Here is a 57,671-nt window from a genome sequence, read left to right as displayed (position 1 = left end):
GGGTAGCCCGGCTGAATTTAAAACTCAAATTATTGAATTAATCAGAAACGCAAAAAAACGTATTTATGTCACCGCACTTTATTGGCAAAAAGATGAAGCGGGGCAGGAAATCCTTGATGAAATTTATCGCGTGAAGCAAGAAAATCCACACTTGGATGTAAAAATTCTCATAGATTGGCATCGCGCACAACGCAATTTATTAGGCGCGGAAAAATCGGCCACCAATGCAGATTGGTATTGCGAGCAACGCCAAACTTATCAGTTGCCTGATGATCCGAATATGTTCTTTGGCGTGCCAATTAATACACGCGAAGTTTTTGGTGTATTGCACGTTAAAGGTTTTGTATTTGATGATACGGTGCTTTATAGCGGTGCAAGCATTAATAATGTCTATCTTCATCAATTTGAAAAATATCGTTACGATCGCTATCAAAAAATCACTCATGCCGAATTAGCTGATTCGATGGTGAATTTCATCAATGATTACTTGTTAGATTTCAGTGCAGTTTATCCACTTGATGTCACCAACCGCCCTCGCACCAAAGAGATCCGCGGTAATATTCGCGCTTATCGTAAAGATCTTGCACAAAATGGAGAATATTCATTAAAAAGTGCGGTGAAATTACCAAATGTTTTAAGCGTATCGCCGCTGTTTGGCTTAGGGGCATCAGGCAATGAATTAAATCAAGTGATTGAAGATTTATTCTTACAAGTACAAGAAAAATTGGTGATTTGTACGCCATACTTTAATTTCCCACGCACATTGCAACATAAAATAGCAACGTTACTGGAAAATGGTAAACAAGTAGAAATTATTGTTGGCGATAAAGTCGCAAACGATTTTTATATTCCACCAGAACAACCATTCAAAATGGCGGGGGCGTTACCTTATCTTTATGAAAGTAATCTTCGCCGTTTCTGTGAAAAATTTGAGACTCAAATTGAAAATGGTCAGCTTGTGGTGCGTTTGTGGCGTGATGGCGATAATACCTATCACTTAAAAGGTGTGTGGGTAGATGCTCGTTATATTTTACTTACGGGCAATAATCTTAACCCTCGAGCATGGCGTTTGGATGCAGAAAATGGCTTATTAATTTACGATCCACAACAACAGCTTTTAGCCCAAGTGGAAAAAGAGCAAAACCAAATTCGCCAACATACAAAAGTATTAAAACATTACACTGAATTAGAAGAATTGAATCAATACCCAGAACCAGTGCAAAAACTCTTGAAAAAATTTGCACGGATTAAAGCGGATAAATTGGTGAAAATGATTTTGTAATGCTAGATAATATTTAGATCTGATAAAGAAGCCTTGTAAAAATGATTTATCTCAAAAAATTAGACTGTTTAATCAGGATCTCGGTCCTTGATTAAACAGTCTAATTTTGGAGGAAAAGCTTCATTATTATCACTCTTTGGTTTTTAATTTTGCTTGAGTATGTTTAGCTACGTTTAACCAATTTCGTCCAGTTATAATAACCGTACAACGAGTTAAGTAAGTAGGCTGAGTACATTAAGTACATGGCTGGTGTTTCTGCCCAAAGGAAAATAGAAAGAATATTTAATCCAATCCATAAGAGCCATTGTTCACGATAACGCAAAATCATTAGTAACTGAGCAGCAATAGTAATAACGGTAGTTAGACCATCTAAACCTGTTGAACTACCGCCAGCCGCTTGTAATGCTTGAACAAAAAGCAAAGTACCAACCGTAGTCACAACAATTAATGTCATCCATCCTTTAACAGTTAACGCTTTTGCAATCACACTTTCTCCACCATCACTATTTTGCATATTGGCTTTCCACATAAAGTAACCAATAAATTGAGATGGCAAATATACATAGAGCACGGTATTCATTTCGCCTAAGAAATTCGATCCCCAAGCAACATAAAAATAAGTGTAAGCAAAAATTAATCCGAAGAAATAGTTACTAATTTTACCTTTACTTACCAATACCACACACAAAATACCCGAAATGCCAGAAATCATTGCCAGCCAAGAATCAGGTGTTTGTACATAAGCCCAAATTTGCGCAATGATGAAAAGCGCAAGCCAAACTACCTCAAAAGGTTTCCAACCAGAAACAAATTCTTGTTTTAAACGTTCTGCCAAAGTCATTATTTACCCCTGTTGACTTAAATTTGAATGCGAGCATTCTTGCATTGTGCGTTGATAATGTAAAGATTCAGAGACATTTAATTCTCAACTTGTGAAATTCATCACATTTCGTTCAAATCCTAAGTAATCTATTATTCAGAAAACTCTCTAAAAATTTACCGCACTTTAAATACAATAATCTGGCTCAAGTGGTATTTTTGCTTGTAGCAAGAACTGTTTAGTCCGCTCGTGTTGTGGGCAAGAGAAGAATTTATCTGCTGTATTTTGTTCTACAATATGCCCATCCGCCATCAAAATTACACGATCTGCAACATCTTTCGCAAACTGCATTTCATGAGTAACAATAATCATTGTCCATCCTTCTTGAGCGAGCATTTTTAGTGTTTGTAAAACTTCGCCAACCAATTCTGGATCTAACGCCGATGTAGGTTCATCTAATAAAATAATATCAGGTTTTACCGCAAGGGCTCGGGCAATTCCGACTCGCTGTTGCTGACCGCCAGAAAGTTGAGATGGAAATAAATCCGCTTTATTTTTTAGCCCTACCTTCTCTAACAAGCTAAGAGCCTTTTCTCTCGCCTGACTCTTATCTTGTTTTTGTACGACAACCATTCCTTCCATGATATTTTCAAGGGTGGAACGATGAGGAAATAAATTATATTGTTGAAATACCATTGATGAACGTCGGCGCAACTTCAATTCATCTGCTTTACTAATTTTCTGGCTAAAATCAATTTTTAGACTACCATCAGTAAATTCCAAAATGCCTTGCTCTGGCCGTTCTAGCAAGTTTAAGCAACGTAAAAAGGTGGTTTTTCCAGAACCAGAAGGCCCTAAAATTGCAACCACTTCACCTTTATTAATTTTAAAATCAATGCCTTTTAACACGTGATTGCCATTAAAGTTTTTCTGAATATTACTTACTTTTAACATAGACAATCCTTACAAGTGACGAGAAAGACGTTTTTCTAAACGCATTTGACCAATAGATAACACAAGGCAGAAAACCCAATAAATCAATGCAGCCTCACTATAAATCAAAATAAACTCATAATTCTCAGCTGTAATATTTTGTGCGACACGAAAGAGTTCTGCAATCCACACTAAAGAAGCTAAAGAGGTATCTTTCACCGTACTAATAAAAGTGTTAGAAAGCGATGGCACGGAAATGCGTAATGCCTGTGGCATAATCGTGCGAATAAATGCCTGTTGATAATTCATTCCTACAGCATAAGAAGCCTCCCACTGCCCTTTTGGGATCGCAATAATTGATGCGCGCACAGTTTCTGCAGCATAAGCACCGATATTGACTGAGAAGGCAATAATTGCAGTTGGGAAAGGCTCAAGTTTAATGCCGACTTCAGGCAATCCATAGAAAATAATAAAAATCTGCACAAGCATTGGCGTACCACGAATAATAGAAATATAAGCGCGACAAATACTTTGCAAAAGTTTAGTCATAAAATTTGGATGAGGAAGTGTACAAATTACGGCAACAATTACCGCAATAAATAAACCACAAAAAAAGGAAATAACGGCTAAGGGAATCGTATATAAAATTGCGCCTTCCAACATAGGCCAAAACGAGCTGATTACATAATCAGCTCGTTCTGCACTCATAAATGGAAGACTAGCTAACAAATTATTGAGTAATGTCATCACCAAACCATTTAATTGAAAGTTGTTTTAATGTACCGTCTTGACGTAGTTCATCTAGTGCTTTATTCACTTTTGCAATGAGTTCTTCTTCACCTTTCAAAAATGCAAAACCTGTCGGAATTTTCTTATCACTCTCAACGGCAATTTTTAAACCTGCATTTGGTTGTTTTTTGAAATAATCAAGCACCGCTAATTTATCATTCACTGTTGCATCAACACGTTCTTGTTTGACCGCTTCAAGATTTTGCGCAAGACTATCCACTGTCACAATAATCGCACCATTATCACGAGCATCTTTGCTCCAGTTACTCGTTGCTGATTGCGCTGATTTTTTACCTTTTAAATCAGAGAAAGTCTTAATGCTGTTATTATTTTCTTTCGTCACAATAACACCAGCAGAATAATTATAAGGCGCAGAATAATCATATTTTTTTAAACGCTCTGGACTTGGGTTCGTTTGGTTTGCAATAACATCAAATCGTTTTGCATTCAAACCTGCATACATTCCATCCCAAGCAGTTTCTTTAAATTCAATTTTCAAACCTAATTTTTCTGCCACTTTCTCAATGATTTCCACATCAAAACCTGTCAACTTACCGTCTTTACCATGAAAAGTAAATGGAGCATAAGTTCCCTCAGTTCCCACTAATAAAGTTTTAGTTTTTTCAACGCGGTCAGCAATTTCACCAGCATGAGAAAATGTTGAGAAAGCAATACCAGCACTTAAAAGTGCGGTTGTAAAAAATAATTTTTTCATTTTTTCTTCCTTGTGTTGTGTTTGTCTAAGCACGATTATAAAAAGCAAATTTATGAAAAAACAAGATTATTTATTCATAGTTTATGAATTTTAGTTATAAAAAAGCGATATAACAGATTACTATCAAAATAAGAAAATAATCTACCGCACTTTCTTGTAGAAAAACACATTTCTAAACAATGTAATCAATCTACTCTTATAAAATTTCAGTAAAAAAATGCCTTTCTAAAGAAAGGCATTAGTAGAAATTTAAGATTATAAATAAACTTGTAATTTCTAATAGAAAAGTAGCGAACCTAATTACGCTTCATCACTTCCAGAAAAACGTTCAATTTTCGCACCTAAGCCACGTAATTTATATTCGATATGTTCATAACCACGATCAATATGATAAATACGATCTACAATGGTTTCGCCTGTTGCGATACAACCTGCAAGAACCAAACTGATTGATGCGCGTAAATCTGTCGCCATCACTTCTGCACCAGACAACTGTTCAACACCATGACATACCGCAGTATTCCCTTCAATTTCAGCTTTACCGCCCATGCGAATTAATTCAGGAATATGCATAAAACGATTTTCAAAAATCGTTTCAGTAATAATACTTGTGCCCTCTGCTACCATATTTAATAAGGTGAATTGAGCCTGCATATCAGTAGGGAAACCTGGATGTGGCGCCGTACGAATATTCACTGCTTTAGGGCGATTTCCAAGCATATCTAAAGTGATAGTATTCTCAGCCACATCAACTTGAGCACCAGCTTCACGAAGTTTATCGATTACTGCATCCAAAGTATCAGCCTTAGTATTTTGACAAACAACACGACCGCCTGAAATTGCTGCAGCAATTAAGAATGTACCCGTTTCAATGCGATCTGGCACGACACTATGCTCACAACCAGTTAAACGTTCAACACCTTCAATCGCAATGTGATCAGAACCTGCTCCTGTTATTTTTGCACCCATTTTATTAAGGAAATCTGCAGTATCTACAATTTCAGGTTCACGAGCCGCGTTTTCAATCACGGTCGTGCCTTTCGCAAGCGTTGCTGCCATCATAATAGATAAAGTTGCACCTACGCTCACTTTTTCCATTACAATGCGAGTTCCTACAAGACGATCTAATACTTGTGCTTTTACATATCCTTCTTCAAGAACGATATCTGCACCTAATTTTTCTAAACCGCTAATATGGAGATCAACAGGTCTAGCCCCAATAGAACAACCACCAGGTAACGATACTTGGCCTTGATGAAAACGAGCAACTAAAGGCGCCAATGCCCAAATCGAAGCACGCATGGTTTTAACCAATTCATAAGGGGCAGTGAAATGATCGATATTCGATGCATCTAATAAAACTGCGCCAGTTTCATCACGATCTACAACCACGCCTAATTTACGTAAAATTTTCAAAGTGGTTTCAATATCTTTAAGCTCAGGAACGTTTGTGAGTTTAACTGGTTCTGTTGCCAAAATAGCGGCAAAAAGAATTGGAAGTGCGGCATTTTTTGCACCTGAAATATTCACGGTTCCACTTAAACGAGATTGCCCATAAACACGGAATTTTTCCATTTTTTGAATCCTTAATTAAGTTGGTTTAATGCACGATCACGTTTCCACTTTTCAGTGGTATAAGTTTTAATTGTTAACGCGTGAATTTCGCCAGTAGTAAAATAAGCCATTAACGGAGCATAAATAGTTTGTTGTTGTTTTACGCGAGAAAGTGCAGCGATTTCATTACTCACAACGATCACGCCAAAATGCGCATTTTCACCTTGAGCATAAACTTCTTCTATGTTTAGCGCATCTTTTAAAATTCGTTCAATTTCTTGAAGTTCCATCAGATTTCCGTTTAATTAAGATCTGTAAAATTTGCGATCCAATCAGACAAACCAACAAGATCCGCAAGGGTTAATAATTGTTTGGGTGGATAAACTAATCGCACTGTTTTGTTAAGCTTTTGGCACTCTAGTAAAAAATCACAAAGAGCTGCAAAACCGGCTGAATCAATATGTTGAATACCAGACAAATCCCATTCAACAACCGTTTTATCAAGCGCATTAGCTGATAAAAAAACATCACGCTGCTGCCAAATAGGCAACAACGTGTTGCGAGATAGCTCCCCAGACAAAAGGAGCGCTATCTTATCATCATTTTTCTTTAAATCCCAATTTAACATGGCAACAAGATTATTTGCTTAATGTTATAGGTTGGGCTGCTGATTTTTGTACTTGTGCAGTTAATGCATCAATGCCATGTTGACGTAAGATACCACTCCATTCTTGTTGTTTTGTCACAACCATGCTCACACCTTCAGCAACCATGTCATAAGCTTGCCATTCGCCAGTTTTACTATTTTTACGCCATTTAAAATCTAATTTAATTGGCGCAGCTCCGTTAACTTGAATAATATTCACACGAATATTTACTAAATTTTTGTCGCCTAATGCTTTTTCTGGCTCAATTTGGATTTGTTGATTTGAATATGCTGTTAATACTTGTGCATAAGCTTGTTCAATAAAATCACCAAAAGCTTTAAAGAATTTTTCACGTTGTTCAGGTGTAGTAGATTTGAAATGAGAACCTAAAACCAAAGAACCTGCATAATTGACTTGAACATAAGGCAGTAAATCATTACGAACAATAGTACGTAGATAATTTGGATTCTTTTTAATCTGGTTTTGATTTGCCTGAATATCAGAAAACAATTTATCTGACGCTTGTTGCATCAATACATAAGGACTTGTTTCAGCCGTAGCTGTACCAGCAGCAAAAAGTGCGGTAAATACTAAGGTTAAAATTGCAAACCATTTTTTCATTTGGAAAAATTTCATCATAAATCTCCTAAATAAATGTTAGTTGTTATTGTACTGTAGGCTCAGTCTTTTCACTGTTACCATCAGATTTTTTATCGCCGTAAAGGAATTGGCCGATTAAATCCTCCAACACCATAGCAGATTTTGTATCTTGAATTTGGCTACCCTCTTTAAGCATGGCCGATTCACCATCATCAAATCCCATTGTCAATGCAATATATTGCTCACCCAATAAGCCCGATGTCTTAATTGATAAAGAACTGTTTTCTGGGATTTCATTATATTCTTGATTAATCGCGATACTTACTTTTGGTAAATAGCTTTTTTCATCAAGCGTAATACCGCTCACACGCCCAATAACCACTCCACCAACTTTTAATGGTGCTCGTACTTTAAGTCCACCAATATTATCAAAAGTTGCCGTCACAGTATAAGATTTCGTCTCACCAAAACCTTGTACGTTGGCTACACATAAACCTAAAAAAACTAAGGCACCAATACCAAGTAATAAAAATAATCCAACCCAAAATTCATATTTAATTGTTTGTCTCATAAAAAATCCTTAACCTGCTCCAAACATAATAGCAGTCAAAATAAAATCTAATCCTAGAACAACAAGAGAGGCATGCACAACTGTTCGTGTCGTAGCTTGGCTGATACCTTCTGATGTTGGCATACAATCATAACCATTAAAAAGCGCAATCCAAGTTACGGCAACAGCAAAGAAAACCGCTTTAATAAAGCCATTTAAAATATCATAGCTCCAACTCACGGAATTTTGCATCACAGACCAAAAGCTGCCTGAATCAACACCTTTCCAATCCACACCAACTAAGGAACCGCCCCAAATACCAATCGCGATAAACAAGATAGACAAGATTGGCATGGAAATAACGCCTGCCCAAAAACGTGGTGCAATCACTCGACGTAAAGGATCAACAGCCATCATTTCAAGACTAGAAAGTTGTTCAGTGGCTTTCATTAAGCCTATTTCAGCCGTCAATGCAGAACCTGCTCGACCAGCAAATAAAAGTGCGGTAACAACAGGCCCTAATTCTCGTAAAAGAGAAAGTGCCACCAACTGCCCCAAACTTGTTTCAGCAGAAAAATCGACTAACACAACATAACCTTGTAGTCCTAATACCATTCCAATAAATAAACCGGACAACAAAATAATGAGTAACGATTGGACACCTAAAACATGCATTTGCTTCACAAGCAAAGGAAAATGCTTACGAATTTGTGGCTTACCGATCAATGCGCCAAATAACATAAAACCTGCTCGCCCTAATGCACGGAAAAAGTCGATCACCTGCTTTCCTAAAGCAGAAATAAAATTGACGATCATTCAAACAATTCCTTCACATAATCTTGCGCTGGGTACTTAAAGCGCACTGGACCATCAGATTCACCTTTTAAGAATTGCACCACTCGCGGATCTTGGCTTTGTAAAAGCTGCTCAGATGTTCCTTCTGCGATAACTTTTTGGTCTGCAATAATATAGGCATAATCTGCAATACTCAATACTTCCTCAACATCATGAGACACCACGATAGAAGTCAAATTTAACGCTTCATTTAATCGTTTAATCAGGCTCAAAATTACGCCCATACTGATTGGATCTTGCCCCGTAAATGGCTCATCAAACATAATTAAATCAGGGTCAAGTGCAATAGCGCGTGCTAATGCAGCTCGACGAGCCATACCACCAGAAAGTTCTGAAGGCATCAATGCGGCAGCACCTCGCAACCCAACAGCTTCCAATTTCATCAACACGATTTGACGAATTAAACTTTCAGGCAAATGCGTATGTTCACGAATTGGAAAGGCGACATTATCAAAAGTAGAAATATCCGTAAAAAGCGCACCGGATTGAAATAACATCCCCATCCGCTTGCGTACTTCATACAGTTCACTATTAGATAGACGACAAATATCTTGCCCATCAAACAAAATTTCACCTTGTTCTGGTATTAGCTGCCCACCGATCAATTTAAGTAAGGTGGTTTTACCAATCCCCGACGGCCCCATGATCGCAGTGATTTTTCCCTTTTTTACTTGCAAATTCAGGTTATCGTAAATCACGCGATCACTGCGTTTAAAGGTGAGATTCTTAACTTCAATTAGATTTTGATTCATTAAAATCTCGTTTATAAATAAAAAGTGCGGTCGTTTTGACTAGCGTTTTTGTGAAAGGTTCATCTTACGACGAACAAACGCCATCGCTCCGTGTAATACTAAAAACAGCAATGACAAAGCATATAAAGGCATATTTCCTAGCACAGAATAAGGCGTTTTACCTTCCGCAGGTGCAATTTTATGCGTCAACGTTGTTTCAATAAACTGCGGTGCCTGCGCTAACACCTTACCTTGTGCATCAACAAAAACTGAAATCCCCGTATTCGTTGCACGAATAAGCGGTTTACCCAATTCTAAAGCGCGCATTCTTGCCATCTGCAAATGTTGCCAAGGCCCAATTGAATCACCAAACCAAGCATCATTAGAAATCGTGAGCAAATAATCTGTATCTTGTTTCAAATTTTGCCGCACTTGTTCGCCAAAAATAATCTCATAGCAAATTGCTGGCGAAAAAGCGCGTTTTTTTGCCATTAAAGATGGCTGAATCGCATCCCCGCTTTGAAATGCAGACATCGGCAAATTAAACACTGAATTAAGTGGCCGCAAAATACTTTCTAGCGGAACATATTCACCGAAAGGCACGAGATGATGCTTACTATAACGATTTGATGTATCGGGCTGATAAGGAAAGTCTGGGTTTCCAGCAGTCATAATAGAATTAAGCAACTTACCAGATTTCGTATCTTGGAATACGGTTCCAACCATTATCTCCGTTTTCGTTTCTTTAGCAGCACGATCTAACCCTTCAAAAAATGGGGTAATCGCATTTTCGAGGGTTGGCAATGCTGACTCAGGCAAAATAATTAAATCGGTTTTACCAAGATTTTCTGCGATTAATTTTTGATAAATCTCCAAAGTAGAATAGAAATACGCGGGATCCCATTTGAGATTTTGTTCAATATTTCCTTGAGCAAGCGTGACTGAAATTGCCTTATCTTCAACAGATTTTACAAAGTGAATTCGGGATGAATAAGCACTTAATCCCCCCACGATGATCAATAACAAAACATTCGCCAAGACTAATTTAAGATTTTTCGTTTTAAACAAAGACGAAACGAGATTAAACATCACCGCACTTGCCCAAACGGTAAAAAACGTTAATCCTGTTACCCCAAAAATCGGGGCTATGCCATAAAATGGGCTGTCAATTTGTGTATAACCAAACTGAAGCCAAGGAAAACCGGTAAAAATCCAACCTCGTAAAAATTCTGTCAATGTCCAAATCACGGCAAAAATTACCGCACTTTGAACGTTGAAACGCTGAACCAAATAGGTAAAGAGCATCGGATATAATGCAAGATAAGCCGCAAGTAAACCGACAAGGAAATAACTCACACCTAAAGACGCGCCGCCAAATTGGTGAATACTGACATTAAGCCAACTCACCCCAAAGCAGAAAAATCCCATCGACCACAAAAACGTCGCTAAAAGTGCGGTGGATTTTTTAGGATTTTTAGCGACATAAAGTAAACCGAGTAAAGAAACATAGGCTAAAGGCCAATAATTAAATGGCGAGAAGGCAAAAACACCGGCTAAACCAGATATAAGCGCAATAAGATAAGTAAAATATTTATTCATAAATTCAATTATATTTTGCACGCCCTTACGAGCGTCTTGTGTGTTGGAATTTAAAATCCCATTTCAAGTAAATAAAAAGCACGCGTTAGAAAACGCGCGCCATCATTGAGGATGATAAAATGCTATTCAGCTTTTTCTTCCACATCATCCATTTCTGCCAAATGTTCATCTGGAACAGTGACTCGAAGTTGAATCAATCGGCGACTATCTGCCGAGGTGACTTTAAATTGAAGATTTTTCAACGTAATTTCTTCACCACGTTTTGGTAAATAACCAAAAGTTTGCATAATTAACCCACCAATGGTATCCACTTCTTCATCATCAAAATCCGTATTAAACTGTGCATTGAAATCATCAATATCGGTGAGCGCACGCACCGCATAAGTATGGCGAGAAAGCTGACGAATATCCGCAACTTCTTCTTCATCAAACTCATCTTCAATATCGCCAACAATTTGTTCTAAAATATCTTCAATAGTAACAAGACCTGATACCGCACCAAATTCATCCACCACAATAGCCATATGGAAACGCTCAGAGCGGAAATCTTTCAACATACGATCCACTCTTTTGCTTTCTGGCACAATCACCACCGGGCGCAATAATGAAGATAAATCAAAGATTTCCGCATCTTCACGTAAAAATTTCAATAAATCTTTCGCGTGCAAAATACCCACGATATTATCGCGATCATCCGCATCAGCAATCACAGGAAAACGAGAATGAGCGGATTCAATAATTGTATTTAAACAAGTATTTAAATCTTGTTGATCTTCAATAAAAATAATTTGTGAACGAGGAATCATAATATCGCGAACACGAAGCTCCGCAATTTCCATTACGCCTTCAATCATTTCACGCGTATTTTGATCAATTAAATCGTTTTGTTCTGAATCGCGAATTACTTCCACAAGTTCTTCACGATTTTTTAGTTCACCTTGAAAAAAGCGACCAAATAAAGATTGGAAAAAAGGTTTTTTCGTATTTTCAGATTGGTTTGAATTTTGCTGTTCGTCGTTCATATTGGTTTGTAGTTGATGTCTTATTGACGGCGAAAAAGTATCATATTTTGGGCATATTCGCAAAAATAAAGCAAAAGATAAAGCAAGATAAAAGAAAAGTGCGGTGAAATATCTCTTTATTTTCTACCGCACTTCAATTCTATAAGAACTTAAACTCTGTCCATTGATAATATCGCTTGCTTGCTTTTTGAATCCCGCCGTAATTTTGCCATTCAGGATGATTTGGCGTGTCGGGCAAACATTGGGTTTCCAGTGCTACGCCAGAAAAATCGGCATATAATTCGCCATTTCTCGTTGGTGTACCTGCAAGATAATTACCCGTATAAACCTGCAATGCGGCTTGCGAGGTTCTTACTTCCAAACTTAAATCTCCAGTTGGAGAAGTCAGTAAAACACAAGGCTTTTGCCAAGCTTTATTGACAATAAAGGAATGATCGTAACCTTTTGTTGCTTGCTGATCCCCTTGTAAAAAATCTTGTTTGATGGGTTTAGCAATACGGAAGTCAAAACTTGTATTCACTACATGCTTTAATGGAGAATTAGGAATCCCCTCATTATCTACAGGCAGATAAAAATCAGCATTTAAACGTAATGTATGTTCACGCACGTCACTGCCTTGTTCTGCATTTTCTAAATTGAAATAGGCATGATTTGTTAAGTTTAATGCAGTATCCTTATCACACATTCCTGCATATTCAATTTTTACGCTATTATCATCTGTTAGCGTATAGGTTACCGACACATCCATATTACCAGGAAAACCTTGATCACCATCCTCTGAATGTAATGAAAAACACACAAAATTCTCACCGCACTCTTGAATTTCCCAACGGCGTTTATCAAAGCCCTCTCCACCATGAAGCTGATGTTTGCCTTGGTTACTTCTCAATTGAATAAGTTCACCATTCAATTCAAATTGTGCATTTGCAATACGATTTGCATAACGCCCTACGCTTGCGCCTAAATAGCTTTGATGAGTGGGATAATCCTCTACCTTACAACCCAATAAAACCTCGCGTAAAGTGCCATTTACTGGTACTTTACAAGAAAGCCAAGTTGCGCCCCAATCCATAAATTGAACGTGCATCCCATTTTCATTTTGCAGGGTTATCAGCTGATAAGGTGCACCATCAGGCGCATTAAAAGTGGTTTGTTCTAACATCATTTTCTTAAATCACTCGAACACCTTGTGATGCAGTGCACACATAAAAAGTTTCTTTTAAACCAGTCGTTTTCTCGTAATTATCCGCAATAATTTTACGAACTGCATCGACTTTATCATGAGGCGCAAGTGCGACAATACAACCTCCAAAACCGCCGCCCGTCATACGCGCACCGCCACTTTTGCCAATAACAAGTTGAGCCAATTCAACTAAATAATCAATTTGTGGCACGGTGATTTCGAAATCATCATGCATTGAATCATGAGATTCCCCCATTAACTCACCTAAACGGGTCAAATCATTCTTCTTCAATGCTTCCACTGCATCGAGTACCCGTTGATTTTCTGTTACGACATGACGAGCACGTTTTGCTGCTAATGGTGAAAGTGCGGTCAATTCTGCTTCTCTTTTTCGGAATTGTTCAACTGAAACATCACGCAATGCTTTTACTCCAAAAAATTTTGCTGCGTCTTCACATTGCTGACGGCGAGTATTGTATTCGCCCATTACCAAATCGTGCGGTACGTTTGAATTCACAATAATAACGGCGACATCTTGTGGCACAGGTGTTGGAGTGGTTTCAAGATTACGACAATCGATCATCAGTAAGTGATTTTCCTGCCCAAGTGCGGAAATTAACTGATCCATATTGCCACAATTCGCACCAACAAATTGGTTTTCCGCTTTTTGCCCATTCAAGGCAATATCCGTGTGAGAAAGCGGTAAATCGCCAAGTTGTTGGCAGAATTTACCCACCGCAACTTCTAACGCTGCAGATGAACTTAATCCAGAAGAAAGCGGCACATTTCCAGAAATCACTAAATTTGCACCTTGTTGAAAATGCGGGTAACGTTCTTGGATAAATTTTACCACTCCACGCACATAATTAGCCCATTTGTGTTCACTCTTAGGAATTTCTACATTGAGAGAAAATTCATCAGTTTCATCAAGATCCGCCGCATAAACATTCCAAATATGATCATCTCGTTTTGTACCAGAAACGGCCGTACCAAAATTAATCGCACAAGGCATAACAAAGCCGTCGTTGTAATCAGTATGTTCGCCGATGATATTTACTCGGCCAGGGGCATAGACGGTAATTTCTGGCAAATTTTTATGCTGTCTATTGAAAATTTGTTGAGCATTTTGGATTGGGGTCATATTTCTATCCTTTATATTAAATCTGTACTCGATCTGCCCCTCTTTTGTAAAGAGGGGAATTGGGCGCATTATTTCAGTTTATAGTGAATTTCACTCAACGCACGCAGTCTTTCTGCTGCCTGTTCTGCCGTTAAATCGCGTTGGCTTTCGCCTAACATTTCATATCCCACCATAAATTTACGCACGGTTGCTGAGCGTAAAAGAGGAGGGTAAAAATGAGCATGTAGCTGCCAATGTTCGTTATCTTCACCATTAAAGGGTGCCGCATGAAATCCCATTGAATATGGGAAAGAGGTTTCAAAGAGATTATCGTATTTGGTCGTCAATTTTTTCAAAATAACCGCAAGATCTTTTGATTGTTCGTCACTTAATTCAGTTAAACGTTTTACATGAGTTTTTGGTAAAAGCAATGTTTCAAATGGCCAAACAGCCCAATAAGGCACTAAAGCTACCCAATGCTCAGTTTCAACGACAATACGTTCCTTCAGCGCCAGTTCTCGTTTCACATAATCAACTAACATTATTGAACCATGTTTTAGTAAATAATCGCGTTGAGTGCGATCTTCACAAGCCACCTCATTTGGCAAGAAACTATTCGCCCAAATTTGACCATGTGGATGTGGGTTCGAACACCCCATTGCCGCCCCTTTGTTTTCAAAAATTTGCACCCATTGGTATTTCGCACCAAGTTCACGAAGTTGCTCTTGCCATACTTTAATCACTTCTTCAATCTCAAGTGCGGTCAATAATGGCAATGTTTTACTATGATCTGGAGAGAAACAAATAACGCGACTTTCACCACGAGCTTGAGAACTTTGGAAAAGTGGATCGGAGGATTTTTCAGGAGCTGGCGTATCTTCTAAAAGAGCAGAAAAATCATTTTTAAACACATAAGGTTTACGATAATCGGGATTTAATTCACCTGTAATACGCTTATTACTCGGGCAAAGATAACAAGTTGGATCATAACTTGGTTTTTGTTCTTCATTGACCTTTTCTTGTTGCCCTTGCCATGGACGTTTAGCACGATGTGGTGATACCAAAACCCATTGATCGATTAACGGATTATAGCGACGATGTGGATGCTCGGTTGGTTCAAAAATATCACTCATAATTGGCTCCCTTTCTAAATTGTAAACGGTTACACAAAATGCTACGCATAAGATAGCAAATTCACAAAAATAAACCGTGATCCGTATCACATAATATGAAAATCTCTGAAAGTTTTTTGTGATCTCAGTTACAAATCAAAAAGTAATCGCTTTCAATTTTATTTAGAAAGAACATAATTAAGAAACGTAATTTCATTATGGGAAGTATTCTATGAGCACCATTCATGATGTAGCCGAGCTAGCTCATGTATCTATTGCTACTGTTTCTCGTGTTATAAATCAACATCCCTCTGTAAGTGAAGAAACTCGCCTTACAGTAAAACAAGCAATTGAACAACTTAATTACCAGCCAAATGCAAATGCCAAAGCCCTTGCGATACAAAACACCGATACCATTGGTGTGGTTGTCACGGATGTAACAGACTCATTTTTTGCTATTTTAGTGAAAGCCGTAGATAAAGTCGCAGAGGCCCACCATAAAACAATCTTGATTGGTATTGGCTATCACCATGCAGAGAAGGAACGTGAAGCTATTGATACTTTACTTCGCAAGCGTTGTAGTTGTTTAGTAGTGCATTCTAAGGCGTTATCCGACGATGAACTTAGTCATTATTTGAAAACAGTACCAGGAATGGTGATTATCAACCGAGTGATTCAAGGCTATGAAAATCGTTGCGTAAGTTTAGATAATAAAAAGGGAACCTACTTAGCAACAGAAATGCTTATTCGTTGTGGGCATAAACATATCGCCTATATTGGTTCTAATCATGCAATTTTCGATGAAATTGAGCGTCGAGATGGTTATCTTACGGCATTAAAAGATCACAATTATCCAATTATTGAGCATGCCACAACGCACAATTCACCAGACTTCGAAGGTGGTGAAAAAGCCATGATTGATTTGCTTAGTTATAACAAAGATCTCACTGCGGTCGTAGCTTATAACGATTCAATGGCTGCGGGAGCCATTTCAGTTCTCACTGAAAACAATATTAGTGTACCAAGCCAATTTTCAATCATTGGTTTTGACGATATGCCAATTGCTCGTTATTTAATTCCTAAATTGACGACCATTCGCTATCCTATTGATTTAATGGCAACTTATGCAGCTAACCTTGCATTAAGCCTTGTCGATAATGAGGTGAGAACGCCATCAACAATTCAATTTAACCCAACATTAGTACGTCGTTTTTCTGTGGAATATATCTAAATTTGAAGATAAACGCACTCATAAAATGTGATAGCGATCACAAATCCGAATTTTTAATGTAATCGTTTTCATTTATGTGAGTTTGATCACAGATTCCAAGCAGATTATTCGCTAATATGGCACCAATTGCAGAATGTAATGCAATATTTATCTCTAACATCAACATTCCAAAATAGGAGCGTTATTATGAAAAAAACAGCAGTATTAAGTGCGGTTGCTTTGGCTATCGGTTTAGGTGCAGCATCTTCTAGCTTCGCAGCAAGTAACAAAATTGGTGTAACCATTTACAAATACGATGACAACTTCATGTCTTTAATGCGTAAAGAAATTGATAAAGAAGCTAAAGCACTTGGTGGCATTAACTTATTAATGAATGACTCCCAAAATGCACAATCAATTCAAAATGACCAAGTTGATGTATTACTTTCCAAAGGTGTGAAAGCTCTTGCAATTAACTTAGTTGACCCAGCTGCAGCGCCAACCATTATTAGCAAAGCAAAACCAGATAACATTCCTGTTGTATTCTTTAATAAAGACCCAGGTGCAAAAGCTATCGGTTCTTATGAACACGCTTACTATGTAGGTACTGATCCAAAAGAATCTGGCTTAATTCAAGGGGATTTAATTGCAAAACAATGGAAAGCGAATCCAGCTCTAGACTTAAATAAAGATGGTAAAATCCAATTTGTATTATTAAAAGGTGAACCAGGTCACCCAGATGCTGAAGCTCGTACAAAATTCGTAGTTGAAGAACTTAATGCGAAAGGTATCCAAACTGAACAATTATTTATTGATACTGGTATGTGGGATGCTGCAATGGCGAAAGATAAAGTAGATGCTTGGTTATCTAGCTCTAAAGCGAACGACATTGAAGTCATTATTTCTAACAACGATGGTATGGCATTAGGCGCATTAGAAGCAACCAAAGCACATGGTAAAAAACTCCCAATCTTCGGTGTCGATGCATTACCAGAAGCATTACAACTCATCAAAAAAGGTGAACTTGCTGGTACTGTGTTAAACGATGGTGTGAACCAAGGTAAAGCAGTTGTTCAATTATCTAACAACTTAGCACAAGGCAAAGCAGCAACTGAAGGCACAAAATGGGAATTAAAAGATCGTGTTGTACGTATTCCTTATGTTGGTGTGGATAAAGACAACTTAGGTGACTTCTTAAAATAATTTTCCATCGATTTTTGTTGTAATCTAAGGGGAAGTTTTCTTCCCCTTTTTAAAGAGGTTGGATATGACAGCTCAAACTCAATGTCAAGACAGCCAAGTGCTGCTCACTATGACCAATGTCTGCAAGTCCTTTCCGGGTGTCAAAGCCTTAGATAACGCAAACTTAACGGTTCGTTCTCATTCTGTTCACGCTTTAATGGGTGAAAATGGTGCAGGTAAATCTACATTACTAAAATGCCTGTTCGGAATTTATGCCAAAGATGAAGGTGAAATTCTTTTCTTAGGCAAACCTGTCAATTTTAAAACATCTAAAGAAGCCCTTGAGAATGGTATTTCAATGGTGCACCAAGAACTCAACCTCGTGCGCCAAACTAGCGTAATGGATAACTTGTGGCTTGGACGCTATCCACTTAAAGGACCTTTTGTCGATCACGCCAAAATGTACCGTGATACTAAAGCGATTTTTGATGAATTGGATATTGATGTAGATCCTAAAGAAAAAGTCGCCAAACTTTCAGTTTCTCAAATGCAGATGATCGAAATTGCGAAGGCGTTTTCATACAACGCTAAAATCGTAATTATGGACGAACCAACATCCTCCCTTTCTGAAAAAGAAGTTGAGCATCTGTTTAAAATTATCGACAAATTAAAACAACGCGGTTGCGGCATTATTTATATTTCTCACAAAATGGATGAAATCTTCAAAATCTGTGATGAAATTACTATTTTGCGCGACGGTAAATGGATCAACACGGTAAACGTGAAAGAATCCACAATGGAACAAATTGTCGGAATGATGGTAGGTCGTGAATTAACACAGCGTTTCCCTGAAAAAACAAACACACCAAAAGAAGTAATTTTACAGGTGGAAAATCTTACTGCTAAAAATCAACCATCCATTCAAGACGTATCTTTTGAATTACGCAAAGGTGAAATTCTCGGTATTGCAGGGCTTGTGGGGGCTAAACGTACCGATATCGTTGAAGCTATTTTTGGCGTACGTGAATTAACCGAAGGAACTATCAAGTTACACGGAAAAACCGTGAAAAATCATACCGCACTTGAAGCGATTAATAATGGCTTTGCATTGGTCACTGAAGAGCGTCGTTCAACGGGGATTTACTCTAATTTAAGCATTGAATTTAACTCATTGATTTCAAATATGAAATCTTATCTCACACCATGGAAATTACTTAGCACGAAGAAAATGAAAAGTGATACCCAGTGGGTGATTGATTCAATGAATGTTAAAACTCCATCACACAGAACAACAATTGGTTCTCTTTCTGGCGGTAACCAACAAAAGGTTATTATCGGTCGTTGGCTTTTAACTCAACCTGAAATTTTGATGCTAGATGAGCCGACTCGTGGTATCGACATCGGGGCAAAATTTGAAATTTACCAACTCATTCAAGAGCTCGCTAAAAAAGATAAAGGCATTATTATGATTTCATCCGAAATGCCGGAATTACTAGGTGTAACTGACCGTATTTTAGTGATGAGTAATGGTAAATTGGCGGGTATTGTAGAAACAGCAAAAACTTCACAAGAAGAAATTTTGCAACTCGCTGCGAAATATTTATAAATATAAGGAATGAATTATGAGTGCCTTAGAAAAAAACAAATCCTTTGATTTATTAAAACAAAATGCGATTTATTTTGTGTTGCTGATTTTGCTCGGCATTATTATTGCGCAAGATCCAACCTTTTTAAATTTAATCAACTTCAGTAACATCTTAACCCAATCTTCTGTGCGCCTAATTATTGCTTTAGGAGTTGCTGGTTTATTGATTACACAAGGGACAGACTTATCTGCTGGTCGCCAAGTTGGTTTGGCTGCGGTTATCTCTGCAACCATGTTGCAGTCAATGGAAAATATGAACCGTGTATTCCCTGAAATGGGTGAAATTCCAATTCCTGTCGTCATTCTTGCAGTTTGTGCTGTAGGTGCGCTAATTGGTTTGATTAATGGGTTAGTTATCGCTTATTTAAACGTTACCCCATTCATTGCAACAATGGGTACGATGATTATCGTATACGGTTTTAACTCACTTTATTATGATGCTGTGGGTGGTTCTCCAATCGCAGGTTTTAGCGAAAATTTCTCAACATTTGCTCAAGGATTCTTCCGAATCGGCAGTTTTAAACTCTCTTACATCACAATCTATGCAGCCATTGCCTCATTCTTAGTTTGGGTGATGTGGAACAAAACACGCTTCGGTAAAAACGTCTTTGCTATTGGGGGGAACCCAGAAGCAGCGAAAGTATCTGGTGTAAACGTTGCACGTAACTTGGTTGTAATCTATATGATTGCAGGTATGTTCTATGCCTTTGGTGGTATGCTCGAAGCGGGTCGTATCGGTTCTGCAACTAACAACTTAGGTTTTATGTATGAATTAGACGCTATCGCAGCTTGCGTGGTAGGTGGCGTATCTTTCGCTGGTGGTGTAGGTACCGTAATTGGTGTTATCACAGGTGTTATCATCTTTACTGTTATCAACTACGGTTTAACTTATATCGGTGTAAACCCTTACTGGCAATATATCATCAAAGGTAGCATTATTATTCTAGCGGTAGCCATTGACTCATTAAAATACGCGAAGAAAAAATAATACGAATAACCTCCCTAAGGGTAACAAAAAAGTGGGCATACTTGCCCACTTTTGTTTTATATACTCAATTCAACGTGAATTCATAACCTCACTAACGATATTTATGCAATAATCAGCAAACCTTGTATAATTGCGCCACCATTTTTATAGAGAGATAAGTATGGGAATTAACTTTACACAAGTATTGCAAGATAGTTGGAATTTCTTCCGTAATCAGAAAAAAATCATGCTGCAATTTGTCGCAATTTTATTTATCGTGCAAAGTGCCAGTGCACTTTTGAGTTTTCCAGTTAATGATGAAAATAAAAGTGATGTATTAAATCTCGCAAATGCAAATATCACGAGTTTTGTTTTTTCTGTTGCTATTACTCAGATTTTAACGAGTTTTATCGCTGCTTGGGGATTAACCTCAATCCACAAAATTAGCCTACAAAATTACCGCACTTTAGGGAAAACCTTTTCACTTACCTTGCGTCGTTTTGCAGGTGTAATTCTGTTGGATCTATTAATGGTTGCACCAATGTTACTTGGTCTTGGTGAAGCATTTGCTGCATTACTCACAAAAAAATCGCCCTCTATCATGTCACTTATCGCGATGATTGTTGGCGTTTGGTTCTTTGTCCGTTTAAATTTAACGGCAGTACATTATCTTTCGACCCAGGATACACTTTCGCAAACTATCCGAAAAATTTGGATGCGAGGAAACGCTAGAAAAGGCGTATTGTTTATTTACACCCTACTGGTTTATTTTCTAGTGCCAGTTCTCATTTTCCAATTAAGCGCATTTTCCAATAATGCTGTGTTTGATATGGTGATAGGTATTTTTACCGCATTACTTAATATTTTTATGCTAGTAGTGACTTATCGTTTCTACAGCTTATTTATGAAGGACTAATCAATATGAAACAACTCCTTGACTTTATCCCTTTAATTTTATTTTTTGTCACTTACAAACTCGGTGGTGTACGTGAAGCAGCCATCGTATTAGTGGTTGCAACAATTTTGCAGATCGTGATTTTAAAATGGAAATACGGAACCGTTGAAAAACAACAAAAAATCATGGCAAGTGCGGTCGTTTTTTTTGGACTTTTAACTGCCTACTTTAATGAAATCCGCTATTTGCAATGGAAAGTGACAATTATCAATGCCTTGTTTGCCATTGTTTTGCTCATCGCACAATTTCAATTTAAAACCCCATTAATCAAAAAATTACTTGGTAAAGAATTACAACTGCCAGAAAAAGCTTGGAATACACTTAACCTTGGCTGGGCTGTATTTTTTATTATTTGTATGTTGGTGAATATTTATATCAGCCATAATATGTCGGAAGAAGCTTGGGTTGATTTCAAATCTTTCGGGATTATTGGTATGACGCTGATTGCAACCATTATTTCGGGAGTTTATATTTATCGTTATTTGCCCAAAGATGGCTCAAATTTAAAAGATGGAGAGAAATAATGTCTGCCAATTTTATTGATAAAAATGGTCGCCAATCAAAAGGTGTTCTTTTACTACGAACTTTGGCGATGCCTTCTGACACCAATGCCAATGGAGATATTTTTGGTGGCTGGATTATGTCTCAAATGGATATGGGCGGTGCGATTTTAGCAAAAGAAATAGCACACGGACGCGTGGTTACTGTTGCCGTTGAAAGCATGAATTTCATTAAACCAATCTCTGTGGGCGATGTAGTTTGTTGCTACGGACAATGCCTCAAAGTTGGGCGTTCTTCCATTAAAATTAAAGTGGAAGTATGGGTGAAAAAAGTGGCGAGTGAGCCAATTGGCGAACGTTATTGTGTAACCGATGCGGTATTTACTTTTGTTGCAGTTGATAATAATGGTCGCTCTCGCATGATTCCCCGTGAAAACAACCAAGAGTTAGACAAAGCATTAGCCTTAATTTCAGAACTAGAAGCAGAACAACCCTTGTAAATAAAAGGAAATCATTATGTACTATGTTATTTTTGCCCAAGATATTCCCAATACGTTAGAAAAACGTCTTGCAGTACGCGAGCAGCACTTAGCTCGTTTAAAACAGCTTCAAGCAGAAAACCGTTTACTTACGGCAGGTCCCAATCCTGCTATTGACGATGAAAACCCTGGAGAGGCTGGTTTTACTGGCTCAACCGTCATTGCTCAATTTGAAAATCTACAAGCGGCAAAAGACTGGGCTGCGCAAGATCCTTATGTCAAAGCTGGTGTATATGCGGATGTTATTGTAAAGCCGTTTAGAAAAGTCTTTTAATTTAAATAACGTAATATGAAAAAAGTCGCCTTAATTTCTCTCTGTATTTTGACCGCACTTTCTGTTTTTGCCGAATCATCTAACACGGCAAGTAGTTCCATTAATCTTGAGCAAGAAAAGCAAAACTGGGCGACAGCACAGCATCAAGACTATTTAAAACGTTTAAAACAACGTGAAACCTTTTTGCAGGTTGAAGGTTTGCTAAAAAGTGCGGTAAAAAACCAGCAATTTTCTGAAGCAACTCAAAATATCACAAAAAACTTAATAGACTCATTGCAAGGTTATCCTTTGCAATACGATTTACTAGCACGCTTTTGGGAAAGCAAAATCGCCTTTTTAAAAAATGATGACATTCAAGGCAAACAACAAGCAATAAATGAACTCAATGCGTTAGTGCAACAAAATTACCCTTTTGTGACGCCAGCGTTTCAAGCCTTATTACAAAAGCTATCCACTTTAAACGAACAGCAAACATCAGCAACGTCGGATAATGCCAAAGAAAATAACACGAATCAAAAAGAACAAAATCAATTAGAAAATCCTAAACAACTTACTGAAATTGTAAGAAAAAACGATCCTAACACTTTAGATAAAACCGTATTAATTGATGCTTTCCCTCGTTATCTTAAAACGTTACCTGAACAAATGAATAACCCAAATTTTGAATCTTATCAAAAATGGGCGAATACTTGGCAGCTCGCAGAAGATGAAATCAAACAGTGGAAAATAGCCTTTTTAAATCGTTTTTTTGATAATGAAAACGCTGATTTTCAAAAATGGCGTGATGAACAAATCCAACAATTAAAAACTGACAATCTAACTGAACGCCGTTTACGCATGGCAATTTGGCAAAAAACTGAATTAACCTCTTGGTTGAATTTGCTTTCTGCAGAATCAAAAAGTAAGCAAGAATGGCGTTATTGGGAAGCTAAACAAGATATATCAAAAAATACAGAAAGACTGACCGCGCTTTCAAAAGAGCGGGGATTCTATCCAATGTTAGCTGCGGCACAATTAAAGCAAGCATATAAAATCGATTTTCCAGTAGCACCAAATTTTACTGTGGCAGAACAACTTCCTTTCGAGCAAGTTTTCGCCATGATTCGAGAGCTTAGAGAACTTGGACGAAATGGTTTAGCAAAACAACGCTGGCGAATTTTACTTGATAATGCTGATTTCACAACTCAGCTAAAACTTGCAGAATATGCTGAAAACCAACAATGGTTTGAATTAGCTGTTGATGCTTCTATTGTTGCAAAAGCCTGGGATTACCTGTCTCTTCGTTTGCCAAATGCTTATTCAGAATACTTCAATGCGGCATTGCAAAATTTGAATATCAGCAAAACTTTTGCAATGGCAATCGCTCGTCAAGAAAGTGCTTGGAATCCAATGGCACAATCTTCTGCAAATGCGCGGGGCTTAATGCAACTTCTGCCAAGCACGGCAAAATTGACCGCAGAGAATAATCAGCTGCCTTATCAAGGCGAACAAGATTTATTCAAACCATTGAATAATATTTTGCTAGGTACCGCACATCTAAATGAACTCAATGGAAAATATCCTAATAATCGAATATTGATTGCAGCAGCTTACAATGCAGGGGCAAATCGAATAGAAAAATGGTTAAGTCGCGCTAATGGAAAATTAGCATTAGACGAATTTGTTGCCTCCATTCCTTTTTACGAAACTCGTGGTTATGTGCAAAATGTAGTCACTTATGACTTTTACTATCAAATTTTACAAAATAAAGAAAACCCACAAATCTTTAGCCAAGAAGAATTGAATCAGCTATACTAAACGCACTAGTTTAATAGTGTGGAATGGGAGCGTAATTATGTATATCAGCCGCAATTTAGAACAATGGAATGCCTTTCTTCAAATGCTAAAAATCGCCTTTGAAGAAAACAAAGCGCAGGAATTTCTAACCTTATTATTAACTGCAGACGAACGGGATGCAGTAGGATTACGCTTACAGATTGTCTCTCAGCTGATTGATAAAAATATGCCTCAGCGTGAAATTCAACAAAATCTGAATACAAGTGCCGCCACAATCACTCGAGGTTCCAATATGATTAAAACGATGGATCCTGATTTTATGCAATGGATGAAACAACATCTTGCTCTCATTGAAAAAAACTAAGCGAATTTTTACCGCACTTTCTCACTTATTTAGTCCTAAATGGTGGAAAAAAAACTGGCAGCGAGTTGTCTTTCGCTTTTTTTTCGCCGTTTTTGCTTTGTTGCTGATTTTTCGCTTTGTACCTATTCCATTTTCCGCTTATATGGTACAACAAAAAATCGCTAATCTTTTACAGGGCGATTTTCGATATCAAATCCAATATAACTGGGTCAGCCTAGAAAATATCTCTCCAAACATTCAATTAGCTGTGATTTCATCAGAAGATCAGCGTTTTCCTGAACATTTAGGCTTTGATTTTGAGGCTATCCAACGAGCAATTCAGTATAACGAAAAATCTAAAAAAGGAATTCGAGGAGCATCAACCATTTCCCAGCAAACCGCTAAAAACTTAATGCTTTGGCACGGACAAAATTGGCTACGAAAAGGTTTGGAAGTTCCAGCAACTATGTTGCTCGAGCTTACTTGGTCAAAAAAACGTATTTTAGAAGTGTATTTAAATATTGCAGAATTTGGGAACGGTATTTTTGGTGTGGAAGCGGCAAGTCGCTATTACTTTAAAAAATCAGCTAAAAATTTATCTCAAAATGAAGCCGCACTTTTAGCTGCTGTGTTACCCAATCCAATCATTTATAAAGTAAATAAGCCAAGCTTATTAGTTCGTAAAAAACAAGCTTGGATTTTGAGACAAATGGGAAATTTAGGTACAGAATACTTAAGCCATTTATAAAAAATCCAATCAAATTTCTAAAGTAAAAAAACTGAAAAATATTTACTTAATACATAAAATAAAAAAACGAGTCTTAGACTCGTTTTTTTATTTATAGCATTTTTATTACAGATTTATTACCGCAAATAATACCCAAACAGTATAAATTGTGGCTAAACCATAAAAAATAAATCCACCAGCTGGCACATGCACTTTAAGATCGTGCATACCGTGGTGAATACGGTGTAAACCGCACCACATTGGAAAAATAGTAAGCACTAAAATAACTAATTTACCAATCCAAGAATAAGCAAAAGTAATTAAATTATGCGCATCGACTAAACCAAATGGTAATAACAAACCGATAATTAAAATAACGACAGGGAAGAAAATTGCACTCACTGTGCCGCCTGCACCGAACATTAACCATACTGGCGGTTCGCCGGAGCGTTTTGGATTTTGATCAACCATTTTTTATCTCCCTTAGATATAAACTAAAACTAACGCAATCACGCTAACTAATGCGGTTACCGCCCAAAGTGCATTTCTTACAACGCTGTGTGGTAAGCGTTCATTTTTCACAATGATATTCATCACTTTCGGTGTCATTAAGAAATATGTCACCGTATGATAAAGCGTTGCGATAAGCGTAATAATATTTAAGAACACCACAATTGGGTTTCTTAAAAACTCAATAAAGCTCAAGATGCCTAAGCCTGGTATTGGATTACTTGCTAGGCAAAGAACACCATAAAGCAACACAATACAAAACCATACAGCAAAGATTGAAGTCGCTTCACGTAGCATATAAGCTTTATAGAAGTCCAATTTTTGCCACCAAGTCGCTGTCATTGGACGAACATATTTTTTACGTTTACTCACTGTTACTGACATTCCTTCCCCCTTAGCTTTTTGGTTTTAGCATAGAGATAACATAATCTTTGGCACTTTCCACTTTTCCTTGGTTAATTGCAGAAGCAGGATCTACATGTTTTGGACAAACTTCTGAGCAATAGCCAACGAAAGTACAACTCCAAACCCCATTTTTACCATTTAATAATGACATACGTTTTGCTTTACCATGGTCACGGTTATCAAGGTTGTAACGGTGTGCCATTGTAATCGCTGCAGGGCCTAAGAATTCAGGATTTAAACCAAATTGAGGGCAAGCGGCATAGCATAAACCACAGTTGATACACATTGAGAATTGACGATATTTCTCAAGCTGTGCTGGTGTTTGTTTAGTACGACTTACTTGCAATTCTTTCGATGGATGTGGTTTACCATCTAATGCTGGTGCTTCGTTACCAATAATATAAGGTTTAATTGCCTCTAAACTTTCGATAAAGTGGCTTAAATCAACCACTAAGTCGCGTTCAATTGGGAAGTTTGCTAACGGCTCAATACGCATATGGCCGCTGTAATCACGTAAGAAAGTTTTACAAGCCAATTTTGGTTTGTTATTTACCATCATCCCGCAAGAACCACAAATCGCCATACGGCAAGACCAACGATAAGAAAGAGAGGGTTCAAGTTTATCCTTAATATAACCTAACGCATCAAGCAATGAAGTTTGATTATCATAAGGTACTTGATAGGTACTTAGATGCGGCTCTTGATCGATTTCAGGATTGTAGCGTAATACTTCAACATTCATTACTGGTGAATTAGCCATTTGCTTGCTCCTTAGCTTTCGCAGCAGCTTCTTGAGCTTCTGCTTCCGCACCGTAAACACGTTTTGCAGGTTGAGATTTAGTAATTTTCACCGGACTGTATTCGATGCGCGGTGCACCATTCTCATTGTAGAAAGCAAGTGTGTGTTTTAAATAATTTACATCATCACGCTCAGTGTAATCTAAGCGTTGGTGAGCACCGCGAGATTCTTTACGTTCAATCGCTGAATTAGCAATAGATTGTGCAACATCTAGGATGTAGCCTAACTCAACTGTATAAAGTACATCTGTATTGAACACGCTTGAGTTATCTGCTACGCGAATACGTTTGTAACGTTCTTTTAATTCTGCAATTTTATCTACTGCTTTTTGCATGCTTGCTTGATCACGGTAAATACCACAACCTTCTTCCATTACAGAACCCATTTCATCACGAATTTCAGACCAAGATTCATTACCTTCTTGTTTATGAAGGGCTTCTAAGCGAGCAACAACATCTTTTGCTTGAGCATCAACCGCACTTTGATTTACCGATTGAGCTTCAACGGCACGTTGTGCTGCATATTCCCCAGCAACGCGACCTAACACAACAAGTTCAGCTAAAGAGTTAGATCCTAAACGGTTTGCACCATGTAAACCTGAAGATGCACATTCCCCTACAGCAAATAAACCTTTGATACGAGTTTCGCTATTGAAATCGACTTCAATACCACCCATTGTATAATGAACGACAGGACGAACTGGAATTGGTTCATTCACTGGATTAACACCTTCATAAGCACTTGCTAATTCACAAATGAATGGCAGACGCTCGTGTAAATATTTTTCGCCAAGATGACGTAAATCTAAATGCACAACATCTACGCCTTTTGCTGTTTTTAAGGTATTGCCTTTTTTCCATTCTTGCCAGAATGCTTGAGAAACTTTATCACGAGGACCAAGTTCCATATATTTATTTTGTGGTTTGCCAATTGGTGTTTCTGGTCCTAGACCGTAATCTTGAAGATAACGGTAGCCATCTTTATTAACCAAGATACCACCTTCACCACGACAACCTTCAGTCATTAAGATGCCGGTATTCGGTAAACCTGTTGGATGATATTGAACAAACTCCATATCACGAAGTGGTACACCATGACGATACGCCATAGATAAGCCGTCACCTGTTACAATACCGCCATTGGTATTAAATTTAAATGCACGACAACCACCACCAGTTGCAATCACAACCGCATTAGCATTAATTTGAACTAGCGAACCTTCCATCATATTCATTGCAACCATACCACGAGCATGGCCATCATCAACAAGAATATCTAATACGAAGTGTTCATCAAAACGTTGGATTTGTGGATATTGAATAGAAGTTTGGAAAAGCGTGTGTAATAAGTGGAACCCTGTTTTATCAGCAGCGAACCAAGTACGCTCAATTTTCATTCCACCAAAACGACGTACGTTTACATCGCCATCAGCTTTACGGCTCCAAGGACATCCCCAACGCTCTAATTGAGTCATTTCCACTGGTGAATGTTGTACGAAATATTCCACAACATCCTGTTCGCAAAGCCAGTCACCACCTGCAACGGTATCTTGGAAGTGTTTATCGTAAGAATCTTCCTCTTTGATAACTGCCGCTGCTCCACCTTCTGCTGCCACAGTATGGCTACGCATAGGGTACACTTTTGAAACTAATGCAATTTTTAAGTTAGGATTTGCTTCTGCTGCTGCAATTGCTGCACGTAAACCGCCGCCACCAGCACCAACAATCGCAATATCGACATTAACTGTTTGCACGATATCCTCCAATAAATGTAGAAAGTAAAAAAAGAAATTACCCTAAAAGGGTAATGTTTCGCAGGCATTGTGCCATTTTTTGTTACAAATTAATAACGTTTTTTTATGTCTAAAGATGGAAAAGATCGGATTTTGTGATCTACCTCAAAAAAGCGTAGATTGAGTTGAGAAGGGCTCTCGTTTACAATAATGCAAATTTAAAAATGGGAATAAAAATGACCGCACTTACTCATTGGCAACCTTCTGCTGATATAAAAAATCTTCTTAAACGGGCAAAAATTATTGCTGAAATTCGTCAATTTTTTACAGAACGAGGCTTGCTTGAAGTAGAGACACCTGTTCTAAGTGAATTTGGTGTCACTGATTTGCATCTTTCCACATTTAGCACAGAATTTCTCGCGCCTTTTGATAATCAATCCAAAACACTTTGGCTTTCTACAAGCCCTGAATATCATATGAAACGCTTGCTTGCTGCAGGCAGTGGGCCGATTTTCCAAATCAGTAAAGTGTTTCGCAATGAAGAAGCTGGTAATCGCCACAATCCAGAATTTACCATGTTGGAATGGTATCGACCGCACTTTAGTATGCATCGTTTAATTAATGAAGTAGATGATTTACTCCAACAAATTTTAGATTGCCCACCTGCAGAAAGTTTAAGCTACCAATTTGTTTTCCAAGAATATGTAGGCTTAGATCCCTTATCAGCGGAACGTTCAGAATTAATCGAAGCGGCGCGTAAACATAACTTTATGGCTGAAGATAATGAAGAGCGCGATACTTTATTACAGTTCTTATTTAGTGAAGTCGTTGAGCCTCAAATTGGAAAAGAACGACCTATTGCCGTGTATCATTTCCCTTCAACACAAGCGGCACTAGCACAAGTTAGCCCAGAAGATCAACGAGTTGCAGAACGCTTTGAGTTTTATTACAAAGGATTAGAACTGGCAAATGGTTTCCATGAATTGACCGATGCACGAGAACAAAGGCATCGTTTTGAATTGGATAATCAACAAAGAAAAAAACATGGGTTACCAACCCGAGAGATTGACGAACGTTTTCTTGCGGCATTAGAAGCTGGCTTACCAAATTCTTCTGGCGTTGCACTAGGAGTTGATCGTCTGATTATGGTTGCCCTAGGTTGTGAGAAAATTAATGAAGTGATTTCTTTTGCCGTGGATAATGCTTAGACGAAAAGTGCGGTGAAAATTTACCGCACTTTTGATTTTTATCTATTGATCCACAATGGTAATCGTATAGTAACAGCAAGTCCACCTAGCGGGCTTTTTTCAGCCCAAACTTTTCCTTGATGTTCCTTAATCACGTTAGACACAATCGCCAATCCTAGTCCTGTGCCACCAGTCGTTCTAGTTCGCGTCTCATCTACTCGATAAAATGGTTTGAAGATTTTTTCAAATTCATCTGGATGCACCCCGGATCCGTTGTCATCTATGCGGATCCTGAGAAATTCTTCTTCTTCTTCTTCTTCTTCTTGGATAAAAATATGAAGTTCGATCTTATCCTTTGTGTATTTGAGTGCATTTGTCACGATGTTTTCAACCGCACTTTCTAGTAATCTAAAATTGCCGTTAAGTTGTAATTCATTTTTTGGTAAACGAATATTTGTGAGAAACGTTATACCTCGTTGCTTTGCCTCAAATTTTGCATCGTTGATAATATCAGTCCAAAGCGTATTGGCATAAAAAATATCCCGTTCAACTTGACTATTCATTTTCTGGCGTGAAAGTAGAAGTAGCTCACTAATCATTTTATCCATTCGCCCTATTTCTCTTTCAATGCGTTTTACGCTATCTGTTTCACCACATTCATGACGAACAAGCGCTGTAGCCAACTGTAAACGAGTGAGTGGCGTTTTTAATTCATGGGAAATAGACGAAAGCAGCGTTTGTTGATTAGAGATTAGATGATCAATAGAGGTTGCCATTCGATTAAAACTTTGACCAACTTGGCGTAATTCTAATGGACCATTAGCCATTAAGCTCTTATCAATTTTGAAATTTCCTAATGCCACTGAATTGGCTGCTTCTTGCAAGCGAGAAATAGGCTTAGTCAGCATTCTTGTAAACCACCAAAGCAATGGACTGGTGATTAAAAGAATAAGCAAAATCAATATAATCGGTCTATCAAAAATGTAATTAAACATTTCTCGTTGTGGATTAACGTAAGATATAAAGTACAAGGCATAAGAATTTGCCTCATCTCCCAAATACACTTGAAATGGACCTGAAATCTGAACTTCATTGAAGTTTTTACGTTTGGGTTCTGAAAAATCACCTGATACATCCGCAAATCTTCGGATATAAGGCACTTCCTCTGGTAGTTCCCCTAGAATATCTTTAGTTTGTAAATCAATAAGAATGGGTCTGGAGGGTTGAAATTTATCTGTATGTAAAACAGGAACTTCTGCAATAAGCCCTTTTAATTGACCGTTGCGGATAATATCGATAATTTTTTTTTGATAGGTAACAACATCTGCTTCTTTTAAAGGCGAATACACTCTGAGATCGAGAGTAGGTACAGCGATCGCAAGACTCATCATGGCAAAAAAAGCAAACCAGAACATAGCAAATGTTCTGATCGCAAGTTGATTTAAATTGAAAAGACTGCGCAATTTCATAAAACTAGGTCACTAAAAGATATCCTTTTCCACGTAAGGTTTTAAACCAAGGCAGTTTACTTTTTCGTTCTGGTAATTTGCGTCTTAAATTAGAGATGTGCATATCAAGAGAACGGTCAAATGGAGTGAGCGGTTTTTCCATTACTTCTAAACTTAATTCTTCTCGACTTACCACATTTCCCTTAGATTTAAGCAATAAACAAAGGATCTTAAATTCATAATCCGTTAAATTGAGATTTTCTTCATTATAGGTTGCAATTCCGTGAGAAAAATGGAGAGTTATTCCGTCAAAAGAAAGGATTTCTACATTTGCGGTATTATTTGAAGATGCACTACGACGCAAAATTGCCTTAATTCTTGCAATAAGCTCACGATCGTTAAAAGGTTTGGGTAAATAATCATCCGCTCCCAATTCTAAGCCTAATACGCGATCAATGTCTTCGCCTCTTGCTGTTAGCATCATCACTGGCACGTTAGAGACTTTACGAATTTCTTTTAATGTTTCGATACCATTTAACTTTGGCATCATTACATCAAGCAAAACCAGCTTATAGCTTTCATTGAGTTTTTGTAATGCTTCTAATCCATTATTTGCTGTTTCAACGTCAAAACCCTCAAGCTCTAAAAGTGTAGAAAGTAATTCAGTCAATTCAATATCATCATCAACGAGCAAGAGTTTTGACATTGGGGGTTCCTTTTACCAATTATTATTGTAGTGCGGTGAAAATAAAAAGATTATTTCCAGAATTTCCACCAACTTGATTTTGGTTTCTCACCTGTTTCAATGATGGTGTTATTTTCGCCTTGTTGTGAAACCTCTGGTAAAGGTTTATCAAGATGGGTTTCTGTTACAATCCCACGTTGATCGAATTTTACGGTTAGCGTATGTTGAACTGGCGTTTCATAGGCACGTTGTTGTAAGAATACGTAGTACCAAGTGTAGTTATTATAAGGGTCGATTAATACTGGCGTTCCCAACAAATATTGTACTTGTTGAGCAGTCATGCCTTCTTTAACTTGCGCAACTGTAGTCGCTTCTAAATAGTTGCCTTGCGGTACATCAATTCGATATACAACTTTTTCAACGGTGGAACAAGAAGCGAGGCTTAATGCTAAAAATGTTGCGCCTAAAAGTGTTTTAACTTGCATTTTCTTTACCTTAATTTGTGCAAAAGTACTGTCAAATAATACCCAAAGTTGGCTATGTTTCCAAATTAATTCTCTGATTTTAAAGCCTTTTGTAATTGATCTTTTAAATTTGGCGGTAAACCTTTGATTGTTAGGGTATCTGTCATAGGATCCCATTGAATACGTGTATTCAATAATTCCGCATCAAAACTTAAGGTAACGCCCTTTCCTGACCCAGAGAATTTTGTTAGCGATTTCAATGTTGAACGAACAGGCGGAATGCTCTCTTCCAAACCATAATTCTGTTCTTCTGTAAAGGCGACAAAAGGCTGTTCGTTTAGAGTGGGTAATGAATCAGAAAGTTCCCTTAATTCAATATTGTTACCGTTTGAAAGCTGACCTTTACAATATTCAAACACTTGTTTTTTTACCGCTTGAGTTTGCTCTTTGTTGAGTTCGCCTTGATCGCAGTAATCACTCACAGCTTGCAATAAACACTGATTTTGAACCTGTGGATTTAATCCTTCTTCAGCACCTAAAAAATCCATAAAGAAATCACTAATTTTGCGACCTACACGGCCTTTTATGAAAGTTAAATAACGATTAGAGTTCGCATTTACTTGCAAATCCGTCAAATTTATCCGTGCCGCAATATCAAACTGAGTTATATCAAGATATTCTGTACGGCGAATATCTAAATGCTCATCGACTAACATACTATGGCGGCTATCAAGCAATGCAATAAACAAATAATCTGTCGCTAAGAAATTATATTGGCATAAAATCAAGGTTCCACTTTCTGCAAAGTTATATTTACCTAATTCATCTGCAAGCAATTTTGTTGAATATTGACTAAATCCTAAAAACTCAATTTCTTGTTCTAATAAACGATTTAAATGTTGTGCAAAGATAGACTTTTCCTGAAACACACCAAAAGCCTTCGCTTTATTTTGATAACCTTGATGAAGTTGCAACATCATTTGTTCTACTTCTGGCGTAATGGACAGCAACTCGTCGCGTAATACGCTTTCCATTTTTATGCTATCGCCATCCACATTTTTGACTAACTGATGCAAAACAATTTGATTAACGGTAATACTCATTTTTGTCACCTTTGAAAAATTTGTTGCAAATTATAACCGCACTTTTTCAGCAAGAAAAAAGAAATTATTTAGGTTCTACCAAATAATCGGGTATCATAAGCCAAATTTTTTTGTTTTGTTTTTAACATTATGGCTCAACATTCTAAATATTCTGATGCTCAATTAAGTGCGATTGTAAACGATATGATCGCGGTATTAGAAAAGTATAAAGCACCGGTAGATCTCTCCTTAATCGCATTAGGTAATATGGCAAGTAATCTATTAACCACGAGTGTGCCACAAACTCAACGCGAAGCATTAGCTCAAGCATTTGCGAATTCCTTAATTAATGCGGTAAAAACACGTTAATATGAAATGGATTAAAAAAGGCACCTTCAGCGGCAAACAATACCGCGATGACGTTTCACGAAAAATTTCGTGGGGTCACTGGTTTGCCTTTTTTAATATCATTGTTGCCATTCTTATTGGCGCACGTTATGCCTTTATCATTGACTGGCCAGATACTCTCGCAGGAAAACTTTATTTTTTTGTGAGTTTGCTCGGGCATTTCAGTTTCAACGTTTTTGCGTTGTACTTACTCGTGGTCTTTCCACTGAGTTTTATTGTTAAAAATCACCGCACTTTTCGCGGATTAACCGTGATCTTTTCCACTATTTGCACAACCTTATTATTATTTGATACCGCCGTTTTCAATCGTTTTAATCTGCATTTATCCTCTGTTGTATGGAATTTGCTGGTCAATCCAGAAAATGGTGAAATGTCACGCGATTGGCAAATTTTCTTTGCACCAATGCCAATAATTTTACTGGCACAAATGTTATTTTCTCGCTGGAGTTGGGAAAAATTACGCAGTCTTGAACGCCAAAAATGGCTAAAAGCTGTCGGTGTATTTTTAACTTCCACATTTATCACTACACACTTAATTTATGCTTGGGCAGATGCTTATTTATATCGCCCAATTACGATGCAACGCTCTAATTTTCCTCTTTCTTATCCAATGACAGCTCGTTCTTTTTTGGAAAAACATGGATTCATTGATGGCGAGCAGTACGCACAAACATTAAAACAAGAGGGGCGTTTAGATGCCTTAAAGATTGATTATCCTAAAAAAACGCTCACTTTTGCACCAACTGACAATAAACCAAACATTTTGATGATCACTGTTTCTGGATTGCGTTACGATGCCATTTCTCAAGGCAAAATGCCCAAGTTAGCTGAATTTGCAACGAGCGCAACAGAATTTACGAATCATTACAGTACTGGTAATAGTAATAATGCAGGATTAGTAGGATTATTTTATGGCTTAAATGCAAATTACACCGATAGCATTTTAAGCAATCATACCCAATCTGTTTTAATCGAAAAATTACGTGCTGAAAATTATCAATTGGGTTTATTTTCTGCTACGAATTTCAAAGATAGCGTCTTCCGCCAAGCATTATTTCGTGAAATGAAACTTTCATCGAATAAAATCAACAAACCAAATAATGAAAGTGCGGTAAAAAATCTCAATGATTTTATTAAAGCACAAAAAACTGACTCACCTTGGTTTGCTTATTTGGATTTAGCCTTGGAGGCTAAAAACCAAGCAGATTATGACCGCACTTTGCCGAACATCGATTCTCTTTTAGCAAAAGCGTTAGAAAGTACACCGCTTGAAAATGCATTAGTCATCATCACGTCAGAGCATGGTTTAACCTTTAATGAAATGAATGAAAAAGAACGAGAAAATTATTTTGGGCGTGATGAAATTCAAGTGCCATTGCTCGTTTATTGGAAAGATTTACCAGTAGGTAAACAAAACGGATTAAGTCATCATACAGATGTTTTCTCTGCATTAATGCAGACAGTATTCCGTGTAGAAAACCCGTTGATGGATTATAGTCAGGGACGTAATCTCTTTGATCTTAAAGGGGATGATTGGGTACTTGCCTCTAATTTCCATTGGAATGTAGTGATTCAACCTGATGGAACTCAATATCACATTGATCGTAAAGGTAATTACAAAAAATTAGATAAAGATTATATCGAGCAATCGTCAGACAGACCACCACTTGGAATCTTCTTAGAAGCCTTCCAATTACAAAATTTCTTCTTTGAAAAATAATCTATAAGGGCATAAAAGAATAGATTTTTTGCTCTTAAGCCTTTATACTCACGACTCAGTTTAAGACTGGAAAATGTTATTAATGAAAATCCGTGAGTTTTTCATAACATTATCATAATGCTTCTCGCCGTACTTACAGCACCTTTCAATTAATATACATTCTCGTCTTTTTATCCTTTCTTTTTACGGAGTTTGTATGAAAAGCCATGTTCGTAGTTTTAAAACCTATATTCGCGATGAAATTATCAAAAAAGGCGGGTGGGTAAATGCTCATGCTCACGCTGACCGCGCTTTTACGATGACGCCAGAGAAAATTGGGATTTATCATAGTAGTAATTTGCAACAAAAATGGGATTTAGTGGATGAAGTAAAACGCACTTCCAGTGTTGATGATTATTACGCACGGTTTTGCCAGTCTATTGAATTAATGATATCCCAAGGTGTAACCGCATTTGGTACTTTTGTCGATATAGACCCAATTTGTGAAGATCGTGCAATTATTGCCGCACACAAAGCCCGCGAAGTGTATAAACACGACATTATTTTGAAATTTGCCAATCAAACTTTAAAAGGGGTAATCGAACCCACTGCGCGTAAATGGTTTGATATCGGTGCAGAAATGGTAGATATGATTGGCGGCTTACCATATCGTGATGAATTGGATTATGGTCGCGGCCTAGAAGCGATGGATATCTTGTTAGATAAGGCCAAATCTCTTGGAATTATGTGTCATGTACATGTAGACCAATTCAATAATCCAAGTGAAAAAGAAACCGAGCAACTTTGCGACAAAACCATTGAACACGGTATGGAGGGGCGAGTTGTGGGTATTCACGGGATTTCCATTGGCTCACATTCGAAAGAATATCGCTACAAACTTTACGAAAAAATGCGTAAAGCCAAAATGATGATGATCGCCTGTCCTATGGCATGGATTGACAGTAATCGCAAAGAAGATCTTATGCCATTCCATAATGCATTAACGCCTGCAGATGAAATGATTCCCGAAGGTATCACTGTTGCCCTAGGCACAGATAATATTTGTGATTACATGGTTCCTCTATGTGAAGGCGATTTATGGCAAGAATTAAGCCTATTGGCTGCGGGTTGCCGTTTCCCACACTTAGATGAGATGGTCAATATCGCAAGTATTAACGGTCGTAAAGTGTTAGGACTAGAACCAATTTAGCTGTTTATTCTCACTAATAAAAAGTGCGGTCAAAATGGGCAACATTTAAAAGTTGATTACAAAATCTAGCTTTTAAATGTTGCCCATTTTCGTTGTGCTTTTGTGTTTTTTAACTTGCTAAAAAACAAAAAATAAATAAAATGAACGCTCATTCATTTTTGAGCAATTATTGCTCCTTATTTTACTCAAGGATCTTATGCGACAAGCTAAAACAGACTTAGCTGAACAGATTTTTTCAGCGACAGATCGTTTAATGGCAAAAGAAGGGTTGAATCAACTTTCTATGCACAAACTTGCGAAAGAAGCGAATGTAGCAGCAGGAACGATTTACCTTTATTTCAAAAACAAAGATGAGTTGCTTGAACAATTTGCACACAGAGTGTTTTCAATGTTTATGGCAACACTTGAAAAAGATTTTGATGAAACTAAGCCTTTTTTCGATCAGTATCGACAAATGTGGAAAAACATTTGGTATTTCTTACAAGAAAATCCCACTATCTTATCCAATTTAAAGCAATATGAATCTTTGCCTAATTTCAAGGATATTTGTAAAAACGTTAAAAATTGCCGTTGGGATTTATTTTGTCATCAAGCACAAAAAGCTGGCTTATTAGCGGAATTATCTGAAGATATTCTCTTTTTATTAAGTTTGAAAACGGCGATAAATTTAGCCTCTGATGCAAAATTTATCGATTTCGATCTTAAGCCTGAAATTTTAGAATCTGTGATTGAACGCTCTTGGCGTGCAATTCAGAAATAATAGTTGTTATTTTTATAACGGAGCTTTAAACATGAGTCAAACTCAACATCAAAGACCAAAACGCTCACATATTTTCTTTATGAAAATAATTTTAGTAGTATTTGTCTTAATTTTTGCCGGTGTCATCGGTTTTAATATGATAAAAGGCGTAATGATAAGTCGAGCCATTGCGGGAATGCCAGAACCTTCAAGCCCAGTGACCGCACTTGAAGTTCAACCGCGTGAATGGACGCCAGTTATCAACACAACAGGTCTTGTGCGTCCAAATCAAGGCGCAATGCTCAGTACACAAAATGCAGGTACGATTTCTCAAGTGCTCGTGCAAAATGGCCAACAAGTTAAAAAAGGCGATTTACTCATTGAACTCGACAGTTCAGTAGAACATGCTAGCCTTCAAGCTGCACAAGCACAACTCCCAGCCCTTCGTCAAACTTATCAACGTTATGCGAATTTATTGAAAAGCAATGCTGTTTCACGACAAGAAATGGATAACGCAAAAGCTGCTTATGACGCGCAACTAGCCAATATTGAATCTCTAAAAGCAGCAATTGAACGCCGTAAAATCGTTGCACCATTTGATGGTAAAGCAGGTATTGTGAAAGTAAACGTTGGTCAATATGTGAATGTTGGAACAGAAATTGTGCGTGTAGAAGATACTAGCTCAATGAAAGTGGATTTTGCCCTTTCACAAAATGATTTAGATAAATTGCATATCGGTCAACGCGTCACAGCAACAACCGATGCTCGCTTGGGCGAAACATTTTCAGCTCGAATCACGGCTATTGAACCCGCTATTAATTCATCAACAGGTTTAGTTGATGTTCAGGCTACATTTGATCCTGAAGATGGACGTAAATTGCTTTCAGGTATGTTCTCTCGCTTACGCATAGCGCTTCCAACTGAAACAAATCAAGTTGTCGTTCCACAAGTAGCTATTAGCTACAACATGTATGGTGAAATTGCTTACTTACTCACACCATTATCTGATGAAGATAAAGAGAAAATGGCTGAGAATAAAAAATTAGATCATTTATATCGAGCAAAACAAATCACTGTATTTACTAAAGATCGCCAAGGTATTTATTCTCAATTACAAGGTAATGAGGTAAAACCTGGTGATAAAATTATCACTGGCGGTCAACAAGGTATCGGCAATGGCAGTCTTGTAGAATGGATTGAAAAAGACATTGTAGGTGCAACAGAGCCAGTAAATAAAACTAACCTTTAATTAACTAGGAAATACGAATGAAATTTACCGATATATTTATTCGTCGTCCTGTTTTAGCGATTTCAATTAGCTTGCTTATTATTATTTTAGGTTTGCAAGCTATTTCGAAATTGGCAGTGCGTGAATACCCTAAAATGACCACCACGGTAATTACGGTAACAACCGCCTATCCTGGTGCTGATGCAAATCTAATTCAAGCATTTGTTACTTCTACATTAGAAGAATCTATCGCCCAAGCGGATAACATTGACTATATGTCATCTAGCAGTGCGCCAAATTCATCGACTATTACAGTCAAAATGAAACTGAATACGGATCCTGCCGGAGCACTTGCTGATGTATTGGCCAAAGTAAATGCTGTACGTTCTGAATTACCAAGTGGAATTGAAGCACCAAGCGTCGCATCTTCCTCTGGTGGGACGGGGATTATGTATATAAGTTTCCGCTCCAACAAACTCGACTCAAGTCAAGTAACTGACTACATTAATCGTGTAGTTAAACCTCAATTCTTTACGATTGAAGGCGTAGCTGGAGTACAAGTATTTGGTGCAGCGGAATATGCATTACGTATTTGGCTAGATCCTCAAAAAATGGCGTCACAAAATCTTTCTGCGCCAACAGTGATGTCTGCCCTTTCTGCAAATAATGTACAAACTGCGGCTGGTAATGATAACGGCTACTATGTCACTTACCGCAACAAAGTTGAAACAACGACCAAATCTGTTGAGCAATTAGGTAACTTAATTGTTGCTTCTCGTGGTGATGATTTAGTACGCCTGCGCGATATTGCGACCATTGAATTGAACAAAGAAAGCGATAATTCTCGTGCAACTGCAAATGGTGCTGATTCTGTCGTATTAGGCATTAATCCTACTTCATCAGCTAATCCATTAACCGTTGCAGAAAAAATCCGACCGCTCTTTGAAAACATCAAAAAGCAACTACCGGATAGTATGGAAACTGACATTCTTTATGACAGTACTATTGCGATTAATAGTTCAATCCATGAAGTAATTAAAACTATTGTGGAAGCAACTGTTATTGTATTAGTGGTTATTTTGATGTTTATCGGATCGCTTCGCGCAATTTTAATTCCAGTTCTCACCATTCCGATTTCGTTGATCGGTGTTTTAATGATGCTACAAAGTTTAGATTTTTCTATTAACTTAATGACATTATTAGCACTTATTCTTGCTATCGGTTTAGTCGTAGATGATGCGATTGTCGTGTTAGAAAACGTAGATCGCCATATTAAAGAAGGGGAAACACCATTCCGCGCAGCAATTATTGGTACTCGTGAAATTGCCGTACCTGTAATTTCCATGACTATCGCATTGATCGCGGTTTATTCACCGATGGCTTTAATGGGGGGGATTACTGGCACATTGTTTAAAGAGTTCGCCTTAACTCTAGCTGGCGCGGTATTTATTTCTGGTGTTGTGGCATTAACGTTATCGCCAATGATGAGTAGTAAGTTACTCAAATCCAATGCAAAACCAACATGGATGGAAGAACGCGTAGAACATACCTTAGGTAAAGTAAATCGTATTTACGAATACATGCTTGATCTCGTTATGCTCAATCGTAAATCAATGCTGGCTTTTGCTGTGGTGATTTTCTCAACACTCCCATTTTTGTTTAATTCACTTTCTAGTGAATTAACGCCAAATGAAGATAAAGGCGCATTTATTGCAATTGGTAACGCGCCATCTAGTGTGAATGTGGATTACATTCAAAATGCAATGCAACCATACATGAAAAATGTAATGGAAACACCTGAAGTCTCTTTTGGTATGAGCATTGCTGGCGCGCCAAATTCTAATGGCTCGTTAAATATCATCACATTGAAAGACTGGAAAGAACGATCACGCAAACAATCTGCCGTAATGAATGAAATCAACGCAAAAGCGAAATCAATTCCAGAAGTCTCCGTATCTGCATTTAACTTTCCTGAAATTGATACAGGGGAACAAGGTCCTCCAATCGCTATTGTGTTAAAAACTGCTCAAGATTATAAATCGTTGGCAAATACCGCAGAGAAATTCCTCAGTGCGATGAAAGCCTCTGGCAAATTTATTTATACAAATTTAGATTTGACCTATGACACTGCACAAATGACAATTTCGGTAGATAAAGAGAAAGCTGGGACTTACGGTATTACGATGCAACAAATTAGTAATACTTTAGGGAGTTTCTTATCTGGCGCGACGATTACGCGAGTCGATGTGGATGGACGTGCTTATAAAGTCATTTCGCAAGTCAAACGTGATGACCGTTTATCGCCTGAAGCATTCAAAAACTATTACTTAACGGCAAGTAATGGACAATCTGTACCATTAAGCAGTTTAATCACAATGAAGCTAGAAACACAGCCAACTTCATTATCACGCTTTAGCCAATTAAACTCAGCACAGATTAGCGCAGTACCAATGCCAGGTTCATCAACGGGAGATGCTGTTGCATGGCTACAACAATATGCGACTGACAATTTACCGCAAGGCTATACGTTTGATTTTAAATCTGAAGCACGTCAATTAGTACAAGAAGGTAACGCATTAGCCGTCACTTTTGCATTGGCTGTTATCATCATATTCTTGGTACTTGCTATTCAGTTTGAATCTATACGTGACCCAATGGTAATTATGATTTCCGTACCATTAGCCGTTAGTGGTGCATTAGTGAGTTTAAATATTTTATCCTTCTTTGGCATCGCGGGAACAACATTAAATATTTACTCTCAAGTTGGGTTAATTACTCTCGTAGGATTAATCACTAAGCACGGTATCTTGATGTGTGAAGTGGCAAAAGAAGAGCAGCTAAACCACGGTAAAACTCGAATTGAGGCAATCACTCATGCTGCAAAAGTACGTTTACGCCCAATCCTAATGACAACGGCGGCAATGGTAGCTGGCTTAATTCCATTACTCTATGCAACAGGTGCAGGAGCGGTATCTCGCTTTAGTATGGGGATAGTAATTGTAGCGGGATTATCCATTGGTACTATTTTCACCTTGTTCGTATTGCCAGTGGTATATAGCTATGTTGCAACCGAACACAAACCATTACCAGTTTTTGATGAAAATAAAACAACCCATTAATTAAAACATAGAAAAAACAAACCGCACTTAGGTTACCCAAAGTGCGGTTTATTTTTTTAGATTATTTTTAGCCTAAGATTTTATCTAACTCTTGGCTAACTTCTTCTACTTTTTGTGTACCGTCTAAACGGAAATATTGAGTATTGCCCGCTTTTGCTTCTGCTTGGTAATAATCAATTAATGGACTGGTTTGTTTATGATATACGGCTAAACGATCTAACACAGTTTCTGGTTTATCGTCCGCACGAATAATTAAATCTTCACCTGTCACATCATCTTTACCTTCCACTTTTGGTGGGTTATAAACGATGTGGTAAGAACGACCAGATGCTTGGTGCACTCGACGACCACTCATACGTTCAACAATCACTTCGTCTGGCACATCGAATTCTAAAACAAAGTCAATTTTAACGCCTGAATCTTTCAATGCATCCGCTTGAGGAATAGTACGAGGGAAACCATCTAACAAGAAACCATTTGCGCAGTCAGGTTGAGCAATACGATCTTTTACAAGGGCAACGGTTAATTCATCTGGTACTAATTTACCTTCATCCATTAATGCTTTAGCTTGTTTGCCAAGTTCAGTACCGGCTTTGATTGCAGCACGGAACATATCACCAGTTGAAATTTGTGGGATACCAAATTTGTTCATAATAAATTGTGCTTGAGTGCCTTTACCTGCACCCGGTGCACCTAAAAGAATAATTTTCATAAAAAATCTCCATTAATAAAAAACGTGATTAAGATACTGATAAAGCATAGTGCGGTCAAATTTTTTATAATTTTTACCGCACTTTTATAGTGAATTTTCCGTATTATTTTCTTGATTCCAAGGCGCTACCCAAAATAAACAAAGCATGCCTGGAATCGCTAAAAATAAACAAAACCCAAAATACTGATAATACCCCACTGCTCCCACAACATAACCAGAAAGCATACCTAAAACTTTACTTGGCAAAGCTGAAAGGCTCGTAAAAAGTGCAAGCTGTGTTGCGGTATAAAGAGGATTACTTTCACGAGCCATAAAAGCCACAAAAGCCGCGGTGCCAAGCCCAACACCGATATATTCTGCCGCAATCACAACACCCAGTTTCCATAACTCAGCTGATGTAATAACATCAAAATGTCCGAAAGCTGCCAACCAAATAAACCCACCAATTGTCACCATCTGTACAAGCCCAAATAGCCACAATGCACGATTAATGCCCAGTTTTAGCATTATCACACCACCAGCAAGCCCAGATAAAATGCTTGACCAAAGTGCGGTACTTTTTACAACAATGGCTATATCCTCTTTGCTAAACCCCATATCATAAATAAATTTGGTTTGTAGCGTTGTGGCAAAAGAATCCCCGAACTTATACAAAAACAAAAACAGTAAAAAACCGATAGCCTGAATGACACCCTTACGCTGAAAAAATTCTTGTAATGGAATCCAAAATGCTTGATAGAACGGCTGATTAGATTGTTGCACGTTGATTTTGGGCTCTTTGGCTAAAAATAGTGTCATGAAGATACCCGCTAACATACAAAGTGCGGTCCATAAAAAGACTGTTTCCCAAGGATAAATCGCTGCCAAATATAGCGATAATCCACCGGGAATTAATCCCGCAATTCGATAAGCATTAATATGAATAGTGTTTCCCAAACCTAATTCATGATCACTCAAAATTTCACGACGATACGCATCCAACACGATATCTTGTGTGGCTGAAAAAAAGGCGATAAGCAACGCAATATTTGCAACCGTACTCAGTTGTGTGAGCGGATCAAAAAGGCTAATGATGTAAAGTAAAATCAATAATGCCACTTGTGAAAGCAGCATCCAGCTACGACGACGCCCTAAAAAACTCGGGAAATAACGATCCAATAATGGTGCCCACAAAAATTTTAACCCATAAGGCAACATCACGCCCGTTACTGCACCAATAAGCTCAATTGAAAGATGTTTATCTGTCAGCCAAATAGGCAACATTTGTAATAACACAAATAATGGCAAACCAGAATTAAAACCTGTGAATACGCAAATCAACATCTTGCGCGTAAAAATTTGGGAAGAAAGGGAATTTGACATAAAGTGCGGTTAATTTTGGTTGTATTTTAGAAACTTTGCTTTTTAATTAAAAGACAAGTGTAAAAATTAGGGGGATTTTTAATCACATCCCCCAATGTTTAGCATTCTTCTTCCTAAAAAAGAAAAACAAATATTAGAGAATATTAATCTCTGTACCCTTTTGGATTATTTTTCTGCCAGTTCCACGTATCTTGCATCATTTTTTCAAGACCACGTTCTGCCAACCAACCAAGCTCTTTTGCAGCTAAACTAGGATCTGAATAGCATGTCGCAATATCACCAGGGCGGCGTTCTACAAGTTTATATGCAATTGTAATGTCGTTGGCTTTTTCAAAGGCTTTTACCATATCTAATACAGAATAACCATGACCTGTACCGAGGTTATAAATATGTAAACCAGCATCATTTTCATGACGTTGAAGCGCTTTTAAATGCCCCACAGCTAAATCCACTACATGAATATAATCACGCACACCTGTTCCATCATGGGTGTCGTAATCACTACCAAATACAGAAAGTTGTGCTAATTTACCGATAGCAACTTGGCTAATATAAGGTAATAAATTATTTGGAATACCATTTGGATCTTCACCAATTAAGCCACTTTCATGCGCCCCAACCGGATTAAAATAACGCAAGATAGTCATGCTAAATTTTGGTTCCGCTTTTGCTGTATCACGTAAAATCTGTTCAACCATATATTTAGATGTACCATAAGGATTAGTTGTACCGCCGACTTCACAATCTTCTGTAATTGGAATAATTTTTGGATCACCGTAAACCGTTGCAGATGAGCTAAATACAAAGTTCCAAACACCTGCTTTTTTCATTTCTTGAATTAATACAAGGGTGCCAGCGACATTGTTCATGTAATATTCTGTCGGCTTTTGAACACTTTCCCCTACGGCTTTTAACCCTGCAAAGTGAATAACAGAGCTAATCTCATTTTCTGCAAAAATTTTTTGTAACAAAGCACGATCTAAAATATCACCTTCATAAAACTTTGCTTCTTTGCCTGTAATTTGTTTTACACGCTCAAGGGATTTTGGCGATGAATTGCAAAGATTATCTAATACCACCACCTCTTTGCCAGCATTTAATAATTCTACAACTGTGTGAGAACCGATATAACCGGCGCCACCTGTCACTAAAATGGCCATAATGATCTCCTTATTAATTATTGAGACTAAAAAAATTATATCACTATTTTGTGTGATAAGAACGATGTCTTGTATGCCCTTGCGGTGGCACCGTACGTTTTAAACGATATGGTTTCGGCAGTTCAAGCAAGGCTTCTGTTTCATATTGGCTCACTGGGATAGAATGTCCAATATATTCTTCAATTGCTGGTAAATTCATCGCATATTCTTCGCAAGCAAAACTAATCGAAACGCCACTTTCCCCTGCTCGTCCAGTACGGCCTATTCGGTGAACATAATCTTCTCGATCATCGGGTAAATCATAATTGAAAACATGCGTCACATCAGAAATATGCAAGCCACGAGCAGCCACATCTGTTGCCACTAGAATATCTAAATCACCGTCGGTAAATTGTTTCAATAAGGACAAACGTTTTTTCTGGGCTACATCACCAGTCAGTAAACCAACACGATGTCCATCAGCCGCCAAATAACCCCAAATTTCTTCACAACGATGTTTCGTATTAGCAAATACAATACAACGCTCAGGCCATTCATCTTCCATTAAGGTTAAGAGAAGTGCCATTTTATCCTGATTAGATGGATAAAAAAGTTCTTCTTTAATTCGGTGACCTGTTTTTTGTTCTGGTTCAATTTCAATATATTCAGGATCATTCATATCTTCAAATGCTAATTCACGCACTTTATAAGAAAGCGTCGCTGAAAATAACATCGTTAAACGAGCCTGCGGAGCGGGGCATTTACGCAATAAATAACGAATATCACGGATAAACCCAAGATCAAACATTCGATCTGCTTCATCTAGCACGACAACTTGGATTTCATCTAAACAAATTACGCCTTGTTTTACATAATCAATGACTCGCCCCGTCGTACCAATCAAAATATCTACGCCACGCTCAATCGTTTGTAATTGTTTATCATAACCATCGCCACCATAGGCAAGTGCGGTTTTTAATCCACTCGCTTTGGCAAGAAATTCTGCGTCATTACTAATCTGCACCGCTAATTCTCGAGTAGGTGCTAAAATCAAAGCTCTGGGGTGAGGATATTCAAAATTAGGCTCTTGGTGAGTTAAAAGATGGTGAAAAGTAGCCGTTAAAAAAGCCATTGTCTTGCCTGTACCAGTTTGAGCTTGTCCTGCGATATCTCGTCCATTTAAACTGATAGGCAAGGACAAAGCCTGAATTGGGGTACAAAAATCAAAGCCTTTTTTTGCCAAAGCATCTCGTACAATGGGATGTAGAGGAAGATCGGAGAATCGTTTTTGGCTTAAATAATCTTGTTGCATAAAAATCACATTTTAGAATAATAAAATTACGTTTAGCATAGCATGCTTAGGGAAAATCCTCAAAAAAGGACCCCGCTTATAAAAATTAACCGATAGGGTTTCCTATCGGTTAATCTTTATTTAATGCTCCATTCGTCACTCACATTTGGATCCATAGCAAAATCGGCAGTATCACTTGGAATCGCTTTTTCTTCAGCCGCCCATTCGCCAAGATCGATTAACTGGCAACGTTTGCTACAAAAAGGTCGAAAAGTACTTTCATTTGTCCAAGGCACAGATTTTTGGCAAATCGGACAAGGTACTTCAATCATTTCGTCAGACATTTTTATTTTCCGCTTGTTGTAAATAAAACTGGTGCAATTCTAGCACCTTTTTCTGCAAGTGCGGTAAGTTTTGAGCCAGATCAGAATCATTGTTAATCACATCATCCGCCCATTTTAAACGCTCTTGTTGAGAAACTTGAGAATTCATAATTCGTTGAATTTGCTCAAAATTATTGTTATCTCGTTGAGCTGAACGAGCAAGTTGAGTTTGTGGACTCACATCTACTACTAAAATACGATCACAAAGTGCGGTCAATTTATTTTCTATTAATAAAGGGACGACAAATAATGTGTAAGGTGCAGTTTGTTCAGAAAGTTGTTGTTTCATTCGTTCACGAATAGCGGGATGTAAGAAATTATTTAACCACTGTTTTTCTTCATCATGATGAAACACTATTTCACGTAAAGCTGCACGATTAAGCTCGCCTTGATCCGTTAAAATTTGAGTACCAAAATGTTCAACAATTTTTGACAATAAGGGAGAATCTTTCTCGACGACTTCTCTAGCAACCACATCCGCATCCACTAGAGGTACGCCAAGATCGGCAAATAAATTAGCAATCGTTGTTTTACCACTACCAATGCCACCAGTTAAGCCAACAATATAAGTCATATAATTTCCCATAAAAAATAAGCGGCGATATTAATCGCCGCTAACCATATAATCAACGAAAGAAAATAAATCATTTCGGATAAACTGGAAGACGTTTACAAATTGCTAATACTTTTTCTTTAGTTTCAGCAATCACTTGTTCTTCATTTTCTTTGCCTAAAGCATCTAAAACATCACACATCCAGCTAGCTAATTCACGCACATCATTTTCATTGAAACCACGGCGAGTTACAGATGGTGTACCTACACGGATACCTGAAGTGACAAATGGTTTTTGCGGATCGTTTGGCACAGCGTTTTTGTTCACGGTAATATTTGCTTTGCCTAAAGCTGCATCTGCTGCTTTCCCCGTTAATCCTTGTTTAATGAAACTTACTAAGAACAAGTGGTTTTCAGTACCATTTGATACAACGTCATAACCACGTTGTTTAAATACCTCAACCATTGCTTTCGCATTTTTGATTACATTTGCTTGGTATTCTTTATATTGAGGCTCTAATGCTTCTTTAAAGCAAACTGCTTTTGCCGCAATAATATGAACTAATGGACCACCTTGATTTGCAGGGAATACGGATGATTGTAATTTTTTGTAGATTTCTTCATCGCCACAAGATGAAAGAATTAAACCACCACGTGGGCCGCCTAATGTTTTGTGGGTGGTAGTAGTTACAACGTGTGCGTGCGGAAGTGGATTTGGATATAAACCCGCTGCAATTAATCCTGCTACATGCGCCATATCCACAAATAAATACGCACCAACCTCATCTGCGATCTCACGCATTTTCTCCCAATCCACAACTTGTGAATAAGCCGAAAAGCCCGCAACGATAAGTTTTGGTTTACATTCTAATGCTTTCTGACGAACATCTTCATAATCAATTAAGCCATCCGCAGTGATTCCATAAAGCACAGAGTTATAAATCTTGCCTGAGAAACTGACTTTTGCACCGTGAGTTAAGTGCCCACCGTGAGCCAAATCCATACCTAAAATAGTATCGCCTGCATTAATCAATGCACCATACACTGCAGCGTTTGCTTGTGAACCAGAGTGCGGTTGAACATTCACGTAATCTGCACCAAATAATTCTTTCGCACGATCAATGGCTAACTGCTCCACAATGTCTGCATACTCACAACCACCGTAATAACGTTTACCTGGATAGCCTTCAGCGTATTTATTAGTGAATTGTGAACCTTGAGCTTCCATCACACGCGGACTAGCATAGTTTTCAGATGCAATGAGTTCGATATGTTCTTCTTGACGACGATTTTCATCTTGGATCGCTTGCCACAATACCGGGTCGTAATCAGCGATAGTCATATTTCTTGTAAACATTGTGTTCTCCTGTTATGTAATTTATGGCAGATAGTTTAACTGTTTATGGATAAAAACTTAATTAAAATTTCATTCCTAAATTTTCATTACTTAAATGAAATTAATTCATCATAATGATATGAATTATTTTTGCAACTCTCGTTCCACAGCCCTGTAACCAATGTCTTTACGATAAAAACGTCCAGTCCATTGAATTTTCTCGGCTAGTTTCAAGGCTTTTTGTTGTGCATCAAAGACACTTTCACCTAATGCCGTAGCACAAAGCACACGACCGCCATTTGTAACTAATTTGCCTTCTTGTTCGGTAACGCCTGCTAAGAAAACTTTCTCGTTTTTGACCGCACTTTGAGGTAATCCGCTTATTTCATCGCCTTTGCGATAATCTTTTGGGTATCCCTCTGCAGCCAATACGATACCTAAAGAAGCCTGTGGATCCCACTGTGATGTTACTTCATCCAATTTGCCGTCACAGGCTTTAAGACAGAGTTCAACAAGGTCTGATTTGAGACGTAGCATTATTGGCTGGGTTTCTGGATCGCCAAAACGGCAGTTAAATTCGATCACTTTCGGCTGACCGTTCGGCATAATCATTAATCCTGCATACAGAAAACCGGTGTAAACATTGCCTTCTTCCGCCATGCCATTAACCGTCGGATAAATCACTTCCCGCATAATGCGACTATAAATTTCGGGTGTTACCACAGGTGCAGGCGAATACGCACCCATACCGCCTGTATTTAATCCCGTATCATTTTCGCCAACACGTTTATGATCTTGGCTAGTCGCCATAGGCTCAACATTTTTACCGTCTACCATTACGATAAAACTGGCTTCTTCGCCATCTAGAAACTCTTCAATTACTACTTGGCTCCCCGCTTCGCCAAAGGCATTGCCAGAAAGCATATCATGCACAGCGTTTTCCGCCTCTTGCAAGGTCATCGCAACGATTACGCCTTTGCCCGCAGCTAAACCATCTGCTTTAACGACAATTGGTGCGCCTTTCTCACGCAAGTAAGCCAATGCTGGTTCGACTTCGGTAAAGTTTTGATATTCCGCTGTTGGAATTTTATGACGGGCTAAAAAATCTTTGGTAAAGGCTTTGGAACCTTCCAATTGCGCCGCTGCTTGCGTTGGTCCGAAAATGTTTAAACCTGCAGCACGAAACGTATCCACCACACCAATTACAAGTGGCGCCTCAGGCCCCACAATCGTTAAACCAATGTGGTTATCTTGGGCAAATTTAACCAACGCAGGAACATCCGTTGCGGCGATATTCACGTTTTCAACCTTTTGTTCTAACGCCGTCCCAGCATTGCCCGGTGCAACGAAAATTTTATTCGCTAATGGAGATTGTGTAGCTTTCCAAGCGAGGGCATGTTCACGACCGCCGTTTCCGATGATGAGGATGTTCATGTTGTAGTCCTTGTGTATGCTTAATTTAAAAAAGTGTAGATATTTTTTACTTGCAATTCCCCCTCTTTTGTAAAGAGGGGGCTAGGGGGGAGATTTAAACGATATTGAATTTAGTATGAGCTTGAAATCACTTCTGCCAAATCTCCCCTTCCCCTCTTTGCTAAAGAGGGGGATAGTTAGATAAATTAATGTCTAAAATGCCGCATTCCAGTCAATACCATCACCATATTATGCTCATCCGCTGCATCAATGACTTCTTGATCGCGCATTGAACCACCTGGATGGATCACACATTGAATACCTACTTTCGCCGCTGCATCAATGCCGTCACGGAATGGGAAGAAAGCATCAGATGCCATCACACAACCTGCCACTTCCAAGCCCTCATCTTGCGCTTTAATACCGGCAATTTTGGCCGAATACACGCGGCTCATTTGACCTGCACCAATGCCGATGGTCTGGTTATCTTTGGCGTAAACAATTGCATTGGATTTCACGAATTTCGCCACTTTCCAGCAGAATAATAAGTCTTTTAATTCTTGTTCAGTTGGCTGACGTTTACTTACTACTTTTAAATCATCCAAGCCCACCATACCTAAATCCGCATCTTGCACCAACAAGCCGCCATTCACGCGTTTAAAATCTAAACGTTGGGTCCGTGCTTGCCATTCACCACATTCAAGCAAACGAACATTTTTCTTACGTTTCACGACTTCTTGCGCTTCAGCAGAAACTTTCGGCGCAATAATCACTTCAACGAATTGGCGCTCCACAATTTCATTCGCGGTTTTTTCGTCTAATTCACGGTTGAAAGCAATAATGCCGCCAAATGCAGATGTTGGATCGGTTTGGTAAGCACGATTATAGGCGTCTAAAATATCTTTACCTAAAGCCACACCGCATGGATTGGCGTGTTTAACAATCACGCAGGCCGGCTCATCAAATTCTTTCACACATTCAAGGGCTGCATCGGTGTCGGCAATATTATTGTAAGACAAGGCTTTACCTTGCAGTTGGTTTGCTGTTGCCACACTCGCTTCTTTTACATTGAGATCCACATAAAATGCGGCATTTTGATGGGCATTTTCGCCATAACGCATAGTTTGTTTACGCACGAAATTCAAATTTAAAGTCCGCGGGAATTGACCGCACTTAGCCTCTGCATCTTCTTCAGCAGCAACATGATAAGGTTTCACCAATTGTCCGAAATAATTGGCAATCATGGAATCGTATTGCGCGGTGTGTTCAAATGCTTTAATCGCAAGGTCAAAACGAGTTTCAAGCGTTAGGCTGTTTTGATGTTTATCCATCTCTGAAAGAATTTCGTTGAAATCATGATTATTCACCACGATCGCTACATCTTTATGGTTTTTCGCGGCGGAACGCACCATCGTCGGGCCGCCGATATCAATATTTTCCACGGCATCTTCTAACGTGCAGTTTGGCTTAGCCACGGTGGCTGCAAATGGATATAAATTCACCACCACCATATCAATGCCTTCAATGCCGTGTTGTTGCATAATGACATCATCTGTACCACGACGACCAAGAATACCGCCATGTACTTTTGGATGTAAGGTTTTCACACGACCGTCCATCATTTCAGGGAATCCCGTATAATCAGACACTTCAGTCACCAGCAAACCATGTTGCTCCAACAATTTTGCGGTACCGCCTGTGGAAAGTAGTTTTACACCACGCTGTACTAAGCCTTGAGCAAATTCTACGATACCGGTTTTATCAGAAACACTCAGTAAAGCCTGACGAATTGGACAATCTGTCATTACATTTTCCTTTAATTAAATGGTTAAAAATAAGCGGATTGAATTATAGCGCAAACGTTTGCGCAAATATAGAAAAGATTAAATAAAATGTAATCAGAATAAAGTGCGGTAAATTTCAAGCATAAAAAAGCCCACATAAATGTGGGCAAATAAAAGGATTAAATTATGAAACTACAACTAAACTACTTTCTAAAAAACTTGTTATCTAAGGCACAAGCACCAGCGCCAGAAAATACAAAATATAAGAAGAGTACAGAGTAAAGTAACGCAAGCTCACCGCCATTTGCAATTGGGAATAGTAAATTCCCTTTTCCAGCCACATGCATAAAGAAATACGCAAAAGCCATTTGGCCAGATAAAATAAACGCAGCTGGGCGCGTAAATAATCCTAAAATTAATAAGATTGAGCCGACAATTTCAATCACGCCACCTACAATCATCATTGAGTCACCGACTGGACCATTTCCACCCGTCATGGAAATTGGGAACTCCCAAAATTTTGCTGTACCATGCAAGATAAACATGTAAGCAACAGTGATACGCAATAGAGCTAATACATAAGGGCGATATTTTTCAAGATTGTTCATTTGCTTTCCTTTTGTTTAAAGATGAATTAAAACGGCGTTATATTAATCTTTAACGGATAGTCAAACAATAATTAAAATTGAAAAATACTTTTTACCAAAAGTAAAAAATAACTAAAGTAGCTTTCCAATCCAATTAGAAAAAGAATCGGCATCCATAAAGCCCGTTACTCTACTTCCTTGAATCTCATTATTTTGCTTATCAAAAAATAAAATTGTGGGTAATCCCATCACATTAAAGCGTTCCATTAATGCTTTATTTTCTGGGCTATTCTTTGTCATATTCACTTGTAACAATAAGATATTTTGAAATTGCTGTTGCACTTTTGGATCTGAAAAAGTCAGTTTTTCAAATTCTTTACAAGCCACACACCAATCCGCGTATAAATCCAACATCACGATCGAATGGGGATTTTCCGCTAAAGTGCGGTCAAGTTCTTCAATATTTTTAATTTGCTTAAATTTAACCTGAGAAACAGGCTTATTTTCTACCGCACTTTGTGTTGTAGTTTGAGTTTGCCAAATCCAATTTTGCAAAGGTTGTACGGAAACCATAGCCAAAGCAAAACTAATAATTTTAATGGCATAGCCAAAACCACTCTTAGGCATCTGCAACGCAAACCAAATAAAGAATGCTGTCGCTAATCCAGCCCATAAGCGTGGCTCCCATGCTTCAGGCAAAATACGAGAAAGTAAAAACACAGGTAATGCTAACATAACAAAACCGAATGTTTGTTTCACTGTGTTCATCCACTCACCTGATTTTGGCAAAATTTTATTACCAAACAATGTGATTAACATTAGCGGCACGCCCATACCAAGTGCGAGCAAATAAAGGGTTGCCGCACCAGTGAATAAATCACCACTTTGCGCCACATAAAGTAAAGCACCAGAAAGTGGTGCGGAAGTGCAAGGTGAAGCCACAAGCCCAGCAATCATTCCCATCGCAAAGGAACCGCCAAAAGCACCTGAGGTTTGTTTTTGGCTCCATGTATTCAATTTATTTTGTAAGCTATTTGGCAATTGAATAGTAAATAAGCCAAACATTGAAAGGGCAAGAACAACAAATAAAATAGAAAGCCCGATCATCACATAAGGATGTTGCAAGGCGATTTGAAACGGCAAACCGATAGCCGCTACTGCGAGCCCTAACAAGGTGTAAGTCAGTGCCATGCCTTGAACATAAAGAAAAGCTAAACTAAACGCTCGCATCATATTTGGACGTTGTTGCTGACCAATAACAATAGCAGAAAGCAACGGTAACATTGGCAATACACAAGGTGTAAAAGCCAGTCCCAATCCCAATAAAAAGAAACCGAAGATCGCCCATTTACTATGGAATAAACCATCAGCTAAACGATCTTGTTCAGATAAAAGTGCGGTATTTTTTTCAACTGTTTTTTCGACAATTTTCTCTTGAGAAACGGCTAAATCCCCAATTCGTAATACTTTAGTTTCAGGCGGATAGCAAAAACCTTCGGTACATCCTTGATAACTGATTTCAATCTGATCATCAGCATTGCTAAATGCGCCGCTAAATACGCCATCAATTGAGCGAGTAAACACCTTCACTTCACCAAAATAAGGGTCTTGATGTAATTCAGCTGCTTGTTGTGCATGCAAAGTGAGGGAATCCGATTTACCCACTAATTCAGCACTAATCTTATCTTGATATAAATAATAGCCATCAGCAATGTCCCAATGAACCTGTAACTGACTTTTATCCGTAGATAAAGTGGCAGAGAATGCAAAAGCATCATCAACTTTCAAGAAAGATTGTTTTTTATCAAATAGACCAGCGTTAGCTGCAAGTGCGGTAAAAATCAGTGTAAAAAAAAGAAAAAGTTTTTTCATAGAATTGAAAGGAAAAGTAAAAATGCGCGAAATTCTATCACAAAGAAATTTGAATATCTAAAACTATGATTTAGATCATAAAAAGGAAAATCTTATAAAAAATAACCGCACTTTTTTATTGTTACAACAATGTTACACCGCTAGAATGGAATCATGATAGCATACACCAAAATAAGTATAAGGATGGAAAATGGCTACTCCAAAAATTCTCGTTGTTGAAGATGAAATCGTTACCCGAAATACGCTTAAAGGGATTTTTGAAGCGGAAGGGTATGATGTGCTTGAAGCAGAAAATGGCGCAGAGATGCATCATATGTTGGAAAACCACAATATTAATTTGGTTGTGATGGATATTAATTTACCAGGTAAAAACGGTTTATTATTAGCAAGAGAGCTCCGCGAAGAACTCAATTTGCCACTTATTTTCTTAACTGGTCGTGATAACGAAGTCGATAAAATCCTAGGGCTAGAAATCGGTGCCGATGATTATTTAACCAAGCCTTTTAACCCTCGAGAATTGACTATCCGTGCACGGAATTTATTGCATCGCACAATGCCACATCAAGAAAAAGAAAATACATTTGGTCGAGAATTCTATCGTTTTAATGGTTGGAAATTAGACTTAAATAGCCACAGTTTAATTACGCCAGAAGGTCAAGAATTTAAACTTCCGCGCAGTGAATTTCGTGCAATGCTACATTTCTGTGAAAATCCAGGAAAATTACAAACTCGCGAAGAATTACTAAAAAAAATGACGGGACGTGAATTGAAACCTCAGGATCGAACTGTAGATGTCACCATTCGACGTATCAGAAAACATTTTGAAGATCATCCTAATACCCCAAATATCATTATGACAGTGCATGGTGAAGGATATCGTTTTTGTGGGGATATAGAATAAAGTCATTATTTCTATCAACTGAGAGACGATTTTAAAATTCCTTTTTGAAATTAATTTCCCATTTTGATAGAATCCATGCGCTTTCATTGTGATTGTCACAATGAAAAGTGAGTTCGGATGAAGGTAGCTGGAGAGCGGGGAATTGACCCCACACCGACGATGTAAAATCTTTCAGGTGCGATGGCAGGGACTGTTACTGGACGAACCCTTGGAGAGATCCATTTTAGAAATGGACGCCGAAGGCGCAAAAGAGCGGTTAATTTTTCAATCGTTTTTCAAACGCTCAGGCAAAAGGACAGGGGCAAAAGACAATCTATCGTAAGTGTGGAAATTATCTATCTTTTCACCGCACTTTCTTTTCCATTGTATCTTTTCGTCTTCTTGTCGTGTTTATTTTTGATTTAAACGACGAGGAATCACATGACAATTGAGTCAATTCTTTCAGCTATTGATAGCTTTATTTGGGGCGCTCCGCTACTCATACTCTTATCGGGCACAGGGCTCTACTTAACCTTACGTTTAGGCTTTATTCAAATTCGCTATTTACCACGTGCGCTTGGTTATTTATTTAAAAAAGATAAAGGTGGAAAAGGTGATGTGTCATCTTTTGCCGCACTTTGTACCGCATTAGCAGCAACAATCGGAACTGGTAATATTGTGGGCGTTGCAACTGCTGTACAAGCAGGTGGGCCTGGCGCTATTTTTTGGATGTGGCTAGTCGCCTTATTAGGAATGGCAACAAAATATGCCGAATGTTTACTCGCGGTTAAATATCGTGTTCGCGATAAAAATGGCTTTATGGCTGGCGGTCCAATGTATTACATTGAACGCGGTCTAGGCATCAAATGGCTAGCAAAATTATTTGCATTATTTGGTGTAATGGTTGCCTTTTTCGGGATCGGTACATTCCCACAGGTCAATGCGATTACCCATGCAATGCAAGATACTTTTAATATTCCGGTTTTAGTTACTGCAATTATTGTGACGCTTTTAGTCGGCTTAATCATTCTTGGTGGTGTAAAACGTATCGCAACCGCATCATCGGTAATTGTGCCATTTATGGCGATTTTATACGTCACTACTTCACTAGTTATTATCCTTTTAAATATAGAAAAAGTACCAGATGCGATCTCATTAATTATTTATAGTGCTTTTGATCCGAAGGCTGCGCTAGGCGGGGCTGTTGGCTTTACCGTAATGAAGGCTATTCAATCAGGCGTCGCTCGAGGTATTTTCTCCAATGAATCAGGTTTAGGAAGCGCACCAATTGCAGCCGCAGCGGCACAAACTCGTGAACCTGTCCGTCAAGGCTTAATTTCCATGACAGGAACATTCTTGGATACCATCATCGTTTGTACAATGACTGGGATTGTATTAGTATTAACTGGAGCGTGGAACAATCCTGAATTAGCGGGTGCAACGGTAACAAACTACGCCTTTGCACAAGGTTTAGGGGCATCAATTGGTGCAACGATTGTAACCGTCGGTTTATTATTTTTTGCATTCACAACAATTTTAGGCTGGTGTTACTATGGTGAACGTTGTTTTGTTTATCTCGTTGGTATTCGTGGCGTAAAACTATATCGTTTAGCTTATATTGTGTTGGTGGGGTTAGGCTCATTCTTACACTTAAATTTAATATGGATTATCGCCGATATTGTAAATGGTTTGATGGCTTTCCCAAATCTTATCGCGCTTATTGGATTGCGAAAAGTGATCGTTGAAGAAACAAAAGATTATTTCCAACGATTGAAAATAAATCATCACGATCAAGATGAAATCGTAGAATAATCAAATGAAAAAAGGTGTGATCTGCACCCCAAAAGTTGGACTAAACAACCAACTGATTAAGGTGTAGATCTTTAAGACGATAAATTGCATTATTTTTAGGGCTGACGTAGATTAGCCCTAAATACCACACCATTTTCTCAATATTTTAAGCTGTTCTTTTGGTGCTCCAAAGTTAAACCGAAATTCACATTCCTTCAAGAAT

General features: G+C 38.1%; 56 protein-coding genes, 1 pseudogene and 1 riboswitch (1 of these 58 running past the window's edge). Of the genes and pseudogenes, 21 read left to right on the top strand and 36 right to left on the bottom strand.

From position 1 onward, the window contains the following. Window positions 1–1,282, top strand: partial view of a CDP-diacylglycerol--serine O-phosphatidyltransferase gene (pssA, locus tag ABW51_RS01220; protein WP_053465226.1) — the 3' portion only. 86 nt of this gene lie to the left of the window's left edge; 1,282 of the gene's 1,368 nt are visible here — the last part of the coding sequence; its start codon lies off the left edge, out of view; it ends in the stop codon at window positions 1,280–1,282. A gap of 163 nt (window positions 1,283–1,445) precedes the next feature. On the opposite strand, the gene pnuC is transcribed toward pssA, so the two are convergent. The 16 genes from pnuC to galT form a co-directional block, all read right to left on the bottom strand. Beyond that, the gene (gene pnuC / locus ABW51_RS01215; RefSeq protein WP_053465225.1) at window positions 1,446–2,123 is read right to left on the bottom strand and encodes a nicotinamide riboside transporter PnuC; all 678 of its coding nucleotides are present in this window, start codon (window positions 2,121–2,123) and stop codon (window positions 1,446–1,448) included. Between the two features lie 165 nt (window positions 2,124–2,288). Beyond that, the gene (locus ABW51_RS01210) at window positions 2,289–3,056 is read right to left on the bottom strand and encodes an amino acid ABC transporter ATP-binding protein (protein WP_053465224.1); all 768 of its coding nucleotides are present in this window, start codon (window positions 3,054–3,056) and stop codon (window positions 2,289–2,291) included. 9 nt (window positions 3,057–3,065) lie between these two features. Next, entirely contained in the window at window positions 3,066–3,782 is a 717-nt protein-coding gene (locus ABW51_RS01205; protein ID WP_053465223.1) for an amino acid ABC transporter permease, read from the bottom strand. Then, window positions 3,766–4,539, bottom strand: a complete 774-nt coding sequence (locus tag ABW51_RS01200; protein WP_046939096.1) for an amino acid ABC transporter substrate-binding protein — start codon at window positions 4,537–4,539, stop codon at window positions 3,766–3,768. The genes ABW51_RS01205 and ABW51_RS01200 overlap by 17 nt, the downstream gene beginning before the upstream one ends. A gap of 300 nt (window positions 4,540–4,839) precedes the next feature. Next, window positions 4,840–6,114: a UDP-N-acetylglucosamine 1-carboxyvinyltransferase gene (gene murA / locus ABW51_RS01195; RefSeq protein WP_053465222.1), complete on the bottom strand. Its 1,275-nt coding sequence runs from the start codon at window positions 6,112–6,114 to the stop codon at window positions 4,840–4,842. An 11-nt stretch (window positions 6,115–6,125) separates the two neighbouring features. Further along, complete coding sequence (locus ABW51_RS01190) at window positions 6,126–6,383, bottom strand: BolA family protein (RefSeq protein WP_053465221.1); 258 nt, start codon at window positions 6,381–6,383, stop codon at window positions 6,126–6,128. 11 nt (window positions 6,384–6,394) lie between these two features. Then, window positions 6,395–6,721 (bottom strand): STAS domain-containing protein, encoded by a 327-nt coding sequence (locus ABW51_RS01185; RefSeq protein ID WP_053465220.1) that lies wholly within the window; start codon window positions 6,719–6,721, stop codon window positions 6,395–6,397. A 10-nt stretch (window positions 6,722–6,731) separates the two neighbouring features. After that, window positions 6,732–7,376 (bottom strand): phospholipid-binding protein MlaC, encoded by a 645-nt coding sequence (gene mlaC / locus ABW51_RS01180; RefSeq protein ID WP_442902630.1) that lies wholly within the window; start codon window positions 7,374–7,376, stop codon window positions 6,732–6,734. Between the two features lie 28 nt (window positions 7,377–7,404). Beyond that, window positions 7,405–7,911 carry an outer membrane lipid asymmetry maintenance protein MlaD gene (mlaD, locus tag ABW51_RS01175; RefSeq protein WP_053465218.1) on the bottom strand — a complete coding sequence of 169 codons (507 nt, stop codon included), beginning with the start codon at window positions 7,909–7,911 and terminating at the stop codon, window positions 7,405–7,407. Between the two features lie 9 nt (window positions 7,912–7,920). Beyond that, window positions 7,921–8,706 (bottom strand): lipid asymmetry maintenance ABC transporter permease subunit MlaE, encoded by a 786-nt coding sequence (mlaE, locus tag ABW51_RS01170; protein ID WP_005628334.1) that lies wholly within the window; start codon window positions 8,704–8,706, stop codon window positions 7,921–7,923. Further along, window positions 8,703–9,497, bottom strand: a complete 795-nt coding sequence (gene mlaF / locus ABW51_RS01165) for a phospholipid ABC transporter ATP-binding protein MlaF (protein ID WP_053465217.1) — start codon at window positions 9,495–9,497, stop codon at window positions 8,703–8,705. Before mlaF ends, mlaE begins: the two co-directional genes overlap by 4 nt. Window positions 9,498–9,536: 39 nt before the next feature. Continuing rightward, window positions 9,537–11,075, bottom strand: a complete 1,539-nt coding sequence (lnt, locus tag ABW51_RS01160; RefSeq protein ID WP_053465216.1) for an apolipoprotein N-acyltransferase — start codon at window positions 11,073–11,075, stop codon at window positions 9,537–9,539. Between the two features lie 122 nt (window positions 11,076–11,197). After that, window positions 11,198–12,097 (bottom strand): CNNM family magnesium/cobalt transport protein CorC, encoded by a 900-nt coding sequence (corC, locus tag ABW51_RS01155; protein ID WP_053465215.1) that lies wholly within the window; start codon window positions 12,095–12,097, stop codon window positions 11,198–11,200. 139 nt (window positions 12,098–12,236) lie between these two features. Continuing rightward, window positions 12,237–13,259, bottom strand: coding sequence for a galactose-1-epimerase (gene galM, locus ABW51_RS01150; RefSeq protein WP_053465214.1), 1,023 nt, complete (start codon window positions 13,257–13,259; stop codon window positions 12,237–12,239). 7 nt (window positions 13,260–13,266) lie between these two features. Beyond that, window positions 13,267–14,421, bottom strand: coding sequence for a galactokinase (gene galK / locus ABW51_RS01145; RefSeq protein WP_053465213.1), 1,155 nt, complete (start codon window positions 14,419–14,421; stop codon window positions 13,267–13,269). A 68-nt stretch (window positions 14,422–14,489) separates the two neighbouring features. Beyond that, the gene (galT, locus tag ABW51_RS01140; protein ID WP_053465212.1) at window positions 14,490–15,533 is read right to left on the bottom strand and encodes a galactose-1-phosphate uridylyltransferase; all 1,044 of its coding nucleotides are present in this window, start codon (window positions 15,531–15,533) and stop codon (window positions 14,490–14,492) included. A 211-nt stretch (window positions 15,534–15,744) separates the two neighbouring features. On the opposite strand from galT, the gene ABW51_RS01135 reads away from it, so the two are divergent. The 11 genes from ABW51_RS01135 (at window position 15,745) to mtgA (ending at window position 25,651) form a co-directional block, all read left to right on the top strand. After that, window positions 15,745–16,743, top strand: coding sequence for a substrate-binding domain-containing protein (locus ABW51_RS01135; protein ID WP_053465211.1), 999 nt, complete (start codon window positions 15,745–15,747; stop codon window positions 16,741–16,743). Between the two features lie 186 nt (window positions 16,744–16,929). Continuing rightward, complete coding sequence (mglB, locus tag ABW51_RS01130) at window positions 16,930–17,925, top strand: galactose/glucose ABC transporter substrate-binding protein MglB (RefSeq protein ID WP_005628316.1); 996 nt, start codon at window positions 16,930–16,932, stop codon at window positions 17,923–17,925. A 64-nt stretch (window positions 17,926–17,989) separates the two neighbouring features. Further along, window positions 17,990–19,510, top strand: coding sequence for a galactose/methyl galactoside ABC transporter ATP-binding protein MglA (gene mglA, locus ABW51_RS01125; RefSeq protein ID WP_053465210.1), 1,521 nt, complete (start codon window positions 17,990–17,992; stop codon window positions 19,508–19,510). A 16-nt stretch (window positions 19,511–19,526) separates the two neighbouring features. Next, complete coding sequence (gene mglC / locus ABW51_RS01120; RefSeq protein ID WP_053465209.1) at window positions 19,527–20,537, top strand: galactose/methyl galactoside ABC transporter permease MglC; 1,011 nt, start codon at window positions 19,527–19,529, stop codon at window positions 20,535–20,537. A 160-nt stretch (window positions 20,538–20,697) separates the two neighbouring features. Continuing rightward, window positions 20,698–21,432 carry a hypothetical protein gene (locus ABW51_RS01115; protein WP_053465208.1) on the top strand — a complete coding sequence of 245 codons (735 nt, stop codon included), beginning with the start codon at window positions 20,698–20,700 and terminating at the stop codon, window positions 21,430–21,432. Between the two features lie 5 nt (window positions 21,433–21,437). After that, window positions 21,438–21,995, top strand: a complete 558-nt coding sequence (locus tag ABW51_RS01110) for a septation protein A (RefSeq protein WP_053465207.1) — start codon at window positions 21,438–21,440, stop codon at window positions 21,993–21,995. Beyond that, entirely contained in the window at window positions 21,995–22,471 is a 477-nt protein-coding gene (gene yciA / locus ABW51_RS01105; RefSeq protein WP_053465206.1) for an acyl-CoA thioester hydrolase YciA, read from the top strand. Before ABW51_RS01110 ends, yciA begins: the two co-directional genes overlap by 1 nt. A gap of 16 nt (window positions 22,472–22,487) precedes the next feature. Further along, a complete protein-coding gene (locus ABW51_RS01100; RefSeq protein ID WP_053465205.1) occupies window positions 22,488–22,784 on the top strand; it encodes a YciI family protein in 297 nt (98 codons plus the stop codon). Window positions 22,785–22,799: 15 nt separating this feature from the next. Then, entirely contained in the window at window positions 22,800–24,581 is a 1,782-nt protein-coding gene (locus tag ABW51_RS01095) for a transglycosylase SLT domain-containing protein (RefSeq protein WP_053465204.1), read from the top strand. A 37-nt stretch (window positions 24,582–24,618) separates the two neighbouring features. Further along, complete coding sequence (gene trpR / locus ABW51_RS01090) at window positions 24,619–24,924, top strand: trp operon repressor (RefSeq protein ID WP_005631320.1); 306 nt, start codon at window positions 24,619–24,621, stop codon at window positions 24,922–24,924. Continuing rightward, entirely contained in the window at window positions 24,911–25,651 is a 741-nt protein-coding gene (gene mtgA, locus ABW51_RS01085) for a monofunctional biosynthetic peptidoglycan transglycosylase (protein WP_053465203.1), read from the top strand. Before trpR ends, mtgA begins: the two co-directional genes overlap by 14 nt. Before the next feature lie 105 nt (window positions 25,652–25,756). Here the strand turns inward: mtgA and frdD are convergent, their stop codons facing one another. Genes frdD through frdA form a run of 4 tightly spaced genes read right to left on the bottom strand, consistent with a single transcriptional unit; the run spans window position 25,757 to window position 29,097 of the window. Next, a complete protein-coding gene (frdD, locus tag ABW51_RS01080) occupies window positions 25,757–26,101 on the bottom strand; it encodes a fumarate reductase subunit FrdD (protein ID WP_005631316.1) in 345 nt (114 codons plus the stop codon). Window positions 26,102–26,113: 12 nt separating this feature from the next. Beyond that, window positions 26,114–26,524, bottom strand: coding sequence for a fumarate reductase subunit FrdC (gene frdC, locus ABW51_RS01075; protein ID WP_053465202.1), 411 nt, complete (start codon window positions 26,522–26,524; stop codon window positions 26,114–26,116). A gap of 10 nt (window positions 26,525–26,534) precedes the next feature. Then, on the bottom strand, window positions 26,535–27,305 hold the full coding sequence (locus ABW51_RS01070; protein WP_005645965.1) for a succinate dehydrogenase/fumarate reductase iron-sulfur subunit: 771 nt from the start codon (window positions 27,303–27,305) through the stop codon (window positions 26,535–26,537). Further along, window positions 27,298–29,097, bottom strand: a complete 1,800-nt coding sequence (gene frdA / locus ABW51_RS01065; RefSeq protein WP_046942098.1) for a fumarate reductase (quinol) flavoprotein subunit — start codon at window positions 29,095–29,097, stop codon at window positions 27,298–27,300. The genes ABW51_RS01070 and frdA overlap by 8 nt, the downstream gene beginning before the upstream one ends. A gap of 215 nt (window positions 29,098–29,312) precedes the next feature. Between frdA and epmA the strand changes: the two genes are divergently transcribed. After that, window positions 29,313–30,284, top strand: coding sequence for an elongation factor P--(R)-beta-lysine ligase (gene epmA / locus ABW51_RS01060; protein WP_053465201.1), 972 nt, complete (start codon window positions 29,313–29,315; stop codon window positions 30,282–30,284). Between the two features lie 38 nt (window positions 30,285–30,322). Here epmA and cpxA read toward each other — a convergent pair whose 3' ends face one another. The 4 genes from cpxA to yejK all read right to left on the bottom strand — a co-directional run bounded on the left by cpxA (window position 30,323) and on the right by yejK (window position 33,963). Next, on the bottom strand, window positions 30,323–31,732 hold the full coding sequence (gene cpxA / locus ABW51_RS01055; protein WP_053465200.1) for an envelope stress sensor histidine kinase CpxA: 1,410 nt from the start codon (window positions 31,730–31,732) through the stop codon (window positions 30,323–30,325). Window positions 31,733–31,736: 4 nt separating this feature from the next. After that, on the bottom strand, window positions 31,737–32,417 hold the full coding sequence (locus ABW51_RS01050; protein ID WP_053465199.1) for a response regulator: 681 nt from the start codon (window positions 32,415–32,417) through the stop codon (window positions 31,737–31,739). Window positions 32,418–32,467: 50 nt separating this feature from the next. Then, the gene (bamE, locus tag ABW51_RS01045) at window positions 32,468–32,881 is read right to left on the bottom strand and encodes an outer membrane protein assembly factor BamE (protein ID WP_053465198.1); all 414 of its coding nucleotides are present in this window, start codon (window positions 32,879–32,881) and stop codon (window positions 32,468–32,470) included. A gap of 65 nt (window positions 32,882–32,946) precedes the next feature. Further along, on the bottom strand, window positions 32,947–33,963 hold the full coding sequence (gene yejK / locus ABW51_RS01040) for a nucleoid-associated protein YejK (RefSeq protein ID WP_053465197.1): 1,017 nt from the start codon (window positions 33,961–33,963) through the stop codon (window positions 32,947–32,949). Window positions 33,964–34,092: 129 nt separating this feature from the next. On the opposite strand from yejK, the gene ABW51_RS01035 reads away from it, so the two are divergent. The 6 genes from ABW51_RS01035 to acrB all read left to right on the top strand — a co-directional run bounded on the left by ABW51_RS01035 (window position 34,093) and on the right by acrB (window position 42,345). Next, window positions 34,093–34,311, top strand: coding sequence for a YejL family protein (locus tag ABW51_RS01035; RefSeq protein ID WP_005631296.1), 219 nt, complete (start codon window positions 34,093–34,095; stop codon window positions 34,309–34,311). A gap of 1 nt (window position 34,312) precedes the next feature. Then, a complete protein-coding gene (locus tag ABW51_RS01030; RefSeq protein WP_053465196.1) occupies window positions 34,313–36,070 on the top strand; it encodes a DUF3413 domain-containing protein in 1,758 nt (585 codons plus the stop codon). A 196-nt stretch (window positions 36,071–36,266) separates the two neighbouring features. Further along, the gene (locus ABW51_RS01025; RefSeq protein ID WP_005631292.1) at window positions 36,267–37,259 is read left to right on the top strand and encodes an amidohydrolase family protein; all 993 of its coding nucleotides are present in this window, start codon (window positions 36,267–36,269) and stop codon (window positions 37,257–37,259) included. A gap of 196 nt (window positions 37,260–37,455) precedes the next feature. Beyond that, window positions 37,456–38,019 (top strand): efflux transporter AcrAB transcriptional repressor AcrR, encoded by a 564-nt coding sequence (acrR, locus tag ABW51_RS01020; protein WP_053465195.1) that lies wholly within the window; start codon window positions 37,456–37,458, stop codon window positions 38,017–38,019. Between the two features lie 31 nt (window positions 38,020–38,050). Then, entirely contained in the window at window positions 38,051–39,247 is a 1,197-nt protein-coding gene (acrA, locus tag ABW51_RS01015; protein ID WP_053465194.1) for a multidrug efflux RND transporter periplasmic adaptor subunit AcrA, read from the top strand. 17 nt (window positions 39,248–39,264) lie between these two features. Then, on the top strand, window positions 39,265–42,345 hold the full coding sequence (gene acrB / locus ABW51_RS01010; RefSeq protein WP_053465193.1) for a multidrug efflux RND transporter permease subunit AcrB: 3,081 nt from the start codon (window positions 39,265–39,267) through the stop codon (window positions 42,343–42,345). Window positions 42,346–42,412: 67 nt separating this feature from the next. On the opposite strand, the gene adk is transcribed toward acrB, so the two are convergent. The 11 genes from adk to ABW51_RS00955 all read right to left on the bottom strand — a co-directional run bounded on the left by adk (window position 42,413) and on the right by ABW51_RS00955 (window position 54,777). Then, entirely contained in the window at window positions 42,413–43,057 is a 645-nt protein-coding gene (gene adk / locus ABW51_RS01005; RefSeq protein ID WP_005631284.1) for an adenylate kinase, read from the bottom strand. An 84-nt stretch (window positions 43,058–43,141) separates the two neighbouring features. Then, window positions 43,142–44,419 carry an MFS transporter gene (locus tag ABW51_RS01000; RefSeq protein ID WP_082318346.1) on the bottom strand — a complete coding sequence of 426 codons (1,278 nt, stop codon included), beginning with the start codon at window positions 44,417–44,419 and terminating at the stop codon, window positions 43,142–43,144. A 143-nt stretch (window positions 44,420–44,562) separates the two neighbouring features. After that, window positions 44,563–45,579, bottom strand: a complete 1,017-nt coding sequence (gene galE / locus ABW51_RS00995; RefSeq protein ID WP_053465191.1) for a UDP-glucose 4-epimerase GalE — start codon at window positions 45,577–45,579, stop codon at window positions 44,563–44,565. Between the two features lie 43 nt (window positions 45,580–45,622). Then, complete coding sequence (rhlB, locus tag ABW51_RS00990; RefSeq protein WP_053465190.1) at window positions 45,623–46,870, bottom strand: ATP-dependent RNA helicase RhlB; 1,248 nt, start codon at window positions 46,868–46,870, stop codon at window positions 45,623–45,625. A gap of 116 nt (window positions 46,871–46,986) precedes the next feature. Further along, a complete protein-coding gene (yacG, locus tag ABW51_RS00985) occupies window positions 46,987–47,193 on the bottom strand; it encodes a DNA gyrase inhibitor YacG (protein ID WP_005634195.1) in 207 nt (68 codons plus the stop codon). Continuing rightward, window positions 47,186–47,806: a dephospho-CoA kinase gene (coaE, locus tag ABW51_RS00980; RefSeq protein WP_053465189.1), complete on the bottom strand. Its 621-nt coding sequence runs from the start codon at window positions 47,804–47,806 to the stop codon at window positions 47,186–47,188. Before coaE ends, yacG begins: the two co-directional genes overlap by 8 nt. Before the next feature lie 70 nt (window positions 47,807–47,876). Next, entirely contained in the window at window positions 47,877–49,142 is a 1,266-nt protein-coding gene (gene glyA, locus ABW51_RS00975) for a serine hydroxymethyltransferase (RefSeq protein ID WP_053465188.1), read from the bottom strand. A 123-nt stretch (window positions 49,143–49,265) separates the two neighbouring features. After that, complete coding sequence (gene purD, locus ABW51_RS00970; RefSeq protein WP_053465187.1) at window positions 49,266–50,555, bottom strand: phosphoribosylamine--glycine ligase; 1,290 nt, start codon at window positions 50,553–50,555, stop codon at window positions 49,266–49,268. 185 nt (window positions 50,556–50,740) lie between these two features. Beyond that, entirely contained in the window at window positions 50,741–52,339 is a 1,599-nt protein-coding gene (gene purH, locus ABW51_RS00965) for a bifunctional phosphoribosylaminoimidazolecarboxamide formyltransferase/IMP cyclohydrolase (protein WP_053465186.1), read from the bottom strand. A gap of 182 nt (window positions 52,340–52,521) precedes the next feature. Continuing rightward, a complete protein-coding gene (locus tag ABW51_RS00960; protein ID WP_053465185.1) occupies window positions 52,522–52,926 on the bottom strand; it encodes a DoxX family protein in 405 nt (134 codons plus the stop codon). A 111-nt stretch (window positions 52,927–53,037) separates the two neighbouring features. Continuing rightward, window positions 53,038–54,777 (bottom strand): protein-disulfide reductase DsbD, encoded by a 1,740-nt coding sequence (locus ABW51_RS00955; RefSeq protein ID WP_053465184.1) that lies wholly within the window; start codon window positions 54,775–54,777, stop codon window positions 53,038–53,040. Window positions 54,778–54,967: 190 nt separating this feature from the next. On the opposite strand from ABW51_RS00955, the gene arcA reads away from it, so the two are divergent. Both arcA and ABW51_RS00945 read left to right on the top strand, forming a co-directional pair. Beyond that, on the top strand, window positions 54,968–55,678 hold the full coding sequence (arcA, locus tag ABW51_RS00950) for a two-component system response regulator ArcA (protein WP_053465183.1): 711 nt from the start codon (window positions 54,968–54,970) through the stop codon (window positions 55,676–55,678). A gap of 198 nt (window positions 55,679–55,876) precedes the next feature. Next, window positions 55,877–55,987: riboswitch (glycine riboswitch) on the top strand. Window positions 55,988–56,098: 111 nt separating this feature from the next. Further along, complete coding sequence (locus ABW51_RS00945; RefSeq protein ID WP_053465182.1) at window positions 56,099–57,469, top strand: alanine/glycine:cation symporter family protein; 1,371 nt, start codon at window positions 56,099–56,101, stop codon at window positions 57,467–57,469. Between the two features lie 117 nt (window positions 57,470–57,586). Here the strand turns inward: ABW51_RS00945 and ABW51_RS10010 are convergent. Next, window positions 57,587–57,671, bottom strand: a pseudogene (locus ABW51_RS10010) (IS1595 family transposase); the annotation flags it as partial.

The sequence above is a fragment of the Haemophilus sp. C1 genome (assembly GCF_001276515.1).
Taxonomy (GTDB): domain Bacteria; phylum Pseudomonadota; class Gammaproteobacteria; order Enterobacterales; family Pasteurellaceae; genus Haemophilus.
This window is presented reverse-complemented; position numbering and strand designations above follow the sequence as displayed.

Bases quoted from the DNA above. Each gene is read 5' to 3' on its own strand.
- pnuC (WP_053465225.1), bottom strand. From the start codon at position 2,123: ATGACTTTGGCAGAACGTTTAAAACAAGAATTTGTTTCTGGTTGGAAA.
- ABW51_RS01210 (WP_053465224.1), bottom strand. From the start codon at position 3,056: ATGTTAAAAGTAAGTAATATTCAGAAAAACTTTAATGGCAATCACGTG.
- ABW51_RS01205 (WP_053465223.1), bottom strand. From the start codon at position 3,782: ATGACATTACTCAATAATTTGTTAGCTAGTCTTCCATTTATGAGTGCA.
- ABW51_RS01200 (WP_046939096.1), bottom strand. From the start codon at position 4,539: ATGAAAAAATTATTTTTTACAACCGCACTTTTAAGTGCTGGTATTGCT.
- murA (WP_053465222.1), bottom strand. From the start codon at position 6,114: ATGGAAAAATTCCGTGTTTATGGGCAATCTCGTTTAAGTGGAACCGTG.
- ABW51_RS01190 (WP_053465221.1), bottom strand. From the start codon at position 6,383: ATGGAACTTCAAGAAATTGAACGAATTTTAAAAGATGCGCTAAACATA.
- ABW51_RS01185 (WP_053465220.1), bottom strand. From the start codon at position 6,721: ATGTTAAATTGGGATTTAAAGAAAAATGATGATAAGATAGCGCTCCTT.
- mlaC (WP_442902630.1), bottom strand. From the start codon at position 7,376: ATGAAATTTTTCCAAATGAAAAAATGGTTTGCAATTTTAACCTTAGTA.
- mlaD (WP_053465218.1), bottom strand. From the start codon at position 7,911: ATGAGACAAACAATTAAATATGAATTTTGGGTTGGATTATTTTTATTA.
- mlaE (WP_005628334.1), bottom strand. From the start codon at position 8,706: ATGATCGTCAATTTTATTTCTGCTTTAGGAAAGCAGGTGATCGACTTT.
- mlaF (WP_053465217.1), bottom strand. From the start codon at position 9,497: ATGAATCAAAATCTAATTGAAGTTAAGAATCTCACCTTTAAACGCAGT.
- lnt (WP_053465216.1), bottom strand. From the start codon at position 11,075: ATGAATAAATATTTTACTTATCTTATTGCGCTTATATCTGGTTTAGCC.
- corC (WP_053465215.1), bottom strand. From the start codon at position 12,097: ATGAACGACGAACAGCAAAATTCAAACCAATCTGAAAATACGAAAAAA.
- galM (WP_053465214.1), bottom strand. From the start codon at position 13,259: ATGTTAGAACAAACCACTTTTAATGCGCCTGATGGTGCACCTTATCAG.
- galK (WP_053465213.1), bottom strand. From the start codon at position 14,421: ATGACCCCAATCCAAAATGCTCAACAAATTTTCAATAGACAGCATAAA.
- galT (WP_053465212.1), bottom strand. From the start codon at position 15,533: ATGAGTGATATTTTTGAACCAACCGAGCATCCACATCGTCGCTATAAT.
- ABW51_RS01135 (WP_053465211.1), top strand. From the start codon at position 15,745: ATGAGCACCATTCATGATGTAGCCGAGCTAGCTCATGTATCTATTGCT.
- mglB (WP_005628316.1), top strand. From the start codon at position 16,930: ATGAAAAAAACAGCAGTATTAAGTGCGGTTGCTTTGGCTATCGGTTTA.
- mglA (WP_053465210.1), top strand. From the start codon at position 17,990: ATGACAGCTCAAACTCAATGTCAAGACAGCCAAGTGCTGCTCACTATG.
- mglC (WP_053465209.1), top strand. From the start codon at position 19,527: ATGAGTGCCTTAGAAAAAAACAAATCCTTTGATTTATTAAAACAAAAT.
- ABW51_RS01115 (WP_053465208.1), top strand. From the start codon at position 20,698: ATGGGAATTAACTTTACACAAGTATTGCAAGATAGTTGGAATTTCTTC.
- ABW51_RS01110 (WP_053465207.1), top strand. From the start codon at position 21,438: ATGAAACAACTCCTTGACTTTATCCCTTTAATTTTATTTTTTGTCACT.
- yciA (WP_053465206.1), top strand. From the start codon at position 21,995: ATGTCTGCCAATTTTATTGATAAAAATGGTCGCCAATCAAAAGGTGTT.
- ABW51_RS01100 (WP_053465205.1), top strand. From the start codon at position 22,488: ATGTACTATGTTATTTTTGCCCAAGATATTCCCAATACGTTAGAAAAA.
- ABW51_RS01095 (WP_053465204.1), top strand. From the start codon at position 22,800: ATGAAAAAAGTCGCCTTAATTTCTCTCTGTATTTTGACCGCACTTTCT.
- trpR (WP_005631320.1), top strand. From the start codon at position 24,619: ATGTATATCAGCCGCAATTTAGAACAATGGAATGCCTTTCTTCAAATG.
- frdD (WP_005631316.1), bottom strand. From the start codon at position 26,101: ATGGTTGATCAAAATCCAAAACGCTCCGGCGAACCGCCAGTATGGTTA.
- frdC (WP_053465202.1), bottom strand. From the start codon at position 26,524: ATGTCAGTAACAGTGAGTAAACGTAAAAAATATGTTCGTCCAATGACA.
- ABW51_RS01070 (WP_005645965.1), bottom strand. From the start codon at position 27,305: ATGGCTAATTCACCAGTAATGAATGTTGAAGTATTACGCTACAATCCT.
- epmA (WP_053465201.1), top strand. From the start codon at position 29,313: ATGACCGCACTTACTCATTGGCAACCTTCTGCTGATATAAAAAATCTT.
- cpxA (WP_053465200.1), bottom strand. From the start codon at position 31,732: ATGAAATTGCGCAGTCTTTTCAATTTAAATCAACTTGCGATCAGAACA.
- ABW51_RS01050 (WP_053465199.1), bottom strand. From the start codon at position 32,417: ATGTCAAAACTCTTGCTCGTTGATGATGATATTGAATTGACTGAATTA.
- bamE (WP_053465198.1), bottom strand. From the start codon at position 32,881: ATGCAAGTTAAAACACTTTTAGGCGCAACATTTTTAGCATTAAGCCTC.
- yejK (WP_053465197.1), bottom strand. From the start codon at position 33,963: ATGAGTATTACCGTTAATCAAATTGTTTTGCATCAGTTAGTCAAAAAT.
- ABW51_RS01035 (WP_005631296.1), top strand. From the start codon at position 34,093: ATGGCTCAACATTCTAAATATTCTGATGCTCAATTAAGTGCGATTGTA.
- ABW51_RS01030 (WP_053465196.1), top strand. From the start codon at position 34,313: ATGAAATGGATTAAAAAAGGCACCTTCAGCGGCAAACAATACCGCGAT.
- ABW51_RS01025 (WP_005631292.1), top strand. From the start codon at position 36,267: ATGAAAAGCCATGTTCGTAGTTTTAAAACCTATATTCGCGATGAAATT.
- acrR (WP_053465195.1), top strand. From the start codon at position 37,456: ATGCGACAAGCTAAAACAGACTTAGCTGAACAGATTTTTTCAGCGACA.
- acrA (WP_053465194.1), top strand. From the start codon at position 38,051: ATGAGTCAAACTCAACATCAAAGACCAAAACGCTCACATATTTTCTTT.
- acrB (WP_053465193.1), top strand. From the start codon at position 39,265: ATGAAATTTACCGATATATTTATTCGTCGTCCTGTTTTAGCGATTTCA.
- adk (WP_005631284.1), bottom strand. From the start codon at position 43,057: ATGAAAATTATTCTTTTAGGTGCACCGGGTGCAGGTAAAGGCACTCAA.
- ABW51_RS01000 (WP_082318346.1), bottom strand. From the start codon at position 44,419: ATGTCAAATTCCCTTTCTTCCCAAATTTTTACGCGCAAGATGTTGATT.
- galE (WP_053465191.1), bottom strand. From the start codon at position 45,579: ATGGCCATTTTAGTGACAGGTGGCGCCGGTTATATCGGTTCTCACACA.
- rhlB (WP_053465190.1), bottom strand. From the start codon at position 46,870: ATGCAACAAGATTATTTAAGCCAAAAACGATTCTCCGATCTTCCTCTA.
- yacG (WP_005634195.1), bottom strand. From the start codon at position 47,193: ATGTCTGACGAAATGATTGAAGTACCTTGTCCGATTTGCCAAAAATCT.
- coaE (WP_053465189.1), bottom strand. From the start codon at position 47,806: ATGACTTATATTGTTGGCTTAACTGGTGGCATTGGTAGTGGTAAAACA.
- glyA (WP_053465188.1), bottom strand. From the start codon at position 49,142: ATGTTTACAAGAAATATGACTATCGCTGATTACGACCCGGTATTGTGG.
- purD (WP_053465187.1), bottom strand. From the start codon at position 50,555: ATGAACATCCTCATCATCGGAAACGGCGGTCGTGAACATGCCCTCGCT.
- purH (WP_053465186.1), bottom strand. From the start codon at position 52,339: ATGACAGATTGTCCAATTCGTCAGGCTTTACTGAGTGTTTCTGATAAA.
- ABW51_RS00960 (WP_053465185.1), bottom strand. From the start codon at position 52,926: ATGAACAATCTTGAAAAATATCGCCCTTATGTATTAGCTCTATTGCGT.
- ABW51_RS00955 (WP_053465184.1), bottom strand. From the start codon at position 54,777: ATGAAAAAACTTTTTCTTTTTTTTACACTGATTTTTACCGCACTTGCA.
- arcA (WP_053465183.1), top strand. From the start codon at position 54,968: ATGGCTACTCCAAAAATTCTCGTTGTTGAAGATGAAATCGTTACCCGA.
- ABW51_RS00945 (WP_053465182.1), top strand. From the start codon at position 56,099: ATGACAATTGAGTCAATTCTTTCAGCTATTGATAGCTTTATTTGGGGC.